General features: G+C 66.9%; 56 protein-coding genes and 1 pseudogene. 27 read left to right on the top strand and 30 right to left on the bottom strand.

Going from position 1 to position 54,817, the window contains the following annotated elements; genetic code table 11:
• Positions 1 to 37: 37 nt before the first annotated feature.
• Positions 38 to 526, bottom strand: a complete 489-nt coding sequence (locus tag JMF86_RS30540; protein WP_011549218.1) for a RidA family protein — start codon at positions 524 to 526, stop codon at positions 38 to 40.
• Between the two features lie 227 nt (positions 527 to 753).
• Here JMF86_RS30540 and JMF86_RS30535 point away from each other — a divergent pair, with 227 nt between their 5' ends.
• Positions 754 to 1,053, top strand: coding sequence for an H-NS family nucleoid-associated regulatory protein (locus tag JMF86_RS30535; protein ID WP_006481154.1), 300 nt, complete (start codon positions 754 to 756; stop codon positions 1,051 to 1,053).
• 172 nt (positions 1,054 to 1,225) lie between these two features.
• Here the strand turns inward: JMF86_RS30535 and JMF86_RS30530 are convergent, their stop codons facing one another.
• On the bottom strand, positions 1,226 to 1,558 hold the full coding sequence (locus JMF86_RS30530) for a cupin domain-containing protein (protein WP_011549219.1): 333 nt from the start codon (positions 1,556 to 1,558) through the stop codon (positions 1,226 to 1,228).
• Between the two features lie 434 nt (positions 1,559 to 1,992).
• Positions 1,993 to 2,916: a LysR family transcriptional regulator gene (locus JMF86_RS30525; protein ID WP_054928588.1), complete on the bottom strand. Its 924-nt coding sequence runs from the start codon at positions 2,914 to 2,916 to the stop codon at positions 1,993 to 1,995.
• 66 nt (positions 2,917 to 2,982) lie between these two features.
• On the opposite strand from JMF86_RS30525, the gene JMF86_RS30520 reads away from it, so the two are divergent.
• Complete coding sequence (locus JMF86_RS30520) at positions 2,983 to 3,600, top strand: LysE family translocator (RefSeq protein WP_053525852.1); 618 nt, start codon at positions 2,983 to 2,985, stop codon at positions 3,598 to 3,600.
• 77 nt (positions 3,601 to 3,677) lie between these two features.
• On the opposite strand, the gene JMF86_RS30515 is transcribed toward JMF86_RS30520, so the two are convergent.
• Positions 3,678 to 4,310: an FMN-dependent NADH-azoreductase gene (locus JMF86_RS30515; protein ID WP_054928587.1), complete on the bottom strand. Its 633-nt coding sequence runs from the start codon at positions 4,308 to 4,310 to the stop codon at positions 3,678 to 3,680.
• A 132-nt stretch (positions 4,311 to 4,442) separates the two neighbouring features.
• On the opposite strand from JMF86_RS30515, the gene JMF86_RS30510 reads away from it, so the two are divergent.
• On the top strand, positions 4,443 to 5,321 hold the full coding sequence (locus tag JMF86_RS30510; RefSeq protein WP_054928586.1) for a LysR substrate-binding domain-containing protein: 879 nt from the start codon (positions 4,443 to 4,445) through the stop codon (positions 5,319 to 5,321).
• Positions 5,322 to 5,373: 52 nt separating this feature from the next.
• Here the strand turns inward: JMF86_RS30510 and JMF86_RS30505 are convergent, their stop codons facing one another.
• Positions 5,374 to 6,849 (bottom strand): coniferyl aldehyde dehydrogenase, encoded by a 1,476-nt coding sequence (locus tag JMF86_RS30505; RefSeq protein ID WP_054928585.1) that lies wholly within the window; start codon positions 6,847 to 6,849, stop codon positions 5,374 to 5,376.
• A gap of 99 nt (positions 6,850 to 6,948) precedes the next feature.
• Between JMF86_RS30505 and JMF86_RS30500 the strand changes: the two genes are divergently transcribed.
• Both JMF86_RS30500 and JMF86_RS30495 read left to right on the top strand, forming a co-directional pair.
• Entirely contained in the window at positions 6,949 to 7,602 is a 654-nt protein-coding gene (locus JMF86_RS30500; RefSeq protein WP_011549225.1) for a TetR/AcrR family transcriptional regulator, read from the top strand.
• Positions 7,603 to 7,734: 132 nt separating this feature from the next.
• Complete coding sequence (locus JMF86_RS30495) at positions 7,735 to 8,442, top strand: type 1 glutamine amidotransferase domain-containing protein (protein WP_054928584.1); 708 nt, start codon at positions 7,735 to 7,737, stop codon at positions 8,440 to 8,442.
• Here the strand turns inward: JMF86_RS30495 and JMF86_RS30490 are convergent.
• The 4 genes from JMF86_RS30490 to JMF86_RS30475 form a co-directional block, all read right to left on the bottom strand.
• Complete coding sequence (locus tag JMF86_RS30490; RefSeq protein ID WP_197285618.1) at positions 8,439 to 8,918, bottom strand: MerR family transcriptional regulator; 480 nt, start codon at positions 8,916 to 8,918, stop codon at positions 8,439 to 8,441. The genes JMF86_RS30495 and JMF86_RS30490 overlap by 4 nt on opposite strands.
• A gap of 123 nt (positions 8,919 to 9,041) precedes the next feature.
• Complete coding sequence (locus JMF86_RS30485; RefSeq protein ID WP_054928582.1) at positions 9,042 to 10,292, bottom strand: trans-acting enoyl reductase family protein; 1,251 nt, start codon at positions 10,290 to 10,292, stop codon at positions 9,042 to 9,044.
• 43 nt (positions 10,293 to 10,335) lie between these two features.
• The gene (locus tag JMF86_RS30480) at positions 10,336 to 11,253 is read right to left on the bottom strand and encodes an acetoacetate decarboxylase family protein (RefSeq protein ID WP_054928581.1); all 918 of its coding nucleotides are present in this window, start codon (positions 11,251 to 11,253) and stop codon (positions 10,336 to 10,338) included.
• A gap of 158 nt (positions 11,254 to 11,411) precedes the next feature.
• On the bottom strand, positions 11,412 to 11,861 hold the full coding sequence (locus JMF86_RS30475) for a MerR family transcriptional regulator (RefSeq protein WP_011549230.1): 450 nt from the start codon (positions 11,859 to 11,861) through the stop codon (positions 11,412 to 11,414).
• A gap of 167 nt (positions 11,862 to 12,028) precedes the next feature.
• On the opposite strand from JMF86_RS30475, the gene JMF86_RS30470 reads away from it, so the two are divergent.
• Together JMF86_RS30470 and JMF86_RS30465 are read left to right on the top strand one after the other, a co-directional pair.
• Positions 12,029 to 12,859, top strand: a complete 831-nt coding sequence (locus JMF86_RS30470; RefSeq protein ID WP_011549231.1) for an alpha/beta fold hydrolase — start codon at positions 12,029 to 12,031, stop codon at positions 12,857 to 12,859.
• Positions 12,860 to 13,080: 221 nt separating this feature from the next.
• Entirely contained in the window at positions 13,081 to 13,488 is a 408-nt protein-coding gene (locus JMF86_RS30465; protein WP_054928580.1) for a DUF3224 domain-containing protein, read from the top strand.
• Positions 13,489 to 13,497: 9 nt separating this feature from the next.
• Here JMF86_RS30465 and JMF86_RS30460 read toward each other — a convergent pair whose 3' ends face one another.
• The 5 genes from JMF86_RS30460 to JMF86_RS30440 all read right to left on the bottom strand — a co-directional run bounded on the left by JMF86_RS30460 (position 13,498) and on the right by JMF86_RS30440 (position 17,188).
• Positions 13,498 to 15,063 (bottom strand): methyl-accepting chemotaxis protein, encoded by a 1,566-nt coding sequence (locus JMF86_RS30460; protein ID WP_054928579.1) that lies wholly within the window; start codon positions 15,061 to 15,063, stop codon positions 13,498 to 13,500.
• 188 nt (positions 15,064 to 15,251) lie between these two features.
• Positions 15,252 to 15,482, bottom strand: a complete 231-nt coding sequence (locus JMF86_RS30455) for a hypothetical protein (protein WP_054928578.1) — start codon at positions 15,480 to 15,482, stop codon at positions 15,252 to 15,254.
• A complete protein-coding gene (locus JMF86_RS30450; protein ID WP_054928577.1) occupies positions 15,475 to 16,320 on the bottom strand; it encodes an MBL fold metallo-hydrolase in 846 nt (281 codons plus the stop codon). The genes JMF86_RS30455 and JMF86_RS30450 overlap by 8 nt, the downstream gene beginning before the upstream one ends.
• 18 nt (positions 16,321 to 16,338) lie before the next feature.
• Positions 16,339 to 16,665, bottom strand: coding sequence for a hypothetical protein (locus tag JMF86_RS30445; RefSeq protein ID WP_054928576.1), 327 nt, complete (start codon positions 16,663 to 16,665; stop codon positions 16,339 to 16,341).
• Positions 16,658 to 17,188 carry a hypothetical protein gene (locus JMF86_RS30440; RefSeq protein WP_027812064.1) on the bottom strand — a complete coding sequence of 177 codons (531 nt, stop codon included), beginning with the start codon at positions 17,186 to 17,188 and terminating at the stop codon, positions 16,658 to 16,660. Before JMF86_RS30440 ends, JMF86_RS30445 begins: the two co-directional genes overlap by 8 nt.
• A gap of 169 nt (positions 17,189 to 17,357) precedes the next feature.
• Between JMF86_RS30440 and JMF86_RS30435 the strand changes: the two genes are divergently transcribed.
• Positions 17,358 to 18,251, top strand: a complete 894-nt coding sequence (locus tag JMF86_RS30435) for a LysR substrate-binding domain-containing protein (RefSeq protein WP_054928597.1) — start codon at positions 17,358 to 17,360, stop codon at positions 18,249 to 18,251.
• Between the two features lie 57 nt (positions 18,252 to 18,308).
• Here JMF86_RS30435 and JMF86_RS30430 read toward each other — a convergent pair whose 3' ends face one another.
• Positions 18,309 to 19,214, bottom strand: coding sequence for a LysR family transcriptional regulator (locus JMF86_RS30430; protein WP_054928575.1), 906 nt, complete (start codon positions 19,212 to 19,214; stop codon positions 18,309 to 18,311).
• Positions 19,215 to 19,330: 116 nt separating this feature from the next.
• On the opposite strand from JMF86_RS30430, the gene JMF86_RS30425 reads away from it, so the two are divergent.
• Together JMF86_RS30425 and JMF86_RS30420 are read left to right on the top strand one after the other, a co-directional pair.
• Entirely contained in the window at positions 19,331 to 19,921 is a 591-nt protein-coding gene (locus tag JMF86_RS30425) for a flavodoxin family protein (RefSeq protein WP_023476726.1), read from the top strand.
• Positions 19,922 to 19,995: 74 nt separating this feature from the next.
• Positions 19,996 to 21,051 (top strand): aldo/keto reductase, encoded by a 1,056-nt coding sequence (locus tag JMF86_RS30420; RefSeq protein WP_054928574.1) that lies wholly within the window; start codon positions 19,996 to 19,998, stop codon positions 21,049 to 21,051.
• A gap of 87 nt (positions 21,052 to 21,138) precedes the next feature.
• Here JMF86_RS30420 and JMF86_RS30415 read toward each other — a convergent pair whose 3' ends face one another.
• Positions 21,139 to 21,366 (bottom strand): tautomerase family protein, encoded by a 228-nt coding sequence (locus JMF86_RS30415; protein WP_054928573.1) that lies wholly within the window; start codon positions 21,364 to 21,366, stop codon positions 21,139 to 21,141.
• A 42-nt stretch (positions 21,367 to 21,408) separates the two neighbouring features.
• Positions 21,409 to 22,098: a carboxymuconolactone decarboxylase family protein gene (locus JMF86_RS30410; RefSeq protein WP_374039686.1), complete on the bottom strand. Its 690-nt coding sequence runs from the start codon at positions 22,096 to 22,098 to the stop codon at positions 21,409 to 21,411.
• Positions 22,099 to 22,108: 10 nt separating this feature from the next.
• On the opposite strand from JMF86_RS30410, the gene JMF86_RS30405 reads away from it, so the two are divergent.
• A complete protein-coding gene (locus JMF86_RS30405; RefSeq protein WP_197285624.1) occupies positions 22,109 to 22,384 on the top strand; it encodes a hypothetical protein in 276 nt (91 codons plus the stop codon).
• On the opposite strand, the gene JMF86_RS30400 is transcribed toward JMF86_RS30405, so the two are convergent.
• On the bottom strand, positions 22,344 to 22,754 hold the full coding sequence (locus JMF86_RS30400; RefSeq protein WP_054928571.1) for a cupin domain-containing protein: 411 nt from the start codon (positions 22,752 to 22,754) through the stop codon (positions 22,344 to 22,346). The two genes, JMF86_RS30405 and JMF86_RS30400, sit on opposite strands and share 41 nt — an antisense overlap.
• A gap of 130 nt (positions 22,755 to 22,884) precedes the next feature.
• Between JMF86_RS30400 and JMF86_RS30395 the strand changes: the two genes are divergently transcribed.
• A complete protein-coding gene (locus tag JMF86_RS30395; RefSeq protein ID WP_201317254.1) occupies positions 22,885 to 23,793 on the top strand; it encodes a LysR family transcriptional regulator in 909 nt (302 codons plus the stop codon).
• A 219-nt stretch (positions 23,794 to 24,012) separates the two neighbouring features.
• On the opposite strand, the gene JMF86_RS30390 is transcribed toward JMF86_RS30395, so the two are convergent.
• On the bottom strand, positions 24,013 to 24,696 hold the full coding sequence (locus tag JMF86_RS30390) for a TetR/AcrR family transcriptional regulator (protein ID WP_054928569.1): 684 nt from the start codon (positions 24,694 to 24,696) through the stop codon (positions 24,013 to 24,015).
• A 52-nt stretch (positions 24,697 to 24,748) separates the two neighbouring features.
• Between JMF86_RS30390 and shc the strand changes: the two genes are divergently transcribed.
• On the top strand, positions 24,749 to 26,803 hold the full coding sequence (gene shc, locus JMF86_RS30385) for a squalene--hopene cyclase (RefSeq protein ID WP_054928568.1): 2,055 nt from the start codon (positions 24,749 to 24,751) through the stop codon (positions 26,801 to 26,803).
• 82 nt (positions 26,804 to 26,885) lie between these two features.
• On the opposite strand, the gene JMF86_RS30380 is transcribed toward shc, so the two are convergent.
• Positions 26,886 to 27,800 carry a LysR substrate-binding domain-containing protein gene (locus JMF86_RS30380; protein ID WP_054928567.1) on the bottom strand — a complete coding sequence of 305 codons (915 nt, stop codon included), beginning with the start codon at positions 27,798 to 27,800 and terminating at the stop codon, positions 26,886 to 26,888.
• 149 nt (positions 27,801 to 27,949) lie between these two features.
• On the opposite strand from JMF86_RS30380, the gene JMF86_RS30375 reads away from it, so the two are divergent.
• The 5 genes from JMF86_RS30375 to JMF86_RS30355 all read left to right on the top strand — a co-directional run bounded on the left by JMF86_RS30375 (position 27,950) and on the right by JMF86_RS30355 (position 32,674).
• Positions 27,950 to 29,074, top strand: a complete 1,125-nt coding sequence (locus JMF86_RS30375; protein WP_054928566.1) for an FAD-binding oxidoreductase — start codon at positions 27,950 to 27,952, stop codon at positions 29,072 to 29,074.
• Entirely contained in the window at positions 29,067 to 29,366 is a 300-nt protein-coding gene (locus JMF86_RS30370) for a (2Fe-2S)-binding protein (RefSeq protein WP_054928565.1), read from the top strand. Before JMF86_RS30375 ends, JMF86_RS30370 begins: the two co-directional genes overlap by 8 nt.
• Positions 29,363 to 30,799 carry an NAD(P)/FAD-dependent oxidoreductase gene (locus tag JMF86_RS30365; RefSeq protein ID WP_054928564.1) on the top strand — a complete coding sequence of 479 codons (1,437 nt, stop codon included), beginning with the start codon at positions 29,363 to 29,365 and terminating at the stop codon, positions 30,797 to 30,799. The genes JMF86_RS30370 and JMF86_RS30365 overlap by 4 nt, the downstream gene beginning before the upstream one ends.
• 40 nt (positions 30,800 to 30,839) lie before the next feature.
• On the top strand, positions 30,840 to 31,622 hold the full coding sequence (locus JMF86_RS30360) for an ABC transporter substrate-binding protein (RefSeq protein ID WP_054928563.1): 783 nt from the start codon (positions 30,840 to 30,842) through the stop codon (positions 31,620 to 31,622).
• Between the two features lie 110 nt (positions 31,623 to 31,732).
• Positions 31,733 to 32,674, top strand: a complete 942-nt coding sequence (locus JMF86_RS30355; RefSeq protein ID WP_054928562.1) for a LysR family transcriptional regulator — start codon at positions 31,733 to 31,735, stop codon at positions 32,672 to 32,674.
• Here the strand turns inward: JMF86_RS30355 and JMF86_RS30350 are convergent.
• Entirely contained in the window at positions 32,667 to 32,981 is a 315-nt protein-coding gene (locus JMF86_RS30350; protein ID WP_006497967.1) for an NIPSNAP family protein, read from the bottom strand. The genes JMF86_RS30355 and JMF86_RS30350 overlap by 8 nt on opposite strands.
• 56 nt (positions 32,982 to 33,037) lie before the next feature.
• Positions 33,038 to 34,201 carry an iron-containing alcohol dehydrogenase gene (locus tag JMF86_RS30345; RefSeq protein ID WP_054928561.1) on the bottom strand — a complete coding sequence of 388 codons (1,164 nt, stop codon included), beginning with the start codon at positions 34,199 to 34,201 and terminating at the stop codon, positions 33,038 to 33,040.
• A 228-nt stretch (positions 34,202 to 34,429) separates the two neighbouring features.
• Here JMF86_RS30345 and JMF86_RS30340 point away from each other — a divergent pair, with 228 nt between their 5' ends.
• Positions 34,430 to 35,746, top strand: coding sequence for an MFS transporter (locus tag JMF86_RS30340; protein ID WP_054928560.1), 1,317 nt, complete (start codon positions 34,430 to 34,432; stop codon positions 35,744 to 35,746).
• Between the two features lie 67 nt (positions 35,747 to 35,813).
• On the opposite strand, the gene JMF86_RS30335 is transcribed toward JMF86_RS30340, so the two are convergent.
• On the bottom strand, positions 35,814 to 36,851 hold the full coding sequence (locus tag JMF86_RS30335) for an aldo/keto reductase (RefSeq protein WP_054928559.1): 1,038 nt from the start codon (positions 36,849 to 36,851) through the stop codon (positions 35,814 to 35,816).
• A gap of 101 nt (positions 36,852 to 36,952) precedes the next feature.
• Here JMF86_RS30335 and JMF86_RS30330 point away from each other — a divergent pair, with 101 nt between their 5' ends.
• Positions 36,953 to 37,864 (top strand): LysR family transcriptional regulator, encoded by a 912-nt coding sequence (locus tag JMF86_RS30330; protein WP_054928558.1) that lies wholly within the window; start codon positions 36,953 to 36,955, stop codon positions 37,862 to 37,864.
• Between the two features lie 60 nt (positions 37,865 to 37,924).
• Here JMF86_RS30330 and JMF86_RS30325 read toward each other — a convergent pair whose 3' ends face one another.
• Positions 37,925 to 39,508 (bottom strand): aldehyde dehydrogenase (NADP(+)), encoded by a 1,584-nt coding sequence (locus JMF86_RS30325; RefSeq protein ID WP_054928557.1) that lies wholly within the window; start codon positions 39,506 to 39,508, stop codon positions 37,925 to 37,927.
• Positions 39,509 to 39,787: 279 nt separating this feature from the next.
• Between JMF86_RS30325 and JMF86_RS30320 the strand changes: the two genes are divergently transcribed.
• The gene (locus JMF86_RS30320; protein WP_231691724.1) at positions 39,788 to 40,009 is read left to right on the top strand and encodes a hypothetical protein; all 222 of its coding nucleotides are present in this window, start codon (positions 39,788 to 39,790) and stop codon (positions 40,007 to 40,009) included.
• A 63-nt stretch (positions 40,010 to 40,072) separates the two neighbouring features.
• On the opposite strand, the gene JMF86_RS30315 is transcribed toward JMF86_RS30320, so the two are convergent.
• On the bottom strand, positions 40,073 to 40,861 hold the full coding sequence (locus JMF86_RS30315; protein ID WP_054928555.1) for an SDR family oxidoreductase: 789 nt from the start codon (positions 40,859 to 40,861) through the stop codon (positions 40,073 to 40,075).
• Positions 40,862 to 41,092: 231 nt separating this feature from the next.
• Between JMF86_RS30315 and JMF86_RS30310 the strand changes: the two genes are divergently transcribed.
• Positions 41,093 to 42,031, top strand: coding sequence for a LysR family transcriptional regulator (locus tag JMF86_RS30310; RefSeq protein WP_054928554.1), 939 nt, complete (start codon positions 41,093 to 41,095; stop codon positions 42,029 to 42,031).
• A 106-nt stretch (positions 42,032 to 42,137) separates the two neighbouring features.
• Here JMF86_RS30310 and JMF86_RS30305 read toward each other — a convergent pair whose 3' ends face one another.
• Both JMF86_RS30305 and JMF86_RS30300 read right to left on the bottom strand, forming a co-directional pair.
• On the bottom strand, positions 42,138 to 42,554 hold the full coding sequence (locus JMF86_RS30305; RefSeq protein ID WP_011549251.1) for an SRPBCC family protein: 417 nt from the start codon (positions 42,552 to 42,554) through the stop codon (positions 42,138 to 42,140).
• 17 nt (positions 42,555 to 42,571) lie between these two features.
• On the bottom strand, positions 42,572 to 43,591 hold the full coding sequence (locus tag JMF86_RS30300) for an aldo/keto reductase (protein WP_054928553.1): 1,020 nt from the start codon (positions 43,589 to 43,591) through the stop codon (positions 42,572 to 42,574).
• Positions 43,592 to 43,925: 334 nt separating this feature from the next.
• On the opposite strand from JMF86_RS30300, the gene JMF86_RS30295 reads away from it, so the two are divergent.
• From JMF86_RS30295 to JMF86_RS30280, 4 genes are all read left to right on the top strand, one after another.
• Entirely contained in the window at positions 43,926 to 44,267 is a 342-nt protein-coding gene (locus JMF86_RS30295) for a DUF4148 domain-containing protein (protein WP_054928552.1), read from the top strand.
• A gap of 311 nt (positions 44,268 to 44,578) precedes the next feature.
• Positions 44,579 to 45,760 (top strand): efflux RND transporter periplasmic adaptor subunit, encoded by a 1,182-nt coding sequence (locus tag JMF86_RS30290; protein ID WP_236593039.1) that lies wholly within the window; start codon positions 44,579 to 44,581, stop codon positions 45,758 to 45,760.
• Entirely contained in the window at positions 45,757 to 48,948 is a 3,192-nt protein-coding gene (locus JMF86_RS30285) for an efflux RND transporter permease subunit (RefSeq protein ID WP_201317253.1), read from the top strand. The genes JMF86_RS30290 and JMF86_RS30285 overlap by 4 nt, the downstream gene beginning before the upstream one ends.
• Positions 48,945 to 50,339, top strand: a complete 1,395-nt coding sequence (locus JMF86_RS30280; protein ID WP_201317252.1) for an efflux transporter outer membrane subunit — start codon at positions 48,945 to 48,947, stop codon at positions 50,337 to 50,339. Before JMF86_RS30285 ends, JMF86_RS30280 begins: the two co-directional genes overlap by 4 nt.
• 104 nt (positions 50,340 to 50,443) lie before the next feature.
• Here JMF86_RS30280 and JMF86_RS30275 read toward each other — a convergent pair whose 3' ends face one another.
• The 3 genes from JMF86_RS30275 to ampC form a co-directional block, all read right to left on the bottom strand.
• Complete coding sequence (locus JMF86_RS30275; protein ID WP_054928548.1) at positions 50,444 to 51,346, bottom strand: LysR substrate-binding domain-containing protein; 903 nt, start codon at positions 51,344 to 51,346, stop codon at positions 50,444 to 50,446.
• A gap of 208 nt (positions 51,347 to 51,554) precedes the next feature.
• A complete protein-coding gene (locus JMF86_RS30270) occupies positions 51,555 to 52,466 on the bottom strand; it encodes an NAD-dependent epimerase/dehydratase family protein (RefSeq protein WP_054928547.1) in 912 nt (303 codons plus the stop codon).
• Positions 52,467 to 52,809: 343 nt separating this feature from the next.
• Entirely contained in the window at positions 52,810 to 53,979 is a 1,170-nt protein-coding gene (ampC, locus tag JMF86_RS30265) for a class C beta-lactamase (protein ID WP_200161155.1), read from the bottom strand.
• 611 nt (positions 53,980 to 54,590) lie between these two features.
• Between ampC and JMF86_RS30260 the strand changes: the two are divergent.
• A pseudogene (locus JMF86_RS30260) lies at positions 54,591 to 54,817 on the top strand (hypothetical protein); the annotation flags it as partial.

The raw sequence follows: 54,817 nt of genomic DNA, 5'->3' as shown, positions 1-54,817 counted from the left end.
GCGAAGCGGCCCGCCCTGTCTATCCGGCCATTCCATATCAGCCGGGCGTGCCGCTGCGCTTCAAGCCGAAAATGAAATCGGCTTCGACCGACGCGCCCTTCGGCAATTGCAGCACGCCGACCGACGAACGCGTATGGATGCCGGCGTCGCCGAGCACCGCGACCAACACGTCCGACGCGCCGTCGGCCACTTCGCTCTGCATCGTGAAGTCGGGCGCGCTTCGCACGTACACGGTCATGCGCGGTACCGTCGCGATCGCATCGAGCGTGCCGCAATGCTTGCGGATCAGCGACAACGCGCGCAGCGCCGAGATACCGGCTGCCCGGCGGCCATCGTCCAGCGAAACGGATTCGCCCACGATGCCGACGAAATGCACGACTTCACCGATTCGCGGCACCTGGCCGGCAATGTAGGCCGTGCTTCCGTCGACCAGAACGGGCGTGTACTTTCCGCCGATCCTGATCGTTTCGTCCGGATCGAATCCGAATTCGGCTGCGACCTGTTTCAGTTTGTCATCCCTGTTCATCAGTGAATTCCCCAATCCCTCTGAAAAAAGATAAAGAATAATTGAGTCTCCGAAGCTTGTCCCGCACGAAAAGATCGGTCACGAACGATCCAGTCAAACCACTTCTCAGGTGTTCGAAGCAGTCGCGGATTGCCATATCGGCAATGGAATTCACCGTCTCAGCAATTTTCTTCATCATTTCGGTTGAAACCGCTATCATGTATGGACACAAACCTGAAGAGTGATATATGGCAACTTACAAGGAACTGAAGGCTCAAATGGACGCTTTGGCCGAGAAAGCCGAAGCCGCGCGCGCCGCTGAATTCCAGGCGGTCGTCGACGACATCCGCACAAAAGTCGCGGAATACGGCATTACCGAAAAAGACATTTTCGGTACACGCCGTGGTCGGCCGGCCAAACAAGCGGGCGCCCCCGTGCAGGCAAAGTATCGCGATCCGAAGACCGGGGCGACCTGGTCGGGCCGCGGTCGCGCGCCCGCATGGATCAAGGATGCGAAGAACCGCAATCGATTCCTGATTCAGGAATAAGCATCCCGGCATGGGCCGGCGCGTGATTCAACGCGCCGTCCGGCGATTTGGGCATTGATTGGCGCATCGATACCGGCGGGTTTCCGACGCCGCTCCGGTTGACGAGGTCTTGCCCGATCGGCGTGTCGCGCATCGGCCAATCGGCCAATCGCACCGCAAGCCAATCCTTTCTTCAGCGTTCGTAATAGACGGCAAGCCAGACGGTTTGCACTTCGTCATGCGTCCACGCGACACGATGACGGCAATGCGGCTCGATCAGCACGTAATCTCCCGCGCGCATATCGAGCCGCGTTGCATCTTCTTCGAATTCGAGCACGGCCGCGCCGGACAGCAACACGACCCATTCGGCCCGCGCGTCGTCATACCAGAACCCGTCCGGGCTCGCATGGCCCATCGATACGATTCGCTCGACGTTCACGCGCGGGCTCGTCACGAGCAGGTCAATTCGCTCGTCGCCGCCGCGCCGCCCGTCGACGCTGAATAAATTACCGGTTTGAAGTTGCATGGCTTCGCCTCGTCGTTGATCTTCGGGTAAATGCTGCGGCTTTAAAGACGACGGGAATGGTCGCATCAGCCTGACATTGCGCTGGTCTGCACGGACGTCGTCAAATGTCTGATAAAAAGATGAAGAGCGGGTGCAACTTTACCGACGCTCATTCATTGGCGCGATAAAGTACATCGCGACATTCTTTTAGCGACGCGCGCGCCATAGCGCGCCATTTCGGTAAAAGCCGGCCGACATCCCGCCGGCGTCCGCAGCGTCGGACCAAGCTCTTCACGCAAATAACGGGCTGGCGAGCACGCGTCGATCGACGCATTTTCCGTTCGCAGGCCGGCATGAGCAAGCATCGGCACGGACATTCATTCTTTATTTCGATTCGAGGTCGCGTTTGCCCGATGAGTCGTTGATATCGATGCGAGTGCGGACAAAGCCCCCCGTCAAACCCGCCCCCTCAACCACGCCAGCAACGCCGCCTGCGCACTTCCTTCCGCCACCGGCGCCGACGTCAACAGGTAGTAATCCGATCCATCCTCGACGAACCCCATTGGCGCGACCAGCACACCGCTTTCGATGTCGTCGCGCACCAGATGCCACGGCCCGATCGCGACGCCCAACCCCGCAACGGCCGCCTGCAGACTGAAGTAGAAGTGATCGAACCGCTGCCCGCGCCCGTTCGCGGCCGGCTGATTCGACGCCGCCGCCCACGCGTTCCATGCGTCCGGCCGGGTTCGCGTATGCAGCAGCGCGGCGTCGGGCCTCAACGCGCGGCCGCCGCGCCGCGATGCAAACCACGCACCGACCTTGTCCGGCCGGCAAACCGGCCCCACCCGCTCGGCGAACAGATGCTCGGCGTGATACCCCGCCGGCCACGCGAAATCGTTGCGACGTATCGCCATGTCGATACCGCTGTCGAACGAGAACGGGCCGCCCGCGGCGGCCAGATGGATATCGACGCCCGCATGCCGCGCCTGGAAATCCGGCCAGCGCGGGATCAGCCAGCGCATCAGTAGCGTCGGCTCGCACGACAGGACCGAACGCCGCGCACGGGCGGCCTCGGTGCGCAACGCGTGGGCGGCGTGACGCATCAGGTCCAGTCCATCATGGACGGCCCGGGCGAGTGTGCGGCCTGCCTCGGTCAGGAACACGCGACGACTGCGCCGCTCGAACAGCGCCACGCCGAGATCGTCCTCGAGCAGACGCACCGCGCGGCTGACCGCGCCGTGGGTCAGGCACAGCTCGTCGGCCGCGCGACTGAAATTCTCGTGACGCGCCGCCGCGTCGAAACAACGCAGCGCCATCAGCGACGGCAGGTTCGTCCGAATCGATTGTGATTCGAACTCACCATTCTGGTCAGAAATCATCGTTTTTCCTAGTGAAGCACGATCGATAGGATTGTGCCATCAACCCATCCAGCGTAGGAGAAACGTATGACCGAATGGATAGTCGTAGTCACCATTACGCTGCTGGCCGTCATCAGCCCGGGGCCGGATTTCGCGATGGTCACGCGCAACAGCCTGATGCTGTCGCGTCGTTCCGGCGTGCTCACTGCATGCGGGATCGGGCTCGGTGTAACCGTCCACGTGAGCTACACGCTGCTGGGCGTCGGGCTGCTGATCCGTCAGTCGCCGTGGCTCTTCAATGCCGTCAAGCTGATCGGCGCGATCTACCTGATCTACCTCGGTGCGAAGATGCTCATGACGAAATCCGGCGGCGTGCAAGCCGACAGCCGCGTGGCGGCGCTGTCGGATCTCGCCGCGCTGCGCACGGGCTTCCTGACCAACGCGCTGAATCCCAAAACCACGGTGTTCATCGTCAGCCTGTTCATGCAGGCCGTCCGGCCCGACACGCCGTTGATCGTGCAACTCGGCTACGGCGCGTTCATCGCGGCCGCACATGCCGGCTGGTTCAGCCTCGTCGCGATGTGTTTCTCGGCCACGGCTGTCCGCGATCGGCTGCTGTCGCTGCGACACTGGATCGATCGCACGTTCGGCTGCCTGCTGGTGGGCTTCGGCGTCGCGCTCGCCATCGCACGCGGCGGGCGCTGACGCCCGACCCGTACGGACGCGCGGCGGCGGGTGCCCCGCGCCAGGTGCCCTGCGCCGGGTGCCCCGCGCCACCAACCTCAGAACGTCCGTGCGATCGTTCGTGCCTCGTCGATCGCCCGACTCCGGTCGACCTTCCCGTCCGGGCCGAACAACGTGCGCTCGACGACGATCCCCGTGATGTCCGTCACGCCCACGAACTTGAGCCACGTTTCCATGTAAGGGCGCTGCAGATCGAACTCGGCGGCCGGCGTAAACGACCCCGGCGACTGATAGGCGAGCCCGCGCGCGTAGACCACCGCCGCCTTTTTACCGGCCAGCTTGCCGGTGAAACCCGTTCCGTCGAACGTGAACAGCACGTCCTTCTGCGAGATCACGTCGATCAGGTGCTTGAGCTTGTACGGAATGCTGAAATTCCACAGCGGCACGCCGAACAGGAACTTGTCCGCTTCGTGGAACGGCGCCGCGAGCCGCTCGATCTGCTGCCACGCAGCCGCCTGCTCCTGCGTCAACGCCGTGCCGCTCAGTCCGGCATATTTCGCGGCCAGCGCGGCGCCATCGAATTCGGGCATCGTCAGATCCCAGATGTCGAGCTTCCGGATCTCGTGATCGGGATGGGCGTGCCGGTACGCGTCGAGAAACGCACCGCACACCTCGATGGACGCCGAATAGGCCTTGTTGGGTGAGCCTTCGATATAGAGCACGTGTGTCATGGCGCCGATCCTTGCCAAGCGTGACGACGGCGCGCGGGATGCGCGCTCGCCCACTGCCCTTCGCAGCCTAGCGGGTCGGCCTATAATCCGGAAACGATATTAATTGATCAAATTAACCCGGATTGGTGATGAATGAACGCTCCCCTCGACACGGCGCTGCTTCATACGTTCGTTGCGGTCGCCGACGTGCGCAGCTTCACCGGCGCCGGGCGCCGGCTGAACCTCAGCCAGTCCGCAGTCAGCGCGCAGATCGTTCGTCTCGAGGAGCAGGTCGGCCAGGCGCTGCTCGCGCGCAACACGCGCAGCGTCACGCTCACCGCGCATGGCGAGACGCTGCTCGGCTACGCGCGTGCGATGCTCAATCTGAGCGAGGAAGCGCGCGCCAGGCTGGGAACGGGGGACGCCATCGACGTCAAGCTGCGGATCGGTGTATCGGAGGACTTCGCAACTGGCTGGCTGCCGGACCTGATGCGCCGCCATGGCGCCGCGCGGCGCGGCCTGCGGCTGGATCTGGTCGTCGACATCGGCGACAGCCTGTTTCAACGGCACGCCAACGGCGAATTCGATCTCGTGATCGGCAGCCGGTGCTCGCACGCGGGCCACGGCGCGACGTTGTGGCAGGAACCGCTCGTCTGGGCGTTCGCGCGTCACGAGCCGCTTCCGGAAGGCGACGTGCCGCTCGCGTGCTTCCCCGATCCGTGCCCGTACCGCGGCGCCGCCATCAAGGCGCTCGCGCTGGCCGGCATGCGCTACCGGATCGCGTGCGAAAGCCCGAGCGTGACCGGCATCCGCACCTTCGCGCGGGCCGGCATCGCGATCGCGCCGGTGCCGCGCAGCGCGATCGACGACACGCTTCGCGAATTGGGTTTGCCCGAAGGCTTGCCGGAATTGCCGGCGATGGAACTCGTGATGATGCACGACGCGCGGATGCCGGCGGCCGCCGAATTCGCCGCGATGATTCTGGACGAGACCGCTGCCCGCACGGGCGCGGGCAAGCGCGGCCGTGCGTAGCGGGTAGCGCCCGCGAAGATACCCGCGGGGCACGCCCGGCGCCCCGCCTCGCTCAACGCTTCGCACTCCATTCGATACGTCCGCCGGCCGGCTCCCGGCTCCGCCCGAGCAGCGCCGCCAGCGACATGTCCGCGAGCTTGCCGAACGGCGCGCGCAGCAGGCTCGGCAAACTCCAGCGCCCCTGCACGAACACGCCCTTCGCATGACTCATCGCGCGGAATCCCTCGATACCGTGATACGCGCCCATCCCGCTCGGCCCGACGCCGCCGAACGGCAAGTCTTCCTGCGCGACGTGCAGGACCGTGTTGTTGATGCCGACGTTGCCCGACGTGGTCCGCTTGAGCAACGTCTCGCAGTCGCCATCCCGCGCACCGAAGTAATACAGCGCCAGCGGCCGCGGCCGCGCGTTCACGTAATCGACGACCTCGTCGATCGTGCGATACGTGCGCACCGGCAGGATCGGCCCGAAGATCTCTTCGCGCATGACGGCCGTGTCGTCGGCCGCGCCGACGATCAGCGTCGGCGCGAGCGTCCGCTTGCGGGTCGCCGCGCCTTGCGGATTCACGCCCGCCTCGATCACCCGCGCCCCGCGGCTGCGCGCTTCGTCGACGAGGCCTTTCAGGCGGTCGTAATGCCGGTCGCTGACGATCGACGTGTAGTCCGGGCTGGTCGGCCCGTCCGGATAGAAACGCGCGACGGCCGCGTCGTATTGCGCGACGAACGCGTCCAGATCGTCTTCGTGCACCAGCGCATAGTCGGGCGCCACGCACGTCTGTCCGCCGTTCGACAGCTTGCCGAACACGATGCTCGACATCGTGCGGCCGTCGACGTGCCCCCTTGCGACGATCGCCGGGCTCTTACCGCCCAGTTCGAGCGTGACCGGCACGAGATTGTCGCTCGCTGCCTTCATGACCTGGCGGCCCACCTGCGTGCTGCCGGTAAACAGCAGATGATCGAACGGTAACCCGCTGAACGCGGCGCCGACGTCCGGGCCGCCGAGCACGACAGCGACTTCCTCGCTCGGGAAGGTATCGGCAAGCATGCGGCGCATCACTTCGCTGGTGCGCGGCGTCAGCTCCGACGGCTTGAGCATCGCCCGGTTGCCGGCGGCCAGCGCGGTCGCCAGCGGAATGAACGTCAGCGCGAACGGGTAATTCCACGGCGCCATCACGCCGATCACGCCCAGCGGCTGGTATTCCACGTGAGCCTGCCCGGGGCGATAGAAGAGGCCGACGTGCCGGCGCTGCGGCTTCATGAAGCGACGCAGGTTGCGCGTCAGGTAATCGATCGCCTGGATCACGCCGACCAGTTCCATGATCGCGGTTTCATGGCGCGAGCGATGGCCGAAATCGGCGCTGACCGCCTCTTCCACGTCGCGGCGGTGGGCCAGCACCACGGCCCGCAATCGCGCGAGCCGCGCCTTGCGCAGTTGCAGGCTCGGCGGCCCCTCGGCGACGAACGCGCTGCGCTGGCGGGCCAGCAATGCCGCTGGATCGATGCTCGAAGGGGATTCTGCGGGGACGGCCATGGTGCACCTCACGAGGTTGCGTCAATGTAGACACTGTCAACTTGCCTGCGACGGATCATAGGACCACAATGTGTTCCTTGTCAACATAGGGGCAATACGATGTCGTTGGATGAGGATGCGGATGCCGGACAAAAGACTTATCACCACGGGGATCTGCGTCGCGCGATCATCGAAACGGCGCTCGATACGCTGCAGGAACAACAGGGCTGGCAGTTCACGTTGCGCGAAATCGCGCGGCGCGCGAACGTCAGCCACTCCGCGCCGTACCGGCATTTCCCGGACAAGGCCGCGCTGCTGCACGAGCTCGCGCTGATCGGTTTCGATCGCCTGCACGACGATCTCGTCGCGTCCGTCGATCCCTCGGCCGATGCACCGGATGTCCTGCTGGCGCTCGCCCATGCCCATCTCGCGTTCGGGCAACGCAACCCGGATCTGTATCGCCTGATGTTTGCCGCGGACGCGGGAGAGCCTTCGGATATCCATCTCGACCCGCGCGTGCAGGCACCCTTCCTGCTGGTCGTCGAGATCCTCGAACACGGGCAGCGTGCCGGCACGATTCGCCCGCGCCCGGCGCTGGGTCAGGCAACCGCGTGCTGGGCCCACCTCCATGGCCTGACGATGCTCGCGATCGACCGGCGGCTGGTGCGCGAGAAGGTCGGCGATCACGCGATCGAAGATGCGCTGACGACGTTGCTGGACGGACTCGTGCTGCCTGAGAAGCGCCCGCGGGCGACCAAGGCGAAAAAGTCTTGACCTTTAACTTCACTTGAAGGTTATGGTTTGCCTCGGCAGCGTATCGAGGCCATGGGTATGTGTACTGCCATCCGACAATCAGGCGGCGCGTCGAAGACGTTCGCCCGTGGCCGGTCACCAGGAAACCGCATCATGAGCAAGCGCATCCTTCACGTCGTCAGCAATGTCGCGCACTACGCCGATCCGTCGCAACCGACCGGCCTGTGGCTGTCGGAACTCACCCATGCCCATCACATCTTCGCGGCAAGAGGCTATGAGCAGCAGCTCGTGAGCCCGAAAGGCGGCGTGTCACCACTGGAACCGCGCTCGCTCAAATGGCCGCACGCCGACGCCGCGTCGAAGGCATGGCGCGCCGACAAGGCGAACGCGGCGCTGCTCGCGCACACCGCGCGCCCGGACGGGATCGATCCGGCCGGGTTCGACGCGATTTACTTCACTGGCGGCCATGCGGTGATGTGGGACTACCCGGACGATGCGGGACTGCAACGGCTCACGCGCGAGATCTACGAGCACGGTGGCATCGTGTCGTCGGTCTGCCACGGCTACTGCGGGTTGCTGAATACGAAGCTGTCGAACGGTTCGCTGCTGGTCGCCGGGCGCCGGATCACCGGCTACTCGTGGGTGGAGGAAATCCTGGCCGGCGTCGCGAAGAAGGTGCCGTACAACGTCGAACAGCAGATGCGGGAGCGTGGCGCGCGCTATGAGAAGGCGCTGCTGCCGTTCACGTCGAACGTCGTCGTCGACGGCCGCATCGTGACCGGCCAGAATCCGCAATCGGCAAAGGCAACGGCCGAACAGGTCGTCGCGCTGCTGTCACTCGGCGCGCCGGCGCACGTCTAACGGCCGGTCGTCCGGCGCGGCACCGGTTCGTCGCCGGTGTCGGCAGCGACGGCATCGCCCGGGTGCGCCGCATGCTCCGACCGGATTCGCGACAGCGGTCCTTTCGCGCGGGCCGCACGATCGACCGTATCGGGTTTCGCGCCGAGTCCGGCGATCAGTGCGACGACGTGCGCCTTGCTGCGCGCGAGCCGCACCTCCAGCGCCTCGATGTCCCGCACCTTGCGGCACAGTGCATCCAGCAACGGTCCGCATTGCCACTGCGTCAGGTCGGACGGCACCAGCGTGCGAATCTCGTCCAGACTGAAGTCCGCCCTCTGCGCCGCCGTGATCAGATCGAGCACCGTCACCGCTTCCTGCGGATACGTGCGATAGCCGTTCGCTTCGCGTTCGACCAGCGTCAACAAGCCGATGCGTTCGTAGAAACGGATGCGAGAAGGCGTAATTCCGGTGCGTTGCGCCAGTTCCCCGATCTTCATGTCCCGATACTCCCCGGCCGGAACGGATCCGGCCATTCATCCCCACCGCGACAGCCAGCACTCTCCTCACGTTGATTCGCTATCCGATATTTATCGTTACCTGCCCGATGACCGGATTCGCGCTCAGATCACCTCGAAACGCAAGCCCGCGTGGCGAACGAGACGGTCGATAAAACGCTGGTCGAACATCGTCGCGGGCGTCCAGAAACCGCCACCGCGCCCGGTCTTCACACCGTCACGGCTGCCATCGAGCGCGAGACTGATCGCAGCCTGGCCGAGCATCTTGCCGGTGGAGCCATAGCCCGGATCGCGATCGCCGGTGACTTTCACACGCAAGGTGCGCCCGTCGTCGGCGCGGCCGAAAAAGCGCAAATCGTAGCGGCCGGCCTGCTGCGCGTCGACGCTCGGCCCCTCGCCGGGCTTCGGCAGCAGGAAGCGCTCCATCAGGCCGCGCACCGGCGCGATGAGGACGCCCACCATGAATGCACCGAGGCCCGCCACCATCGTCAACGCGGTCACGCGCCCCTTCAGGCCCGTGCCCGTCATCACGGCTTCGTCATAGGTGAAGCGGCTGCCGTATGCATTGCCTGCCAGCGCATTGGAGCGGTGCACGACGCGCTCGTTGATCGCCGCCATCACGAACGGTGCGATCCACGCATCGCAGTCGCGATCGAATTCGGCGGATCGAACCGCATGCTGCCGCACCGTGAAGCCATGTCCTGGCGGGCACAGCGAATAAGGATCGAGGAGTGCCCGGCGCAATGCCGGATCGGCCGCCGCTTCGCGCACGACGTTGATCACGCTGGCCACGGTACCGCCCGACGCCCCGCCCTTCAGCGTCTTGACGCGCATCTTCACGTGAGTGGCCGGCACACTCCACTGCTGCCGCGCCTGTTGCTGCAGGAAGAACACGCCCATGTCGGACGGCACCGAATCGAAGCCGCAGCAATGCACGATGCGCGCGCCCGATTGCCGGGCCGCGGGCTCGTACTTGTCGATCATTCGTCTGATCCACTGCGTCTCGCCGGTGAGATCGCAATAATCAGTGCCGGTCTGCGCGCAGACCCTGACCAGCGGCTCGCCGTACAACGCGTAGGGACCGACGGTGGACACCACCACCTGCGTTTGCGCGCACAGCGCCCGTAGCTGCGCTTCGTCGGCCGCGTCGGCGACGAGGATCGGCACCGACTGCCCGGCCGCGCCGAGCGTATCCCGAACTTGCCTGAGCTTTGCGTCGGACCGTCCCGCGATCGCCCAGCGCAGCGTCTCGCCAGCACCCGCGCCGGACAGATAGTCGGACAGATAGCGGGCCAGAATCTGCCCGACGAAACTGGTGGCGCCGAATACGACGAGATCGTAGCTCGGTTGCGGCATGGATGACTCCTTCGGCGCGCGCACGTCGCACGCAGCCGTATCGTTAGCGTGGCTTTCGGGGTTCATCGAAGGCCGTCAACGGCGTCGGCAGATTCAGCACCAGTTGCGCATCCTCGACCACGTCGAGACGCATGATCGTGGATGCACCGAGTCCGTCGAGCAACTGGCTCAGCGGGCCGCCGTGCCGCACCAGCTCGACGTTGCGCGGCAACAGGCGCTGCGCGAACGACAGCATGTTGGTCTGCACCGACGACTGGTGCCATTCACCGTCGATGCGATTGATCATCGTCGTGGTGCCCATGTGCGATTGCGACGGAACTTGCGTCAGCGCCGGCAGCGGCACGCTCAGGCTCAAATCCGGCCGGCCGCCCGGGCCAGCGATACGTGCGCGCGCCGTGGCGCCGATGTCCACGTCGATATCCGCGAGCCATTTCGGCAACTGATAACCGTGTACACCACGCACCCGTGCGATTTCAGTCGTGACCGGCAACGCCAGCACGTGCGCGAAGAAACTCCGGCGCCGCATCGAGTCGATCAGCTCGAGCGCGTGCGAGCCTTTCGCGCCGGGCCGGCGGATCACCACCGCGACCGATACTTCGTCATACGGATCGTTGTCACACACCGCGTACGAAAAAAACGTCAGCGCGACAAGCCCGTAGCCGGGCAGCGCCCGCAGCGGTTCGAGCGGTACGGGGAGCATGGTTCTCAGGCGGTCGAGCGGCGCCAGGAACAGTAGCTGAATGCTGCTGGAGCGATAGTAGAAGTTCGGCGCCCACGTCGGACCCACGCGCGACATCACCTGACGCTTCGGAATCCTCCGGAAAAAATCGATGTTCCCCGCGGCAGGGTCGCGCGCCACCGCGTCCAGGTCCGGATTCATCCGGAACCGGTCGTAGTACCCGCCCTCGGGCACGTCGACCGTATGCGGTCCGAATTCGACCTGTGTAAAACGCCTGTCCATGCTCGTTGTCTCCCGTCGATGGTCGACCGTGGCAGGCAACACCCGGAGCCTGCTGATTCACCGTCGTCAGCAAGCACTCTAAGCTTTAAGTCAACTTCAAGGTCAAGGCACTGAATAGAGGAATGAGTCGGACTGCGGCTGCGCGTTTTGCCAGCCGGTCATTTGGCCGCCGTACGGCTCTTCTTGCCGCGAATCGGCACCACGCCGTGATCGCGCAGCCGCTCCATCACCCAGCGCGTGCGCTCGGTACAGTCCAGCTCGGTCGGCCGGTTCCTGATACTGTCGATCGCGACGAGCAGCTGCGCCTTGTTTTCCTTGAGGCGCTTCTGCATCGCCTCGATCTCGGCGACCTTCCGTTCGAGTGCCGCCACCAGTCCGTCGTGCTGCCAGTTGCCGGCTTTCACCGGCAGCAGATGACGGATCTGTTCGAGCGAGAACCCCGCGCTCTGCGCGCTCGAAATGATCTCGAGCATCCACACCGCGTTGTCGGCGTAATCGCGATAGCCGTTCGCGCTGCGTTCGACGGCCGTGATGAGCCCTTCAGCCTCGTAAAAGCGGATCCGTGACGCCGAAATCCCGCTGAGCTTCGCGAGCTCCCCGATTCTCATACCTGCCTCGCCTGCGTATTGACATTAAACCTAACTTTAAACCTAGAGTTGTCGTGTCGCCAAGCCGGGCAGACGGCCGATACCGCCGTACATGCCGCGCCGGTCTGGCGATCGCGGCAACCGCAAGTGCGCCGTGCATCGATATCGCCCACCGAACAGGAGCAGACATGGGATACGTCACCACGAAAGATGGCGTCGACATCTTCTACAAGGACTGGGGTCCGCGCGACGCCCAGGTGATCTTTTTTCATCATGGCTGGCCGCTCAGCGCCGACGACTGGGATGCGCAGATGCTGTTCTTCCTCGCCCAGGGCTACCGCGTGATCGCGCATGACCGTCGCGGCCACGGACGCTCCAGCCAGGTGTGGGACGGCCACGACATGGATCACTATGCGGACGACGTCGCCGCGGTCGTGAATCATCTCGGCGTGCAGGGTGCCGTTCACGTCGGCCATTCCACCGGCGGCGGCGAAGTCATCCACTATGTCGCGCGTCACGGCGAGGATCGCGTCGCCAAGGCCGTGCTGATCAGCGCCGTCCCGCCGCTGATGGTCAAGACCGACAGCAATCCCGGCGGCCTGCCGAAGGACGTGTTCGACAATCTCCAGGCACAGCTCGCGGCGAACCGCGCGCAGTTCTACTACGACGTGCCGGCCGGCCCGTTCTACGGCTACAACCGCACCGGCTCGACACCGTCGCAGGGCGTCATCTGGAACTGGTGGCGACAAGGCATGATGGGCAGCGCGAAAGCTCACTACGACGGGATCGTCGCGTTCTCGCAGACCGACTTCACCGAAGACCTGAAAAGCACCACGATTCCCGTTCTCGTGATGCACGGCGACGACGACCAGATCGTTCCGTATGCGGATTCCGGCCTCCTGTCGGCGAAACTGGCGAGGAACAGCACGCTGAAGGTCTACGCGGGCTTCCCGCACGGCATGCCGACGTCCAACGCCGACACGATCAACGCCGATCTGCTCGCGTTCATCCGCAGCTGAACGCGGCGGATGCCGGCGCGGCCTTCAGTCTGGGCGCAGGCGGGAGGCCGCGTGAAAACGGCGGGCAAACGGGCCGCAGGCGCTCAAGGATCGATTCATCGACGAGTTGTCTCAGTTGAAAGCGCTTTATCGGCCGGCCGGCGATTGACGCATCACGATCCGCCCATCGCCGACAGCATTCGCCTATAGTGCCGATTGCCCATTCAACGAGGAGAACAGTCATGACACTGCAGGCCCGCGGTCCGTTCGAAGTGAAACTGAATCCGGAACCCTTGAGCAACGTCGCGGAAGGCAGCGGGCTCGGCCGCATGTCGCTGGACAAGCATTTTCACGGCGATCTGGAAGCCGTGAGCCAAGGTGAAATGCTCGCGTTTCGCAGCAGCGTTCAGGGCTCGGCCGGCTACGTGGCGATGGAAACCGTCAAAGGCGTGCTCGGCGGACGCAAGGGCAGCTTCGTGCTGCAGCACAGCTCCACCATGACGCGCGGGCAGCCGACGCAGTCGATCACGGTCGTGCCCGATTCCGGCACGGACGAATTGCTCGGGCTGTCCGGCGCGATGCGCATCGACATCGACAACGGCCAGCATGCGTACCGCTTCGACTACGCATTGCCTGACGCGCCGCAATAAGCCCGCCCGTCACGCGAGCGCTGCTTCTCGCAGGCGGAACTGCGCGACCGCCGCGCTCAGCCGCGCGCCCTGTTCGTCGAGCGACAGCGCCGCGGCCGCCGCCTCCTCGACCAGCGCGGCATTGCGCTGCATCGTCTGCTCCATCTGGATTACCGCGGCGTTCACCTGCTCGATGCCCGACGACTGCTCGTCGAACGCCTGGCTGGTTTCGCCCATGATCGCGTTGACGCGCTCGACCGCCGCGACGAGCTCGGTCATCGCCGAGCCGGCCAGCGCGACGAGGCTGCTGCCGTCTTCGACGCGTCGCGCGGAATGACCGATCAGGTCGCGAATTTCCTTCGCCGCCGCCGCACAGCGCTGCGCGAGCCCGCGCACCTCGGTGGCGACGACCGCGAACCCGCGCCCCTGCTCGCCCGCGCGCGCGGCTTCGACGGCGGCGTTCAACGCGAGGATGTTCGTTTGAAACGCGATGCTCTCGATCACGCCGACGATGCCGGAAATGCGCGTGGAGCTCGTCGAAATCTCCGACATGGTCGCGACGACGCGCTGCATCGCTTCGCCGCCGCGCGACGCGATGCCGGCCGCGCCCTCGACGTACGTGCGCGCATCGCGCGCGTTGTCCGCGTTCTGGCGCACGGCCGCCGTCAGTTGCTCGACGCTCGCGGCCGCCTGCTGCAGCGACACGGCCTGCTGCTCGGTGCGTGCGGACAGGTCGACGTTGCCGCTCGCGATCGTGCGCACGTCGCCGACGATCGTCTCGGTGCTCGCACGCACCTGGCTCACGGTATCGACGAGGCCGTCCTGCATCCGCTTCAGCGCATTCAGCAGATACGCCATCTCGTTCTCGCCCGGGACGACGACGGTGCCGGTCAGGTCGCCTTTCGCGATTTTCTCGAACTGATCGACCGCGAGATTGATCGGCTCGATGATCGCCTTCGCGAGCACGCGCTGCGCAACGAAGCCGACGACGAGCGCCAGCACCGCAACCGCCCCCATCCCCCACACGATCCGGTGGAAATTCACGCCGGCCGCCTCGTAGCGGGCCTTCTGGCGCGCGACCTGGAACGATTCGAGCGCGTCGATCGCCTCCTGGTAGGCGGCGAACAACGCCGGCGGCGCGGTGCGCTGCGTGTCGAGGAAGTTGAATGCGTCGTCGCCGTCGAGTTGCGACAGCGCCTTCAGGAACACGCGGTCGAGCTGCGCGCGCCGACGACTTTGCAGCGTGTCGAACAGCGCCTGCTCGCTGGCGTCGCGCGCATGCAGACGCGTGTACGCGTCCAGTTCGTCGTTGCTCTGCTTGAGCAATGTGTGAAGTTGCGCAACTTCCTCCTTCGCGGGCTGACCGGCGCTGATGATCTGCGCGACGTCGCTCATGCGTTCGCGCAGCACGAGCATCCGCTCGGAGCTGGTCTTCAGGTGCAGCAGCGACGCGGTGTCGTCGCGGTACATCGCCTCGAGCGAACCGTTGCCGATGGTGAGGGCCGCGATACCCGCACCGACCACCAGCACGAGCAGCACGGTATAGCCGGCGATGGTCGCGACGAGGCCACCACGGATAGTGAGTTGTTTTCGCATGACGTTCCCTTGAGCCGGCCGGGCACGGCCAGCGGCGGAGGTGAATTCCGGAACACGAACGGCGCGCGCCATGACGCACTACGCGGCGCGGGGTTGCGAACGAGTTAACGGCGCGGGGAACGGGCGGCTTTTATCCGCACGCGACACGAATCTTGACGATTGCGACAGAGAGGGAAGGCGCAGCGCGACTACCGGCAGTCGGCGAGCCTCGAACGAATTTCGTCGGCCGGTGCGCCGCGCTGGTGCGTGGCGATCGGCCAAACGTTTCCGCGCGCGTCCTTCACCATCAGCCGCCGGTCGCCGGACGGCGTGTCGGCGGGCGCTTCCAGCGGAATCGCCTGCAATGCGAGCGTCCGTCGACAGATCGAATCGGAGTCGTCGACATACACGTACGGAAACGCCTGTATCGCGTCAGGCATCGGTCTCGTAAAACAGGCCGTATTCGCCGTTCGTTCGCCTGATTCGCGCGAACCCGGGTTCGCCCAGATGCATGCCGGCGATCAGCAGCCCTTCCGAGCTGACCCGGTCCAGCAGCCGCGAACGCGTCGTCGCTGCCTGCGACGCATCCTGGTCGAACGCAATCGACACGTCCGGCCGCTTGATCTGGATGTGCGGAAAATGCACGATGTCGCCCCACACGAGCAGGCCTTGATCGCCGGATGCGAGCAGGTATCCGGTATGCCCGTCGGTATGCCCCGGTAGCGGAATGGCGGCGATTCCGGGAAGCACCTCGCCTTCCTCGAAGGTCCGGAGCGCGTCGCTGTAAGCGTCGAATACCTGACGCGCGATCCGGAAATTGCCGCGGGCACGCTCGCTGGCGCGGCTCAGGTTGCCGTCGTCCCGCCAGAATGCAACCTCGCGTCGATGCGCGACCAGCTCCGCATTCGGAAACGCGACGTGTCCATCGGCATGCACCAGCCCGCCGACATGGTCGGGATGGGCGTGGGTGAGCAGGACGGTGTCGATCGCGGCAGGCTCGATGCCGACGAGCCGCAAATTGTCCATCAGGCGGCCGCCCCATTGCTTGATGCCGCCGGCCCCGGCGTCGATGAGCACCGTGCGGCCCGCGCCGCGCACCACGTAGCAGTTGATGTGCACGGCGGACAGCACCTGCTGCCCGGCCGCACGCTGCATCCCGGCGGCGTCGGTCGCGTCGATATTCGACAGGAAATCGAGGCTGGCCGTGAGGTAGCCGTCGCTGATCGCGGTGATCGTGAAATCCCCGACACGCTGGCCGGGAAACGTAACGTTGGACATCGTGCTTCTCCGTAGCGGCTAGTTTCGGGCGTGAAGGTTCGATGCGGCATGACCGAAGCAACGGATGCGTGCGGTCAACCCGGTGCGCCGGACGATGGCGTGATCCAGCGTTTCCATGAATGCGTTCATGACCGCGGGCGGGCGAGACGGCGCGTCGCGATACTGGATTTCCGCGAAAACGGGATGCCCGCAGCCATGCCGAACCGCGACGTAAATGACGTGGACGTTCGTGATTTCTGCCTGAAGGACCCGCGTACAAAGGTCGATGCAGTCGTCGGACAGCTCGGCGAGGCGCGCGTCCGGCGGCATGCGTTCCGCATCGATATGGAAAGTCACGTTAGGCATCGCGGGCCGCCTTCGTCAGTTGTTCGGTCATCGGCGTGTAAAGGTAAAGGCCGGCCGGCACGTTGTCGCCAAGCGGAGCGGCGCGCCGCGGCAGGACCGCGAGCCAGCGGCGCGCCGGAAACTGTTCCAGTGCGACGGCCTGCATGGCCAGCGGCTTCAGGCCCAGTTCGATCAGCAAGTCGGGCCCGCCGGCGCTCAGCACGAGCAGCTCGTCGGCATTGACCGCCGGCGCACGACCGATGTCGCTGTAGAGATTGCGGTGCCAGTCGGTGATGTGCTGCTGCCATCGCGCGAAATTGCCGCCGCCTTTTTGCCGATATTCATCGCCGGTCAGCACGTCGAGGCCGTCGATCGTGTGAACGGCCAGATAAACGGGGCAGCCGTCGCTGATCGCCTTGAAACGCTGCGACGTGTGAAAACCAGCCACCGAGATGAGGGCCGGCAGCTTGTCGAGGCTGTAGAAGTCGTTCCATTCGGCTTCGCTGGCAGGGTCGGCGAAGCTGCATTCCACGGTGTAGATCATCGGATTTTCCTTCGTTACGGATGCACATCCCGCACGTCGAATGCAGGATATTCAGTGCAGTGACGTAATGCTAATCTGCTGGTTTCCGCGTAGATATCGACTTAAAGTCAGCCTTCAGTGATATTTGTTCAAGCTGACGGCCGAACGCGGTACGACCCACGAGACCCCGATGCGACGCAAGATCCCGAGCAATTCCGCGCTCCTGGCCTTCGAGGCGGCAGCCCGACATGGCAGCTTCGCCCGCGCCGCCGATGAGCTGGCGCGCACCGAGGGCGCCGTCAGTCGCCAGATCGGCCGGCTGGAGGCGTTCCTCGGCGTGACGCTGTTCGAGCGCGTCGGCAACCGGGTGCGGCTTGCCCCCAACGGCACGCGATACGCAGTGCAGGTGCGCGAGATTCTGGATCGGCTGGAACGGGACAGCCTGTATCTGATGGGGCAGCCCGTGGAAGGCGCGAGCATCGACATCGCCGCGATCCCGACCTTCGCGACCCGCTGGCTGATCCCGCGGCTGAAGCGCTTTCAGGATCGCCATCTGAACGTCACCGTGCATATCGCCGAACGGATGGAACCCTTCCTGCTGGCCGGCAGCGGATTCGACGCGGCCATTCACTTCGAGCATCCGGCCTGGGCCGGCATGCATCTGCATCCGCTGCTGGAGGAGGTGCTGGTACCCGTCTGCAGTCCGGCGCTTCTCGAACGCGTTGGCGCGAACCCGTCGCTGGACGCGCTGCCGCGCCTTCACCGGCGGCAGAATCCGGACGCGTGGCAGCGCTATGCCGACGAGACCGGCATCGTGCTGACCAATTCGGCGGTCGGCCCGCGATACGATCTCCATTCGATGCTGATCGAGGCCGCGCTGGCCGGCCTGGGCGTCGCGCTGGTGCCGCGCCTTTACATCGGGGCCGAGCTCGAACAGGGGCGTCTGGTCGCGCCCTGGCCCGACGGCACGGCGGTGACGAAAAACTTCTGCCTCGTGCTGCCGGAGCCGATCGAATTGAGCGCGGCGCCGGTGCGGGCGTTTGCGGAATGGGTGCTGGGCGAGGCGCGAGGTTTGGCGCGTTGATGCCGCGCCCGCTGTTCATCGCGACACGGATTCGTAAGGGCCTGCTCCGCCGCCCCGCTAATCCAGATACGGCTCCAACACGCCCCCGATCCAGTCCATGAAAGCCCGCACGCGCGGCGAAAGATTGCGCCGATGCGCGACGACGAGCGACGCGGCAAGCGGCTCGGGCCGCAAGTCGGGCAACACCTCCACGAGCGCGCCGCTTTCGATGTGATGCGCGAGCGCCGAATAGCCGGCCTGGATCAGTCCGATGCCCGCCAGCCCGGCCGCATGATAAGTCTGCACACTGTTGACCTGCATCGCGCTGGGCAACGGCAACCACGCATAGCCGTCGCCGTCCGGGTATTCCCAGCCGGGATGCCGCGCGCCGAGCGTCAGCGTGTAGTGGATCATCCTGTGCCCTTGGCTGTGCAGATCGGCGAGCGTATGCGGCACACCATGCCGCGCCAGATAGTCGGGGCTCGCCGCATTCGTCATGCGCAGCTTGCCAAGCGGCCGGGCAATCAGCGTCTCGTCGGCGATCGGGCCCAGCCGGATCACGCAGTCGAACCCTTCCCGAACGAGATCGACACGCCGGTCGGTGCTGGAAAGCTCCAACTCCAGATCCGGATGCGCGGCCATCAGTTGCGGCAGCGCCGGCACCACGACGCTGCGAGCCAGTTCCGTCGGCATGTCCACGCGCAACCTGCCGCGCAGCGATGTACCGCGCCCCGAGAACATCGACTGCAATTCCTGTACTTCGGCGAGCAGGTCGGTTGCGCGCGCATAGAACGCGCGTCCGTCTTCGGTGAGCTGCACGCGCCGCGTGGTCCGATGCAGCAGTGCGACGCCCATGTCCCGTTCGAGCGTGCGGACGACCGTCGATACCCGTCCTTTCTGAATTCCGAGGCTTTCAGCCGCACGCGTGAAGCTCGCCATTTCGGCGACACGGGCAAAAATCAAAAGTGCATCAAGGTTCTGCATTGTTCATCCGGAAAGTAACAGAACGTTCAATCTGTCGTCGTTTATCACCCGATCGCGGCTCGCTAGAGTGGTTTCCCACGTCGTCCGAACGACGCTCCAAACGAAAGGAAACCCTCATGGATCAACTCAACCCGCCGGTGAAAACGGCCGTCGTCTACCACTCCGGCTACGGCCATACGCAACGCATGGCCGCCGCCGTCGCGGACGGCGCCGGCGCCGCACTCGTCGCGATCGATGCCGACGGCAACCTTGCCGACGACGCGTGGAACACATTGGCCGACGCCGATGCAATCCTGTTCGGCTCGCCGACCTACATGGGCGGCCCGAGCTGGCAGTTCAAGAAGTTCGCGGACGCGTCGTCGAAGGTCTGGTTCGAAAGCGGATGGCAAAACAAGATCTTCGGCGGCTTCACCAATAGCGCCAGCATCAACGGCGACAAGCTCAATACGCTCGAATACTTCTTCCTGCTGGCCGGCCAGCACGGCGGCATCTGGGTCAGCATGGACATCAAGCCGGCGAATCTGAAAGCGTCGACGCGCGACGACCTGAACCGCATGGGCGCCTACATCGCGCCGATGGCGCAGACGCCGGCCGATGCGTCGCCCGAAGAGATGTCGCCGGGCGATCTCGAAACGGCCCGCCGCTATGGCGCACGCGTCGCGGCGATTGCCGGGCAGTTGCGGGCCGGCCAATCACGCTCCAACTAACATTCCGCCGTTCATGCGGGGCGCCACCGGCCGACGCCTCGCATTGTGTCCGGCCGATTCTGAAGGGCGCTGCAATGAAATACAAGCAATTGGGCCGCACCGGCCTGTACGTGTCCGAGCTGTGTCTCGGCACGATGACGATGGGCGGCAACGCGGATGCCGGCATGTGGGCGGCGATCGGCGCGGTCGGCCAGGACGACACGAACCGCTTGATTGCCCGCGCGCTCGACGCAGGCATCAACTTCATCGACACCGCCGATATTTACTCGTTCGGCCAGGCCGAACGCGTGGTCGGGCAAGCGCTGCGCGATCTCGGCGTCCCGCGCCACGAGATCGTGCTGGCGACGAAGACGGCCGGCGTGATGGGCGCGGGCCCGAACGACCAGGGCGCGTCGCGCGGTCACATCATGGATTCGGTGCGGCGCAGCCTCGAGCGGCTGCAGGTCGACCATATCGACCTGTACCAGATTCACGCGAGCGACCCCGTCACGCCGATCGAGGAGACGCTGCGCGCGCTCGACGATCTTACGCGACAGGGGCTGATCCGTTACGTCGGCGTGTCGAACTGGCGCGCGGGCAAGATCGGTAAAGCGCTCGGCCTGAGTGCCGCGCTGCACGCCACGCGCTTCGAGACGCTGCAGGCCTACTACTCGATCGCCGGGCGCGACGTGGAGCGCGAACTCGTTCCGCTCGCCGTCGACGAGCAGATGGGGCTGCTCGTCTGGTCGCCGCTCGCCGGCGGATTGCTGTCGGGCAAGTTCGGCCCCGGTGCGGCGACCGAAGCAGGTTCGCGGCGCGGCCATTTCGATTTTCCGCCGGTCGATCTGGATCGGGCCTGGCCGTGCGTCGCGGAAATGCGCGCGATTGCCGGCGCGCATCGCGTGTCGGTCGCGCGGATCGCGCTCGCGTGGTTGCTCGCCAGGCCGGCAGTCACGAGCGTCATCATCGGCGCCAAGCGGATCGACCAGCTCGACGACAATCTCGGCGCGGTCGATGTCGTCCTGACCGACGATGAGCTGGCGCGTCTCGATGCCGTGAGCGCGTTGCCGCCCTGCTATCCCGGCTGGATGATCGCGCGTCAGGAAGCGGGCAGGATTCCCGGGCCGTTTACGCGCACCGCGTCGAAATAGGAGCGGCGGCACTTCATCTCACCGGCGGTTCGATGCGGGCGGTGGCAAAGCTGCTCGTGTCGAACCGGGTGGGCGTGCGACGTGTGCTTACATCCGATAGCCCGGTTTCTTGTACAACGTTCCGGAACGCGCATCGATATCCGGACGATAGACCTCTTCCTTCCACCTGTCCGACGGAATCTCCTCGAAACCAACTGAAACGGATTCCTCACCATAACCGAGTATGTCCATCACGTCGCGCGTGATGGCGTCCGCGAGACGTTGCTTCTGTTCCTCGGTCTTCCCGGGCCAGGCTTTGACGATGACGTGGGGCATGACATCCTTCTCCGAAATTCGAAACGACCGCGTGCACGCGCATCACGCCGCGCGCCGTGAAAATACGTCCTTGAATACCGGCATCGCCGAAAAGACGTTCGGCCATCCCGCGTAGAAAGCCAGTTGCGTCAACGTCTCGGACGCTTCGGCCTGCGTGAGCCCGTTGTCCATCGCACGATTCAGGTGATACGGGATCTGCGCGACCTGGCCGTTGGCGACGAGCGCGCTCACCGTCACCAGGCTGCGGTCGCGCGGCGCGAGCCCGGGGCGCAGCCACAAGTCGCGAAACAGCGCATCGGTCGTGTACTCGACCACGCCGGGCGCGACCGCGCCGAAGTTTTCCGAGACCGTCCGCGCACGCTGCGCCTCGGCCGCCTCGTTCAGCGGCAGCGGCGTGACGTCCGCCGGCGCGAGCTGATCGGGCCCGATGCCGCGTTCGTCATAGACGTGCTTGACGATGATCGATGCGGCGCTCGCGTTGGCCCATCCCGCGTAAAAAGCCAGATGCGCGATCATTTCCGATATTTCCGCAGGCTTCACGCCGTGATCCAGCGCGAGGCGCGCATGCAGCGGCATCTCGACGGTCTGGCTGCGGGCGATCAGCACCGACAGCGTCACGATGCTGCGATCGCGCGGCGACAGGTGCGGCCGCTTCCACAGGCCGTCGAATACGGTATGGCTCGTGTATCGCTCGAAGGCCGGGGCAACCGCCTTCAAGGCGTCAACAGACAAGGGTTCCTGCATGGTGTCGGTCCTTTGCATGGTGGTGCACGCGGCGGCGAGCAATGCCAGGCCCGTCGCGGCGACGAATCGCGACAGGCGCCGCGTGCGATCGTCAACGCGCGCCGAGCTGCGCATCGGTGACGTGTTCGGCCCGGTTGACGTCGCGCCCATCGAGTGCCTCCCGAAGCGCGACCTGCGTGCCGCTGCGGCGAACGACGCGCGGGCCGGCATCGAATTCAAGGCTGCTGGCGTATTCATCGCGGTTCGCCGCTGCCGAGGTATTGCTCGTCCGTAACCTTCTCCAGCCAGTGGACGTTCTTGCCGTCGAGCGCTTCCTGAATCGCGACGTGAGTCATCGCGGTGGTCAACGTCGCACCGTGCCAGTGCTTGTGGCCCGGCGGGCACCAGATCACGTCGCCCGCGCGGATCTCGACGCGCGGTTCGCCGTCGCATTGCGTCCAGCCGCAGCCGGCGGTCACGAGCAGCGTCTGGCCGAGCGGATGCGTATGCCACGCGGTGCGGGCGCCCGGCTCGAACGTCACGCTGGCGCACGATACGCGCGCCGGCGGCGGCGGTGCGTTCAGCGGATCGATCCGGACCGTGCCGGTGAACCATTCGTCGGGGCCCTTGATCGAGGGCTGCGAGCCCGCGCGCTTCAGTTCCATGATGTCGTCCTCTACCGAAAAGGGTGCCGCATGGATCGCTCCAGCGGCCAGCCATCCCACTTTAATGATTCGCGATTCATGCGACTAGATGGCAAAATCGGCATAGGCCTATGCTGTGGTGCATGAATCAATGGAAGACTTCAACGATCTGGTGGCGTTCATGGCGGTCGCGCGCGAACGCAATTTCACGCGGGCGGCCGCGCAACTCGGCGTGTCTCAATCGGCGTTGAGCCGAATGGTGCGGGCGCTGGAAGCACGCATGGGCATTCCGTTGCTGACGCGCACGACGCGCAGCGTATCGCCGACCGAGGCCGGCGAGCGGTTGCTGGAATCGATCGCCCCGCGCTTTCAGGAAATCGAGGCGGAGCTGGAGTCGCTGCGCGCGATGACGGATCAGCCGGCCGGCAACGTCCGGATCACCGCGACCGACTATGCGGCGAACGAATACGTGTGGCCGCGGCTGCAACCGCTGCTGCGTCGCTATCCCGCGCTCAAGGTCGAACTGGTGAACGACTATGGCCTGACCGATCTCGTCGCCGGCCGCTACGACATCGGCATACGGCTCGGCGACCAGGTCGCCAGGGACATGGTCGCGCAGCGTATCGCGCCGGACATGACGATGTCGATCATCGGTTCTCCCGATTACCTGGCGTCCCGACCCGTGACGAAAACGCCTCAGGACCTGACGCAACACAACTGCATCAACCTTCGGCTGCCGACCAGAAACGCGCTGCTATCGTGGGAGTTGAGCAAGGGGCGCCGCGAATTGCAGGTTCGCGTCGAAGGCCAACTGACGTTCAACAACGTCTATCAGATGGTCGACGCGGCGCTTGCGGGCTTCGGGCTCGCCTATGTGCCGAAGGATCTGGTCGCGCATCACGTTGACGCCGGCCGGCTCGGCTGGGTGCTGGAGGACTGGTTTCCGACGTTCGTCGGGCACCACGTCTATTACCCGAGCCGGCGCAAATCGTCGCGGGCCGTCGAGCTCGTGGTCGATGCGCTCAGGAGCGGGTATCAACGCAATGCGCGGCAAGCTTGAGCCGTCACGCCGGCGTGTCGACAGCCCGGCAGCGTTGGAAATGCGATGCCCGCATGGATGCGCCACCGCGGTATTGAACGGAAATCGAGCACCGCCGGCACCACCGCGTCGAGTAACGGGCAGACGTGATCGGCAATCACGGCTTCGATACGCGCGGTACGTCGAACAGCACCGTCGAGCGACGTGACTCGCCTGACGACCTCGATCCTGCGTCGCGCATCACTTCGGAAACACGCCCCTGCTCATCGCATCGAGCTGCCGAACGATCTCCGCGCGCAATTCGGTCGATACCTCGACGCTGTCGAGCAGTTCCGAAATCCACAACCCGTCGGCCGCGAGCCGGCAGATCATCAGCGTCGCGGCCTGCTGGAGCGGCACCGGGTCGGGCCGTGTCCATTCGCGCATCGGCACCGACCAGCGCGCACGCGTGTCCTGCTCGGTGATCATCGACGCGACCAGCACGCGCAGCACCTCGATACTCGCGGCCGGATTGGCCGCGTCGAGCACCGCATGCAGATACGCGCGCGCCGCCGCGCCGTCGCCGCTGGAATCGGCCGCCAACCGCGCGGCCAGCTGCGCGCCGAACCGGTCGGTCGCCTGCCCGAACAGCGCATCCAGCAGCCCCTGCTTGTTCGCGAAGTGATATTGCAGCGCGCCTTTCGTCACGCCGGCCCGTTCGGCCACCGCATCGAGCGTCAACGCGGCCACGCCGTGATGCGTCGCGATCTCCGACGCGGCCGCCAGCAATTGCGCGCGCACCTGGTCCGGCGCTTTTTTTCGCCGCACGCCGGCCACGGGCGCGGCCGGCGCCGATGATCCTTCGGAGGCCCGTGTATCGGGCGTTCCAGCCGGTTCGACAGGCGCGGACACGTCGCGCGCCGCGGGTTCGAGGCGTTTTTTCATGGTGCGGATGGTAGCACCGCGCGTCTCGAGATAAACATTCCGTCTGGATGGTATGATCCGCCGCATGAACAAATCGGCCCCCTCTTCCTGGTCCGCGCTCGACGCTGCCATCGCCCGTGGACGCGACGCACTCGTGCGCCTTCAGCAGCCCGACGGCAGCTGGTGTTTCGAACTCGAATCCGACGCGACGATCACCGCGGAATACATCCTGATGATGCATTTCATGGACCGGATCGACGACGTGCGCCAGCAGAAGATGGCGCACTACCTGCGCGCGAACCAGCGGCTCGACACGCACGGCGCCTGGGATCTGTACGTCGACGGCGCGCCGGACGTGTCGTGCAGCGTGAAGGCGTACTTCGCGCTGAAGGCGGCCGGCGACAGCGAACACGCGCCGCACATGATCCGCGCGCGCGACGCGATCCTGAAGCTCGGCGGCGCGGCCCGTTCGAACGTGTTCACGCGCATCCTGCTCGCGACGTTCGGCCAGGTGCCGTGGCGCGCGGCGCCGTTCATGCCGATCGAATTCGTGCTGTTCCCGAAGTGGGTGCCGATCTCGATGTACAAGGTCGCGTACTGGGCGCGCACGACGATGGTGCCGCTGCTGGTGCTGTGCTCGCTGAAGGCGCGTGCGCGCAATCCGCGCAACGTGTCGATCCGCGAGCTGTTCGTCACGCCGCCCGAACAGGAGCGCCACTACTTCCCGCCCGCGCGCGGCATGCGCCGGCTGTTCCTCGCGCTCGACCGCACGGTCCGCCCTATCGAGCCGCTGCTGCCGAAGCGTTTGCGCCAGCGCGCGATCCGGCATGCGGAAGCGTGGTGCGCGGAACGGATGAACGGCGAAGACGGGCTCGGCGGCATCTTCCCGCCGATCGTGTACAGCTACCAGATGATGCAGGTGCTCGGCTACCCGGACGACCATCCGCTGCGGCGCGATTGCGAGGACGCGCTGGAGAAGCTGCTGGTCACGCGGCCGGACGGCAGCATGTATTGCCAGCCGTGCCTGTCGCCGGTGTGGGACACCGCGTGGAGCACGATGGCGCTCGAGCAGGCGCGCGGCGTCGCGGCGCCGGAAACCGGCGACACGGCTTCCGGCGCACTGCGCGAACTCGACGAGCGCATCGCCCGCGCGTACGACTGGCTGGCCACGCGCCAGGTGAACGACCTGCGCGGCGACTGGATCGAGAACGCCCCGGCCGACGTCGAACCGGGGGGGTGGGCATTCCAGTACGCGAACCCGTACTACCCGGACATCGACGACACGGCGCTCGTCACCGCGATGCTCGATCGCCGCGGCCGCACGCATCGCCATGCGGACGGCACGAACCCGTATGCGTCGCGCGTCGCACGCGCGCTCGACTGGATGCGCGGGCTGCAATCGCGCAACGGCGGCTTCGCCGCGTTCGACGCGGACTGCGACCGCATGTATCTGAACGCGATTCCGTTCGCCGATCACGGCGCGCTGCTCGACCCGCCGACCGAGGACGTATCGGGCCGCGTGCTGCTGTGCTTCGGCGTGACGAAGCGCGCCGCAGACCGCGCGTCGCTCGCCCGCGCGATCGACTACGTGAAGCGCACGCAGCAGCCCGACGGCAGCTGGTGGGGCCGCTGGGGCACGAACTACCTCTACGGCACGTGGAGTGTGCTGGCCGGCCTCGCGCTCGCCGGCGAGGACAAGTCGCAGCCCTACATCACCCGCGCGCTCGACTGGCTGCGCGCGCGGCAGCATACGGACGGCGGCTGGGGCGAGACCAACGACAGCTACATCGATCCGAAGCTGGCCGGCACGAACGGCGGCGAGAGCACGTCGAACTGCACCGCGTGGGCGCTGCTCGCGCAGATGGCGTTCGGCGACTGCGAATCCGATTCGGTGAAGCACGGCATCGCGTATCTGCAGTCGGTGCAGCAGGAAGACGGCTTCTGGTGGCACCGCTCGCACAATGCGCCGGGCTTTCCGCGCATCTTCTACCTGAAGTATCACGGCTATACCGCTTACTTCCCGCTGTGGGCGCTCGCGCGTTATCGACGGCTGGCGGGGGCGAAGGATGCGGACGCAACCAAGTCGCCTGCATCCGCCACACCGGTAACGGACAACGCGCTCGCCTGAGCCGGAATCCCGGCCGAAACGGCAACGCGCCGGCACGCCCGACGGCGTCCGGCGCGCTCGAGACGATTTCCCCCCCTCCTGCTTACGCGTCGCGCAGCGCCCGCATCCGCGCGAACGCGTCGCGCAAATCCGCGCAGAACGCATCGCCGAGCATCGACAGCGGCTGCGACGCGGACGTCACCAGATAGAAGTGATCGGGCACGGCCGGCTCGAACGGCTTGACGGCCACGCGCTGCCCCGCATACGCGGCCGTCACCGGATCGATCAGCGCGACGCCGGCACCGTTCGCGACGAACGCGACGATCGTCTGCGACAGTTGCGCCTCGATCGACAGCACGCGCGACACGCCGGCTTCGACGAATACGCGATCGATCGCGCTGCGCGCCTCGAAACTCGGCGGAAACGAGATGAACGCTTCGTCGCGCAGGTCGGCCGGCCGCACCACGCGTTTGCGCGCGAGCCGATGCCCACGCGGCACGATGCAGCGCATCGCGCTTTCCGCGAGCCGCTCGCCGCGCACGGCCGGATGCGGGACGGGTTCAGCGATCAGCCCGACATCGCATTGCCCCGACGCGACCTTGTCGACGACGGTGGACGCACTGTGCGCGAGCAACGTGATGTCGACCCCCGGATGCGCGTGCGAGAAATGCGTGACGAGCTGCGGCAGCAGGTCGAGCGCGACGGCCGGCGAGCCGGCCACGCGCAGCGTGCCGCGCCGCATCGCGCGGATCTGCTCGGCGGCCTGCGCGACGCGGTCGAGGCCGACGAACGCGCGTTCGACCTCCTCGTACAGCACACGCGCCTGCGCGGTCGGCGTGAAGCGCCCCTGCTGCCGCTCGAACAGCACGAAGCCGACCCGGTCCTCGAGATCGGCGATCAGCCGGCTCACGGCCGGCTGCGAGATATGGAGATCGCGTGCCGCACGCGTGACGGTATGGCGCTGCATCACTGCGCGAAACGCTTCGATCTGGCGAATCCTGAGCGAGGGCGTGGTCATAACACTGGATTATGGGTCGTTGATCAAGCTGTATTGGACAGCCCATTTTGCCTGCCCGAAAATCGGTTCCGCAACGTATTGAAAGCAAGGAGCCGCGCCACCATGGGATATAACACGCAACCGCCTCACCCGCGATACCGGAGCCGCGCATGACCGTGCGCCGCTTCGACGTCGTCGTGGCCGGCGGCGGTCTCGTCGGCATGGCCATCGCGTGGGGCATCGCGCGTCTCGGCCAGCGCGTCGCGGTGTGCGACGGCGACGACATCGCGTTTCGCGCGGCGCGCGGCAATTTCGGGCTCGTGTGGGTGCAGGGCAAGGGCGGCCGCTGCCTGCCGTATGCGCGCTGGTCGCGCGAATCGTCCGAGCGCTGGCACGCTTTCGCCGCGCAGTTGCAGCGCGAAACGGGCGTGGACTGCGCGTTCGAGCGCCCGGGCGGCATCGAGCTGTTCGAGCAGCGCGCGGAACTCGACAGCGCGACCGACCTGCTCGAATCGCTGCGCCGGCAGGAAGCCGCGCTGTCGTACGAGGTGCTCGATCCGGCGGCGCTGCGCCGGCGCGTTCCCGCGGCGTCGCCGTCGCTGGCCGGCGCGCTGTGGTCGCCGAACGACGGTCACGCGAATCCGCTCACCACGCTGCGCGCGATGCTGCAGGCGTTTCAGCAGTGCGGCGGCGTCTATCTGCCGCGCAGCGAAGTCACCGAGATCCGGCCGCGCGCCGGGCGCTTCGAGATCGACACGCACCACGCGCAGCTCGAAGCCGGGCGCGTGGTGCTCGCGGCCGGCCTCGACAACGCGCGGCTCGCGCCGATGGTCGACCTGCGCGCACCGATCTCGCCGCTGCGCGGCCAGATCATGGTCACCGAACGCCTCGCGCCGTTTCTCGACTATCCGACACTCGTCGTCCGGCAAACGCCGGAAGGCTCGGTGCTCCTCGGCGATTCGGCCGAAGACGTCGGCTTCGACGACGGCCAGACACGCCCCGCGATGGTCGACATCGCACGCCGCGCCCGCACCGCGTTCCCGGCGCTGGCCCATGCGCGCATCGTGCGCGCGTGGGGTGCGCTGCGCATCATGACGCCCGACGGCCTGCCCGTCTACGAGGCGTCGGCCACGTACCCCGGCGCGTTCATCGCGATCTGCCACAGCGGCGTGACGCTCGCGGCGACTCACGCCGATCTCGTCGCGCCGTGGATCGCAGGCGGCGCCGCGCCGGCCGACCTGTCCGCCTTTACCACCGCGCGCTTCGCCGCGCCCACGGAAGCCCGGCATGTTTGAACCGCTCATTCCCGCCGCCGCGCTGCTCGAGCGCGTGCGCATCCATATCGACGGCACGCCGCACGACGTACCCGCGCATTACAGCGTCGCGGCCGCGATGCTCGCCGCCGGCTCGGCCGCGTGCCGCACGAGCGCCGTGAGCGGCGCGCCGCGCGGCCCGTTCTGCATGATGGGCGTGTGCTTCGACTGCCTCGTCGAAATCGACGGCGTACCGAACGTGCAAGGCTGCATGACGCCCGTTGCCGTCGGCATGCAGGTGCGCGCGATGCACGGCAAGGCGAGGCTCGCATGACGCGCCGCCAGTGCGACCTGCTGATCGTCGGCGCCGGGCCGGCCGGCATGGCGGCGGCGACTGCCGCGCGTGCGGCCGGCTTGTCGGTCGTCGTCGCGGATGAAGGACGCGCGCCCGGCGGCCAGATCTACCGCAACGTGGCCGATGCGCCGGCGCCGCTCGCGCAATGGCTTGGCGCCGACTACACGGCGGGCCGCCCGCTCGTCGACGGCCTGCTCGCCAGCGGCGCGCATTACGTGCCGCGCAGCGTCGTGTGGCAAATCGCGTTCGAACCGGCGCCCGTCGCGATGCTCACGCAAGGCGGCCCGGCGCGCGGCACGCTCGAAATCGGCGCGCGCGCGGTGCTGATCGCGACCGGCACGCAGGAGCGGCCGTGGCCGGTACCCGGCTGGACGTTGCCCGGCGTGATGGGCGTCGGCGCCGCGCAGACGCTGTTGAAGGCGTCCGGCCTCGCGCCGTCCGCCGACGCCGTGCTCGCGGGCAGCGGCCCGCTGCTGTGGCTGTTCGCCGCGCAATTGCTGAATGCCGGCCGGCGCGTGCGCGCGCTGGTCGACACGACACCGCGCGATGCGTGGCGCCGCGCGCTCCCGCATGCGCTGCCGGCGCTGCGCGGCGCCGACTATCTGCTCAAGGGCTGGCGCATGCTGCGCGCGGTGCGCCGCGCCGGGATTCCGGTGTATCGCGGCGCGACCGACGTCCGCATCGACGGCGAAAGCCGCGCCGAACGCATCCGCTTTCGCGACGAAGACGGCATCGTGCAAACGCTCGACACGTCGCTCGTGCTGCTGCATCAGGGCGTCATTCCGTCGACGCAGCTTGCCCGCTCGCTCGGCTGCGCACACGAATGGGACGAATCGTCGGCATGCTGGCGGCCTCAGTGCGACGCGCGCGGCCGCAGCAGCGTGCCGCACGTGTGGATCGCAGGCGACGGCGCGGGCATCGGCGGCGCGCGGGCGGCGGCACTCGCCGGCGAAGTGTCGGCGCTCGACATCGCCGCGCAACTCGGCGCGCTCGACACGCAACGGCAGGCCGCACGCGAACGCCCGGTGCTGCGCGCGTTGCACCGCCACCTCGCGGTGCGCCCGCTGCTCGACGCGCTGTACACGCCGCCCGCCGCGCTGCGCCGCCCCGACGACGACACGATCGTGTGCCGCTGCGAGGAAGTCACGGCCGGCGAGATCCGCCAGCTCGCGGCGCTCGGCTGTCAGGGGCCGAACCAGATGAAGGCGTTTACGCGCTGCGGCATGGGTCCGTGCCAGGGACGCTGGTGCGGCACGACGGTCGGCGAGCTGATCGCCGACGTGCAGCAGCGCGGCGTCGGCGACGTCGGTCACTACCGGATTCGCGCGCCGATCAAGCCGGTCACCGTCGGCGAGATGGCCGACGCGCTCGAACTGTCGAACGATTTTCAGCGCGGCGAATTCCCGAGCTGACGTGCACGCCCACTCTTCCCCACACGAACGGAGCCTGACCATGAAGACGCGCCTCACGATTCTCCTGTCCGCCGCCGCGATGGCCTTCGCGTCGCTGGCGTCGGCGAAGGAATGGACGACCATCCGCATCGGCGTCGACCCCACCTATCCGCCGTTCGAATCGACCGCGACCGACGGCAGCGTGAAAGGCTTCGACATCGATCTCGGCAACGCGCTGTGCGCGAAGCTGAAGGCGAAATGCGTGTGGGTGTCGAGCAGTTTCGACGGGCTGATTCCGGGGCTGCAGGCGCGCAAGTTCGACGTGATCCTGTCGTCGATGGCCGCGACCGAACAGCGGCGCCAGCAGATCGACTTCACCGATCGCCTGTACCGCAACCAGACGCGGCTGATCGCGCGCACCGGGTCGGGGCTGCTGCCGGACGCGGCGAAGCTCGCCGGCAAGCGCGTCGCGGTCGAACAGGGCACGGTCCAGGAAACCTATGCGCGTGAGAAGTGGGCGCCCGCGAAGGTCGAGGTCGTGCCGTATCCGAGCTACGACCAGGCGTATGCGGACCTCGTCACGGGGCGCGTCGACGGCGTGCTGATGGACGCCGTGCAAGGCCAGCTGGGGTTCCTCGCGACGCCGCGCGGCAAGGGCTTCTCGTTCGCGGGCGGCGTGGTGTACGACGCGAAGATCATGGGCAACGGCGATGCGGCCGGCGTGCGCAAGGCCGACACCGACCTGCGCGATGCGCTGAATCGCGCCATCGCGCAGATTCGCGGCGACGGCACCTACAACACGATCCAGGCGAAATATTTCGACTTCGACATGTACGGGAACTGACGGCAGCGCGGGTGTTCCGATGGCCGGAAAACCCACTGTTTCTTGGTGATCCTCACGATCGTTTACGCGCCGGACGGGCTATAATGCGCGCTTTCGGTTTGGTCGTTGCCATGAAGCCGCTGGCCGTTCCCTCCCTCGCCAATATCGCCTCGCGCCTTCGCCTCAAGCAGCTCAAACTGCTGATCGCGCTCGAAAACCACGGCTCGCTGCACAAGGCCGCCGAAGAGATCGCGATCTCGCAGCCCGGCGCCACCAAGGTGCTGCGCGAGATCGAGGACATCCTCGGCATGCCGCTGTTCGAGCGGCAGCCGAAAGGCCTCGTCGCGAACGATCTCGGCCGCTGCGTCACGCGCTACGCGCGCCTCATCTACAGCGATCTCGAACACCTGCATACCGAAGTGCTCGCGCTCACGCAGGGGCATGGCGGCCATCTCGCGGTCGGCGTGATCATGGGCGCGGTGCCGCTGCTCACGCGCGCACTGACCGACCTGCGCCGGCGTCAGCCGAACCTGTCGGTCGAAATCGTCGAAGGCACCAGCGCGAGCCTGCTCGCGCTGATCGACGACGGCCGCATCGACCTCGCGATCTGCCGCAACGGCAACAGCCGCCGCCCGGAAGCGTACGACTACGTGCCGCTGAAATCCGAACCGCTCGCGGTCGTGACCGCGCGCACGCATGCGCTGGCCGGGCGCGACGCGCTGACGCTGCGCGATCTCACCGATGCGGAATGGGTCGCGTATCCGGTCAACACGCCGATGCGGCTCGCGCTCGAACGCGCACTGGCAGATGCGGGCATCGAGGTGCCGCGCTATCCGATCGAAACCGCGTCGACGTTCGCGACGCTCACGCTGCTGCAGGAGAACCCCGAGCTGGTGGCCGTGATCCCGCGCGAGGTCGCCGAGTTCGGCGAGCGCTTCGGCCTGGTTGCGTGCCTGCCCGTCGCGATTGCGGCGCTCGACGAGCCGTACGGCGTCGTCGCCCGTACCTTCGCGCACCTGTCGCCCGGCGCGCGGCTGCTCGTCGAAACGCTGCAGAGTCCCCTGCTTACCTGATCGGCGAGAACGCGGCCGGCCGCAGCAGCTTCGACTCCATCTTCTCGAGCATCGGGAACGCCTTCGGCACGAACTTCTCGAGCCAGTCCGGATCCTCGTACAACGCGGTACGGCGCTTGATGCGATCGTCCAGGCTTTCGTATGCCCAGATATGGACGACCTGGTTCAGTTCGCCGATTTCCGTGTACCACCAGCCGACGAGCGTCGCATAGCGGGAGATCACCGGCAGCCCTTCCTTCTCGAAGTGCCGCAGGTATTCGTTCATCTTGCCGATCTGGACCGTGTAGGTCCGCATTTCGTAATACATGACTGCTCCTGGTTGAATCGAATCGGGTAAGCGGGTTCCGTGCGGGATGCGCGCGATCAGCGATCGCCGCCGTACGCGGCGCGGATGATGTCTTCGACGTCGCGCGCGGTCGTCAGCCGCGGGTTGACCAGCACGTTGCCGCTGCGCATCGAGTCGGCCACCATCTGCGGCAGGTGCGCGAGATCGACGCCGAGCTCGCGGATGTTCGACGGAATCGCGAGCGCGCGATTGAGCTCGACGATCTGCTCCACCAGTGCGCGCGCGGCCGTTTCCGCATCGACGCCGGTCACGTCGCCGCCGAGCGCTTCCGCGATGTCGCGGTACAGCGCCGGGCAGGCCGGCCGGTTGAAGTCGATCACGTACGGCAGCAGCGCCGCGTTCGCGATGCCGTGCGCGATGTTGAACACGCCGCCCATCGTGTGCGAGATCGCGTGCACGTTGCCGAGCTTCGATTGTGAAAACGCGACGCCGGCCAGGAACGAGCCGAGCAGCATGTCCTCGCGCGCCGCGAGATCGGAGCCGACGTAGTACGCGCTGCGCAGGCTGCGCCCGATCAGGCGGATCGCACCCAGCGCGAGCGACTGGCTCACCGGGTTCGCCTGCTTCGAGACGTACGACTCGATCGCATGCGTGAGCGCATCCATGCCGGTAGCCGCGGTGATCGCGGCCGGCAGCTTCAGCGTGAGTTCCGCATCGAGGATCGCGAGCTTCGGGAACAGCTTGTGGCTGACGATCACGGTCTTGAACAGCGTTTTCTGGTTCGTGAACACCGTCGACGCCGTGCATTCGCTACCGGTGCCCGACGTGGTCGGGATCGCGAAGATCGGCAGCGGTTCGTCCGGAATCTTGTTGTAGCCCTCGTAGTCGAGAATCGTGCCGCCGTTGGTGGCCATCGCGGCCACGCCCTTCGCGGTGTCGATGCTGCTGCCGCCGCCCACGCCGATCACGGCCGTGCAGCGATGTTCCTTCAGGAACGTCAGCGCGTTGTCGAGCACGGCCGTGCTCGGGTTCGCCTCGACGCCCGAGAAGATTTCGTAGGCGACGTCCGCGTCGCGCAGCGACGCGAAGAACCCTTCGAGCACGCCGCTCTTGATCAGGCCTTCGTCGGTCACGACCAGCAGCTTGCCGCTGAACAGCGGCTTCAGCAGGTCGCCGGCCTGCCGGGCGAGGCCGTTACCGAATTTCAGCGTGGTGGGAAAGAAATATTGGAATGGGTTCATGGTGCTTTCTCCGTGTGAAGTCTCCGCACCGAACACTACAAGCGGCCGATTGCCGCCGGTAATGAAAAAACCGGATCGCCCGATAACGCCCGCTTATTCCCCGCGCGCGCCGCGCCGTTTGGTTATCACGCGATCACGAAGCGTCATTAGGCAAGACGCGGCCGTGCCCCTACAGTCGCTGCACGGGACGATGTCATCGCCCCTGCAACCATAACGACGGAGACACGCATGCCCCCCTCGAATTCCCCCGCCGTCCCGGCCGCGGCGCCCGCGTCGCTCGACGCGTCGGCACGGCCGACCAACGTCCGCTGGCGCATCTTCCTGCTCATGCTGCTGCTGGTCGCGATCAACTACATCGACCGCGCGTCGCTGTCGGTCGCGATGCCGCTGATCGCGCCGGAATTCAACCTGTCGCCGGCACTCGAAGGCCTGATGCTGAGCGCGTTCTTCTGGTCGTACGCGCTGATGCAGATTCCGGTCGGCGTGATGCTCGACCGCTATCACACGCGCGGCATCATCGCGACCGCGACGCTCGCGTGGGGCGCGTTCCAGGCGCTCGGCGCGGCGTCGCACAACTGGATCCTGCTGATGCTCACGCGCATGGGCCTCGGCTTCTCCGAATCACCGGTGTTCCCCGCCGGCGCGAAGCTGATCGGCACGTGGCTCACGCCGCACGAACGCGGCCGCGGCGCAGTGCTCGTCGACGGCGGCGCGCCGCTCGGCAGCGCGCTCGGCGCGATCCTGATTTCCGGGCTGATCGCCTGGTTCGGGTCGTGGCGCATCGCGTTCGTGATCGCGGGCATCGGCACGATGCTGGTGGGCGTGCTCGTGTGGCGCTACATCCGCAACCATCCGTCCGAGCATCCGGGCGTGAATGCGGCCGAGCTCGAACACATCACGCGCGCGAATGCGCCGACGCAAGCCACCGGCGAACGCGTGCCGCTGCGCGAGCTGGTGAAGGACCGCTCGGTGCTCGCGATGTTCGCCGGCTACAGCTGCATCCTCGCAGTGTTCTACGGGCTGCTGACGTGGATGCCGAGCTACCTGCACAAGACCTACGGCTTCAACATCGCGACGACGGGCGGCGCGACCTTCATCATCTTCATGTCGGGCTTCGTCGGCGAACTGATCGGCGGCACCATCGGCGATCGCTGGAAGGCGTCGGGCGCCTCGCCGAACCTGGTGATGCGCACGATGTTCAGCGGCTCGTCGCTGATCGCGGCTGCGTGCATTCTCGCGGCGGCCTATATCGCGAACGCAAACGCGGTCGTGCTGCTGCTGAGCATCGCGATGTTCTTCATCCGCTTCTGCGGGATGTACTGGAGCCTGCCGGCGATCGTCGGCGGTCCGGCGCGCGCCGGCGTACTCGGCGGCACGATGAATTTTTGCGGCAGCATGGTCGGCGTCGTGGTGCCGATCCTGATCGGCGTGATCGTCCAGTGGTCGGGCTCGTACTTCCTCGCGCTGCTGTTCTTCGTCGCGATGGCCGTGCTGATCGCGGTGTTCTCCAGCCTGATCGACTATCGGCCACGCGCGCACGGCTGACGCTCGAGCGACTGACCTTCCCCTTCTCGAAACGACGAGGCCCGTGCAAGCGGGCCTCGTCACGTCGTCAGCGGCTTTCCGCCGTCAGGCGATCGATCGGCAACGGCGCATCGGCCGCGACGAGCCGCTGCTCGCGCATCTCCCGCCAGAAATCGGCGGGAATATCGAACGCCAGCGCCGCGGCATCTTCCGCGATCCGCTCCGGACGGCTCGCGCCCGGAATCACCGCGGCGGCCGCCGGATGCGCGAGCACGAACTGCAGCGCGGCAGCCTTGACCGGCACGCCGTGGCGCGCGGCCACCGCGTTGATCCGACCGACCTTCGCGAGGATTTCCGGCGAAGCCTTCCGGTATTCGAAGTGCGCGCCGCCGACGAGCACGCCCGAGCTGTACGGGCCGCCGACGACGATCCCGACGTTCTGCGCGGCCGCCGCCGGCATCACGCGCTGCAGCGCGCGTTCGTGATCGAGCAGCGTGTAGCGGCCGGCCAGCAGCATGCCGTCCGGCTGAGGTTCGGTGAGGTCGAGCACCAGCTCGATCGGCTCGACACGGTTCACGCCGAGACCCCACGCACCGATCACGCCTTCCTCGCGCAGCTTGCCCAGCACGCGGAATGCGCCCTTGCGCGCCGCCTCGAACTGCGCGAGCCACTCGTCACCGTAAATGTCCTGTGCGACGTCGTGCACCCACACGATGTCGAGACGATCCGTGCGCAGCCGCTTCAGGCTGTCCTCGATCGAGCGCAGCGTCGCGTCGGCCGAGTAGTCGCTCACCAGCCGGTTCGCACGGCCGTGCGCGAAGATCCCGCTCTTCTCGCCGTAGTCGCGCGTCGTCGCATCCTCCATGTCGTCGAGCACGATGCGGCCCACCTTCGTGCTGATGAAGTAATCGTCGCGACGCTGGCCGGCCAGCGCGTCGCCGAGGCGCGCTTCGGCCAGACCCGCGCCGTATGACGGCGCGGTGTCGAAGTAACGGATGCCGCGCGCCCACGCGGCTTCGACGGTGGCGATCGCTTCCGCGTCGGGAATGTCGCGGAACATGTTGCCGAGCGGCGCCGCGCCGAAACCGAGCCGGTTGTCGGCGGGCAGCGTGTCTTTGAGACCCATGCTTTTCTCCGGGTGGGACAGGAAAGTGAGCCCAGTCTAGGTTGCACGGATGAGTCTGTCCAAGACATAATTCAGCATACTTGAGTCTCATAAGGTCTTACATGCTCGACATCCGCCAGCTTCAATATTTCATCGCGGTCGCGGAAGAGGAACACGTCGGTCGTGCGGCCGAACGCCTACACATTTCGCAGTCGCCGCTCAGCCGCCAGATCGCGCAGCTCGAGGAAAAACTCGGTCTGACGCTGTTCGAACGCAGCCAGCAGCGCATTCGTCTGACGCGTGACGGACGCACGTTCCTCAGCGAAGCGCATGCGTTCCTGCGCCATGCGAACCGGCTCGAATCGCTCGCGCGCCGGCTCGGCCGCGGCGACGAAGGCGGCCTGTGCATCGGCTACCTGGAAACGGCCACCCACTCGGGCGTGCTGCCGCGCGCGCTGAAAACGCTGCGCGCCGAGCGCCCGTCGGTGCATATCGCGCTGTACAACTATCAATCCGCCGCGCAGCTCGAAGGCCTGCGCGAACGCAGCCTCGACATCGCGCTCGTGACCGAGCCGCCCGCGCCGGACGATCCCGAACTCGATTCGACGATGGTGCTGAACGATCCGATGCTGCTCGCGATGCCCGACGGACACCCGCTCGCGAAAAAGAAGACGCTCGTCGCCGACGATCTCGCCGCACAGGCGTGGATCGGCGTCACGCAGCAGGAAAGCGCGCCGCGTCACGGCGCGTTCGTCGCGGCCTGTGCGAAGGCCGGTTTTTCGCCGGACATTTCGGTGGAGGCGACCGAGCCGCTCGCGGCGCTCGGGCTCGTCGCCGCGGGGCTCGGCGTGACGATGATCCAGCAAAGCCTGCGTCACCAGGTGCCGGAAGGCGTCGTGCTGCGCGAGCTGCCGTGGTTCAGCTACCGCACGCCGCTGTGGGCCGCATGGCACAAGGTCAACCTGCGGCCGCTGGTCGGCATCTTCCGCGAGATCCTGACCGGCGAGGAGCTCGTCGCGGCAGTCGGCAAGTAGGCCCGTGAAAACGCGCGGCGCCGTTGCATCGCGGCGCCCCGCTTGCCCCTCGCGCGCCGCTTACTTCGCGAGCGTGACCTTGCCGTCGAACAGGCGGTTGAGCGCCCATGGATTGCTCGTTCGCAATGCATCGGGAAGCAGCGCATCCGGCATGTCCTGATAGCTGACCGGCCGCAGGAAACGGCGGATCGCGAGACTGCCGACCGACGTCGAGCGCCCGTCCGCGGTGGACGGATACGGGCCGCCGTGCACCATCGCATGCGCGACCTCGACGCCGGTGCCAAAGCCGTTGACCAGCACGCGGCCCGCACGCCGCTCCAGCGCCGGCAGGAACGTGCGCGCGTCCGCGTAATCGGCTTCGTCGAGATGGATCGCCGCCGTCAGTTGCCCTTCCAGCGACTCGATCAGCGCGAGCATCGTCTTCAGGTCCGGGCACCGGACGATCAGCGACGCCGCGCCAAAAATCTCCTCGTGCAATGCCTTCGATTCGCGGAACGCATCGGCGCTCGTCACGAACAGCGCGCCCTGCCCCTGGTTCGCACCGGTCGGCGCGTTCGCGCGCGCGAGGGTCTGCACCTGCGGATGCTGCGCGAACGCCGCGACCGCGCGTTCGAACGCCTGGTGAATACCCGGCGTGAGCATCGTGGCGGCCGGCGCCTGCGCGAGCCGCTCGGCCGCCGCCGCGATGAAGCGTTCGAGCGCCGGCCCCTCCACCGCGAAGATCAGCCCCGGGTTCGTGCAGAACTGGCCCGCGCCGAGCGTCAACGACTGCACGAACGCCTGCGCGATCGCCTCGCCGCGCTGCTCCAGCGCATGCGGGAACAACAGCACGGGGTTGATGCTGCTCATCTCCGCATAGACGGGGATCGGCTCGGGACGCGCATTCGCGATCGCGATCAGCTCGGTCCCGGCATGGCGCGAACCGGTGAAGCCGACCGCCTTGATGCGGCGGTCGCGCACGAGCCCCTGACCGATTTCGCGGCCGCTGCCGAACAGCAGCGAGAACGTGCCTTCCGGCATCCCGCACGCGTTCACGGCCTGCTGCACGGCCATCCCGACGAGTTCCGACGTGCCGGGGTGCGCCGAGTGCGCCTTCACGATCACCGGGCAGCCGGCCGCGAGCGCGGACGCCGTATCACCGCCCGCCACCGAAAATGCGAGCGGGAAGTTGCTCGCGCCGAATACCGCGACCGGGCCGATGCCGATATGACGCAGGCGCAAATCGGGACGCGGCGCCGGCTGGCGTTCCGGTTGCGCCGGATCGATGCGCGCTTCGAGGTAGTCGCCCGCGCGCACCACGTCGGCGAACATGCGCAACTGGCCGATCGTGCGGCCGCGCTCGCCTTCGACCCGCGCGCGAGGCAGGCCCGATTCGGCGACGCAGCGCTCGACCAGCGCATCGCCGAGCGCGAGGATGTTGGCCGCGATCGCTTCGAGAAACCGCGCGCGTGCTTCGGGCGAGGTCTCGCGATACGCGTCGAAGGCCGCCCAGGCCAGCGCGCATGCTTCGTCGAGATCGACGACGGTCGCACCGCCGAACGCGGGCTCCATGCGTTCGCCGCTCGCCGCGTCGATCGCATACGTGACGCCCTGGGTGCCGCGCCGCGCGCGCTGACCGATCAGCAAGTTGCCTGCGATGTTCATTTCCGTTTCCTGTGTGGATCAATCGACTGAATGCGTTGGCGTCGACGCGAATGCGGCGCCGCCACGAGTGACCACGATGGTTTCAAACCCGCCCGACCCGCGTCAATACTTCGCGCATGACAGCTTTTCATAGCGCTATGAGCGGCTCTCAATACCGGATACGCGGCACGATTCTTATACTGGCCCGCGACGCGCCGCACCGGACGCGCCCGTCCGACGTCGAATATCCACACGGCAAACTGCCCCGAGTTCACGTCGGCCACGACGATGGAGACGATCATGTGTGTGCAAAAACCGGCCAACGGCCCCGACGTCAGGCGCCTGCTCGACGGCCTGCCGACCAACTGGGGCAAATGGGGCCTCGACGATGAAGCCGGCGCGCTGAACTATCTGCAATCCGAACAGGTGATGCCCGGCATCGCCGCCGTGCGCCAGGACCGGACCTTCACGCTGCAGGTGGACATCGGCCACGCACCGGTCAATCCGCTGGTGATCAAATAACGCAGGCGGGCCGTGCCCGGGCACATCGCGCGGCCCGGGCATCCCGCGACGACCGCGCGGGTATCAGAACGTGCCCGGATACGCGCCGCCGTCGAGCAGCACGTTCTGTCCGGTCAGATAGCCCGCGTGCGCACTGCACAGGAAGGCGCAGACCGCGCCGAATTCGTCGGCCGTGCCGAAACGCCCGGCCGGCACGTTGCGGCGCTTCGCTTCGCGGGTCGCTTCGTAGTCCGTGCCTTCCGCCCGAGCCGACGCTTCGGTCGCCTTCTTCAGACGGTCGGTATCGAACAGCCCCGGCAGCAGGTTGTTGATCGTCACGTTACGCGCCGCGATACGCTTCTGCCGCGCGATGCCCGCGATGAAACCGGTCAGCCCCGTGCGTGCGCCGTTCGACAGGCCGAGCACATCGATCGGCGCTTTCACGGCGCTCGACGTGATGTTGACGATGCGCCCGAAGCCGCGCTCGGTCATCCCGTCGACGGTCGCCTTGATCAGCTCGATCGCGGTCAGCATGTTCGCGTCGAGCGCGGCGATCCAGTCGTCGCGCGTCCATTCGCGGAAGTCGCCCGGCAGTGGGCCGCCCGCATTGTTCACGAGGATGTCGATGTGCGGCGCGGCCGCGAGCGCCGCCGCGCGACCCGCGCCCGTCGTGATGTCACCGGCCACCGCCACCACCGTGACGGCCGGGTTCAGCGCGCGCAATTCGCGGGCGGCCGCCTCGAGCGCGTCACTGCCGCGCGCGGTGATCACGGCGTTCACGCCCTCGGCGACGAGCGCCTGCGCGCAACCCTTGCCCAGCCCCTTGCTGGCCGCGCAGACCAGCGCCCAGCGGCCTTCGATGTTCAGATCCATACGTGCTTCGCTCCTGACGTCCGACGCGGGTCGCCCAGGCGCGACCACAATCGACACGGCAATAAGTTCAAGTTATAGTGAGTGCGCCCGTTTTCCGCCGCACGCCGGCGGCCTTCCGGTTCACACATCCAAAAAACGGCTTGATAAAAGGCTCGACGGGCCAGCATAAAGAATCGCCGCCATCGCGACAATCGACGGGATGTGATACCGGTATAACTTTTCGTCACACCCATGACCCCGCCGCTTCACTCGATCATTTCCCGCCTTCACCTGAAGCAGCTGCGCCTGCTGATCGCCCTCGCCGACCAGGGCTCGCTGCTGAAGGCCGCGCAGCAGGTTGCGCTCACGCAGCCGGGTGCGAGCAAGGCGCTGCAGGAGATCGAGACGACCTTCGGCACACCGCTGTTCAATCGCACCAACCGCGGGCTCGAACCGACCGAGGTCGGCGATTGCGTGATCCGCTACGCGCGGCTGATTCATACGGATCTCGCGCATCTGCGCGAGGAAATCGTCGGCATCCTGCGCGGGCATGGCGGACGCGTGAGCGTCGGCGTGATCATGGGCGCGGTGCCGCGGCTGACCGATGCGATCTCGACGCTCGTCGCGCGCCATCCGGAGATGTCCGTCGAGATCGTCGAGGACACCAGCGAGGCGCTGCTGAGCGAGATCGACGCGGGCCGGCTCGACCTCGCGATCTGCCGCACGACGATCAGCCGCACGCCGCAGCTCTACGACAGCGTGAAACTGCAGGACGAGACGCTCGCGGTGGTCGCGAACGTGCGGCATCCGCTCAAGGGCGCGAAGAAGCTCGCGTTGCGCGACCTCGCCGAATACCGATGGGTCGTGTATCGCGCGAACATGCCGATGCGGCTGCTGCTCGAGCGCGAATTCCTCGAAGCCGACCTTCGCTTTCCTCCGCACCTGCTCGAAACGACGTCGGCGTTCGCGACGCTCGCGCTGCTGCAGGGCAATCCGTCGTTCGTCGCGCTGGTGTCGATCGACGTCGCCGAATTCTTCGCGCGGCACGACATGACGCGCATCCTGCCGCTCAGGATCGGTTCGCGCAGCGAGCCGTACGAGCTCGTCACCCGCAAGGGAGCGCCGATTTCGCCCGGCGCGCGGCTGCTGATCGACGAACTGCACGCCGATGGCGGCGGCCAGCCGGCGTAAAACCGCGCTGACGCGCCAACGCCTTCGCAGCGGGTCGAAACCCGCGGCGAAGGCGTGGCCGGAGCCGGAAAGCCCGACTCCCATCGCACGATGCGACGTGCCGCCGTTAAGCCGCCGCGAAGCGCTTCGCCAGTTCCGCGAGGCCGTCTTCGTAAATCCCGCGGAACAGCCGGACGGTTTCGTCGTCGGTCGCGCCGTGCGGCGTGAACGTGCCCGACCACTCGACCTTCGATGCGTTCGGGCCGTTCTCGCGCACGCGCAGCGTGGAGCGATAGTTCACGACCGGGAACGGTGCTTCGAGAATCGCGTACGTATAGCTGCGTTCCGCTTCGTCGAACGCGACCAGCCGCTCGACGATCGCGTCGCCCGCCGGGTTCGCGAGACGCCGCACGCGCCCGCCTTCGCTCAGTTCGCTGGCCGGAATGTACGACAGCCAGTCGGGCAGTGCGCCGAAGCCGCCGATCAGTTGCCAGACCGTGTCGGCCGAAGCCGCGATCTCGATACCTGCATGGGCCTGTGCCATGTCATCACCTTTCAGGATCAACGATCGGTCGGCAGCGGCGCATTGGCCGCAATCAGACCTTGTTCACGCATGTCGCGCCAGAAGTCGGCCGGAATCGCCACGTTCAGCGCCGCCTGGTCTTCCGTGATCCGCTCCGGACGGCTCGCGCCCGGAATCACCGCGACGGTGGCCGGATGCGACATCGAAAACTGCAGCGCGGCGGCCTTGATCGGCACGTCGTAGCGCGCGGCGATCGCCTTGATCCGGTCGACCTTCGCGAGAATTTCCGGCGACGCCTTCTGGTATTCGAAGTGCGTGCCGCCCGCGAGCACGCCCGAGCTGTACGGGCCGCCGACGACGATCCCGACGTTCTGCGCGGCCGCCGCCGGCATCACGCGCTGCAGCGCGCGTTCGTGATCGAGCAGCGTGTAGCGGCCGGCCAGCAGCATGCCGTCGGGTTGCGGTTCGGCGAGGTCGAGCACCAGTTCGATCGGTTCGACGCGGTTCACACCGAGGCCCCATGCGTTGATCACGCCTTCCTCGCGCAACTTGCTCAGTACGCGAAACGCGCCCTTGCGCGCCACTTCGAATTGCGCGAGCCATTCGTCGCCGTAGAAATCCTGCGCGATGTCGTGCACCCACACGATATCGAGGCGGTCGGTGCGCAGGCGCTTCAGGCTGTCCTCGATCGAGCGCAGTGTCGCGTCGGCCGTGTAGTCGTTGACGATGCGGTTCGGCCGGCCGTGTTCGAACAGGCCGCCCTTTTCGCCGAGATCGCGCGCCGACACGTCCTCGATTTCGTCGAGGATCACGCGGCCGACCTTCGTGCTCAGCACGTATTCGTCACGCGGATGGTGCGCCAGCGCGTCGCCGAGGCGGATTTCCGCGAGGCCTGCGCCGTAGAACGGGGCCGAGTCGAAATAACGGATGCCGTGTTGCCATGCCGCTTCAACGGTGGCCGCGGCTTCCGCGTCGGGGATGTTGCGGAACATGTTGCCGAGGGGCGCCGTACCGAAACCGAGGATCTTGTTGCCGGGCAGCTTGTCTTTGAGACTCATGATTTTCTCCAGGGAGTAAAGGAAAGCGAGTTCAGTCTAGGGAGACGGGTTAAGTCTGTCCAAGACGGAATTCGACACACTTGAGTCCCGCTAGGTCTGATACGGGGATTTGCGGCCTGTTTCGATCACCGGCTCCGGCGCCCTGTTCGGCCGAGACGCCCGGCCGGCAAGGCTACCGACCGAATCCACGTTCGATTCGTGACGCAGGATCAAAAATGATTTGGCGCGGCGGCCGTTTTTCCCGGATGCCGGCGTACCTATATTGACTGCACTCGCAACGACATCGACGTGGTCGACGGTGGTTGCGGCTCACTCAACCAGACAGGTACCCACGATGAAAACGCTCGTTTCTTCCACCCTTGCCGCACTGATCCTTTCCGCACCGGCGCTGTCGTTCGCGCAACAAGCCGACCATCAGCTGACCCGCGCCGAAGTGAAGGCCGAGATGGCCCGTCTCGCGGCCGTCGGCTACACCCCCGCGCTGGATCACAACCAGTACCCGGCCGCGATCCTCGCCGCCGAACAGCGTGTGCGTGAAAACACCGTCGCGCAATCCGCCCCGAACGCCGCCCCGACCGCGGACAACACCGGTTACGGCAGCGAAGCCCGCACGACCGGCGAATCCGGCCGTGCGATGATGATCAACGGCCGCAACTCGATCTATCGCGGTCATTGAGTCGCGTCGGCGTGCAAGCGAGCACGCCTTTCGATACGCGCAACCGCTCGTCCATCCCCTCCGCATGGCCGGCCCGAATCGCCTGAACAGGCATTCGGGCCGCGCGTCGTCGCTGCCCTTGCACTCCGTCGCCCTGCTTCGCGAAACCGGCTCGCCCGTGGCCGCCGCAGGCAGCGATTCGTGACTGCGCAGTACAAGTTCTTATGCCGCTTCATCCGTTTATCCGGCGCGCGCCGCGCACGATACTTCGCACCGTCAGGCGCCACGCGCCCCACTCGACATCTCGTACGCATATGAACCGATATCCAGGATTGAAGCGCATCGCGCGATCGGCCGCGCTGGCCGCCGTTCCGCTGGCCGCGCTCTTCGCGTTGTCCGGCTGCCAGTCGGACGACAAGGCTCCGGCCGCGACGCCGAGCGTGATCGTCAGCGCGCCCGTCGCGCGCGACGTCAACGACGTCGACGTCTACACCGGCCGCTTCGAGGCGGTCGACACCGTCGACGTGCGCCCGCGCGTGAGCGGCTATCTCGACAAGGTCGCGTTCCAGGACGGCGCGACCGTCCGCAAGGGCGACCTGCTGTTCGTCATCGACCCGCGCCCGTACCAGGCGGCCGTCACCGCCGCGCAGGGCGCGCTCGAACGTGCGCAGTCGCAGCTGAAGCTGAGCCGGCAGGATTTCGAGCGCGCGAGCATCCTGATCAAGACCGACACGATCGCGCAGAGCCTCTACGACCAGCGCAGGCAGGCGGTGCAAAGCGCGCAGGCCGAGGTGACCAGCGCGCAAGGCGCACTCGAACGCGCGCGGCTCGACCTGTCGTTCACGCGCATCGTCGCGCCGATGTCCGGCCGCATCAGCCGCAAACTCGTGAGCGAGGGCAATCTCGTGAAAGGCGGCGACAGCGACGCGACCGTGCTGACGACGATCGTGTCGCAGGACCCGATCGACATCTACTTCGACGTCGACGAGGAAAGCTACCTGCGCTATACGCGCGAAGCACGGAAAAGCGGCGGCAACGCGTCGTCGCGGCAGGTCGCGATCGCGCTGCCGGGCGACGCGCAGCCGTCGCTCACGGGGACGATGGATTTCGTCGACAACCGCCTCGACGACTCGACCGGCACGCTGCGCCAGCGTGCGCGCGTCGCGAATCCGGACCGGCGCCTGAGCCCCGGCCAGTTCGGCCGCGTGTATCTGTCGAGCCGCGTCGCGCACCCTGCGCTGCTCGTGCCGGATGCGGCGGTCGCGACCGATGCGACGCGCCGCGTGCTGTACTTCGTCGACGCGAACGGCACCGTCGCGATCCGCCCGGTGACGCCCGGCCGCCTGTACGGCAACCTGCGCGAGATCGACGCGGGGCTGAACGCGGGCGATACCGTGATCGTCGACGGCTTCCAGCGCGTGCAGGCCGGCGACAAGGTCAAGGCCGTGCCGCGCGCGATCGAAGCGGCCGCGGTGGCCCGCGCGGCGAGCGGCACGACCGGGAGCGCGCAATGAACCTCGGCCGCCTGTCCGTCCAGCAGCCGGTGCTCGCGATCGTCCTGTCGATCGTGCTGACGATCGCCGGCGCGCTGGCCTATTTCTCGCTCGCGGTATCCGAGTATCCGGACATCGCGCCGCCGACCGTCGTGATCCAGGCGACCTATCCGGGCGCCTCCGCGGAAACGGTCTCGCAAACGGTGTCGACGCCGATCGAACTGGAAGTGAACGGCGTGGAAGACATGCTGTACATGTACAGCCAGGCGACGTCCGACGGCAGCCTGAACATCACCGTGACGTTCAAGCCCGGCACCGACGTCGACAAGGCGCAGGTGCTCGTGCAGAACCGCGTCGCGCTCGCAACGCCGCGCCTGCCCGAGCCCGTGCAGCGCAGCGGCGTGTCGGTACGCAAGTCGTCGCCGACGCAGCTCGGCACGATCTTCCTGTACTCGCCGGACCAGCGCTACGATCCGCTGTACGTATCGAACTATGCGATCCGCAACGTCGCGGACGTGCTCAAGCGAATCGAAGGCGTAGGCGACATCAACGCGCTCGGCGCGCGCGAATACTCGATGCGCATCTGGCTCGACCCCGAGCGCGTCGCGTCGTTCGGCCTGAGCCCGGCCGACCTGATCGCCGCGGTACGTTCGCAGAACACGCAGCTCGCGGGCGGCGTGGTCGCGCAGGCGCCGATCACGAACCAGGCGTTCCAGCCGAACCTGATCTTCGAGGGGCGGCTCAAGCGCCCCGAGGACTTCAGCGACATCGTCGTCAAGCAGGGCAAGGACGGCAGGCTCGTACGGCTGAAGGACGTGGCTCGCGTCGAAGTCGGCGCGCTCGCGTATGCGACCGACAGCTACATGCTGCGCCATCCGACGATCGCGCTGCAGGTGCTGCAGCAGCCCGGCGCGAATGCGGTCGCGACGATGGCCGCGGTCGAGAAGAAGATGGCCGAACTGTCCCGCGACTTCCCGAAGGGCATCGTCTACAACATCGGCTACAACCCGACCGCGTTCATCGGCGACAGCATCCACGAACTCGTCAAGACGATCTACGAAGCCGTCGTGCTCGTCGTGTTCGTCGTGCTGCTGTTCCTGCAGGGCTGGCGGCCGTCGATCATCCCGATCCTGTCGATTCCGGTGTCGCTCGTCGGCACGTTCGCGGCGATGGCCGTGCTCGGCTATTCGATCAACAACCTGACGCTGTTCGGCCTCGTGCTCGCGGTGGGGATCGTCGTCGACAACGCGATCGTCGTGGTCGAGAACGTCGAGCGGCACCTGGCGGCCGGCGCCGGGCCACGCGACGCGACGCTGCTGACGATGAAGGAAGTCGGCGGCGCGCTGTTCGCGATCACGCTCGTGCTGTGTGCGGTGTTCGTGCCGACCTCGTTCATTCCCGGCATCTCGGGCCAGTTCTTCCGCCAGTTCGGCGTGACGATCGCCGTGTCGACCGCGATCTCGTTCTTCACGTCGGTGACGCTCGCGCCCGCGCTGTCGGCGATGATGCTGAAAGCGCACGCGGGCGACCATGACGCACCCGCGCCGACATCACGCATCGCCACGCTGTTCGCGCCGGCGCTGCGCGTCGCGCGACGCTTCTCGAACGCGTTCAACCGCCTGTTCCAGCGCCTGTCCGATGCGTATGGCCGGCTGGTCCGGAAAGTCGTCCGGATCATCCCCGCCATGACCGCACTGTACGTGGTACTGATCGCCGCGACCGGCTACCTGCTCGTATCGAGCCCGAAGGGCTTCATTCCCGCGCAGGATCGCGGCTACCTCGTCGTGCTCGTGCGGATGCCCGACGGCGCGACGCTCGAACGCACCAGCGCGGTCGCCCGCAAGATCGAGGACATCGCGCTGTCGGTGCCCGGGGTCGCGCGCGTACCGGTGTTCTCCGGCGTCAACGCGGCGACCGGCACGAACTCGGCGAACAGCGCCGGCCTGTTCCCGGTGTTCCAGCCCTGGCCGGAACGCAAGGCGCGCGGCCTGACGATCGATACGATCGCCGCCGAGATGCGCAAGCGGCTCGCGACCATCACCGAAGCGTCGATCGTGGTCGCGATGCCGCCGCCGGTGCAGGGCCTCGGCAGCACGGGCGGCTTCGCGATGCGGCTCGAAGACCGCAACGGCCTCGGCACCGCCGCGCTCGCGAAGGCCACGCAGGATCTCGTCGCGGCCGCGAACCGCACGCCCGGCATGGTCGGCGTCTACACGCCCTACTCCGCGACGAGCCCGCAGGTGCACGTCGAACTCGACCGCGAGAAGGCCGAGATGCTCGGCGTGCCGAGCCAGGCGATCAACGATGCGGTCGAGACGTATTTCGGTTCGACCTATATCAACGACTTCAACATCGTCGGGCGCACCTATCGCGTGACCGCGCAGGCGGACCTGCCGTTCCGCGTCGGCGCGTCGGATCTCGCGCGGCTGAAGGTGCGCAACCGCGACGGCGAGATGGTGCCGATCGGCAGCGTGACGCGCATCGACGACATGCTCGGCGTCGATCGCGCACCGCGCTACAACCTGTATCCGGCCACCGAAATCAACGGCGATACCGCGCCGGGCCTCGGCTCGGGCTTTGCAATCAAGACGATGGAGACGCTGGCGAAGCAGGTGCTGCCGCCCGGCATTTCGTTCGAGTGGACCGATCTGTCGTATCAGCAGACCACGGCCGGCAACACGGGGCTGCTCGTGTTCCCGCTGTGCGTGCTGCTCGTCTACCTGGTGCTCGCCGCGCAGTACGGCAGCTGGAGCCTGCCCGTCTCGATCCTGCTGATCGTGCCGATGTGCCTGCTGGCCGCCTCGCTCGGCGTACGCGCGCTCGGCCAGGACGTGAACATCCTCACGCAGATCGGCTTCATCGTGCTGGTCGGGCTCGCCGCGAAAAACGCGATCCTGATCGTCGAGGTTGCCAGGCAGCTGGAGGCCGACGGCACCGAGCTCGTCGAGGCCGTCGTCGAGGCATGCGTGCAGCGGCTGCGCCCGATCGTGATGACGTCGCTCGCGTTCATCCTCGGCGTGCTGCCGCTCGTGATCTCCGAAGGCGCGGGCGCGGAAATGCGCCAGGCCGTCGGCGCGGCGGTGTTCTTTGGGATGATCGGCGTGACGTTCTTCGGGCTGCTGTTTACGCCCGTGTTCTATGTGATGGTTCGCCGGCTCGCGATGCGCAAGACCGCTATCGCAGCCGTCGCGACGGAGGCTGTGCAATGAAGTTCGTTCGACTCGTGGCCGCGCTGTCCGCGGCGGCCGTCCTGACCGCGTGCACGAGCGCGCCGGTCGCCACCGTCACCCCGCCGCCGCTGGCCGCGACCTATGCGAACGCGGATCTCGCGGCCGGCGGCCCGGCCGCCGATACCGGTGCGTGGTGGCATGGCTTCCACGACCCGATCCTCGACCGGCTGGTCGACACCGCGCTCGCGAACAACCTCGACCTGCAGGCGGCCGTCGCACGCATCGACGCGGCCCGCGCGGTGCGGATCGGCGCGGCGTCGCAATGGTTCCCGTCCGTCGACCTGAATGCCGGTGCCGGCCGTCAACGGCTGTCCGCATCGCAGGCGTTCCCGACCGATACGCCGACGACCGGCAACGCGTTCGACCTGAATGCGAACCTCGCATGGGAGATCGACATCTTCGGCCGCATCCGCCAGGGTGTGTCGGCAGCCGACGCGGATATCGCATCCGCGCAAAACGATGCGGCGGCCGTGCGGATCGCGACGATCGACGAAACGGTACGCACCTACGTGACGGTGCGCGGCCTCGAACAGCGGCTCGCGCTGGTCGAGGCCAACGCGTTGAGCCAGCGCGGCACCGAGGAATCGACACGGCGCCTGTTCGACGCGGGCGTCGTGCCGATCGCCGACGTCGACCGCGCAGCCGCGCAGACGGAAACGACGCTGGCCGAGCTGCCCGCGCTGCAACTGCAGCGGCAGGCCGCGATCCACCGGCTGTCGATCATCACCGCATCGACGCCGCAGGACATCTATGCGCGGCTCGACCCGCCCGCGCCCGAGCCGGTGTGGACCGCCGGCGCGCCGGGCATCGGCACGCCGGCCGACCTGCTGCGCCGGCGGCCCGACGTGCGCGCGGCCGAGGCACGCGTCGTCGCGGCCTATGCGCGCATCGGCGTCGCCGAGGCCGACCTGAAGCCGCACCTGCAACTGATCGGGGTGATCGGCGCGGCGATCGACGGTTTCTCGGGCGCGTCGCTCGCACGTTCGCTCGCGTGGATGGCCGGCGCCGGCGCGAGCGCGCCGCTGTTCGACGGCGGCCGGCGCCGCAGCGTCGTCGCGTTGCGGCGCGCGCAGGCCGACCAGGCGCTCGCCGCCTATCGCACGACCGTGCTGACGGCCGTCGGCGACGTCGAGACATCGGTGGCCGCGACCGCCCGAAATCACGGCCGGACCGAGCGCCTCGAGCGCGCGGTATCGAATGCGCGGGGTGCGTACACGCAGATCAACCGGTCGTGGCGCAGCGGCGAATCGGCGTTCATCGATACGCTGGAAGTGCAGCGTGCGCTGCTCGCGGCCGAGGATTCGCTCGCACAGGCGCGCACCGAGGAAACGCTGAGCCGGGTCAGGCTGATGAGTGCGCTGGGGCAGTAAGCGCGCGGTTCGGGTTCGATCGATGCGCGAAGGGCGACGGGTTCGATGTCATGCGAACCCGTCGCCCTTTTACGTGGCGTGAACCCGTGCGGGCGGCATCGACATCAATCAATGTCGCCGCCTGCCTTCAACTGCGCGCTCACATAGTCGAGAAAGCTGACGATGCGCGACGACAGCGTCGTGTTGCGATAGAACACCGCATGAATCGGCTGGCGGAACTCGAGGGTGTCGTCGACGAGCAGTTCGACGAGGCTGCCATCGCGGCGATGCGTGCCCGTCATGTAGTCGGCGAGGCATACGACGCCCGCGCCATTGAGCGCGAGCGTCAGCAGCGTCTCGCCGCTCGACGCCTGCAACGCCGGATGAATGCGGTACACGCCATCGTCCGCGGTGCGCAGCGGCCAATGGTTCAGCGTTTCCGGCTGCACGAAGCCGAGCAGCGTATGGTTCGCGAGATCGGCGACGCTCGCCGGCACGCCGGCTTTCTCCAGATAGGCCGGGCTCGCCAGAATGCGCAGCCGGCTGCTGCCGAGCCGGCGCGCGTGCAGCGTCGAATCGCGCAGCTCGCCGATCCGGATCGCGACGTCGGTGCGGTGTTCGAGCAGGTCGATGATTTCGTCGCTCGTATGAAGTTCGGCCTCGATCGCCGGATACGCGTCGCGAAAGCCCGGCATCATCGGCGCGATCACATGCTGCATGAACGGCATCGCCGCATTGATCCGCAACCGCCCGGCCGGCGCCTCGCGCTGGCTGACGATCTGTTCCTCGGCGAATTCGACCGACGCGATGATCTCGCGCGCGTAGTCGAGAAAGAGCTTGCCCTCCTCGGTCATTTCGAGGCGGCGTGTCGTGCGGCGGATCAGCGTGGTGTCGAGTTTTTCCTCGAGGCGCCGCAGAATCCGGCTCATCACCGAGGTCGGCTGATGCAGTTTGTCCGCCGCGCCCGTCAATGAACCGGTATCGGCGATGGTCACGAACGCGAGCATCTCGTCGAGGGTCGTCTTCATGGTCGGCAGTCGTCAGCGGTGTCAGGGACCGTCACGATAGTGCCGCCGCGCCGCTTTGATAAGCGGGCTCGCGCGCGAATCATAGTTGATTTCGATTCAATAATGAGCGGAGAATATTGTCGGAATATTCGGACGTGAAACGGGCGGCCGGGCCTGCAAGCACGTGCGGATCGACGCGCGTTTCAGCAGGCAACGCGGTGCGGCAGCGTCAGGCCGCGACGGGCATCTCGTGGCGAATCCAGTCGAGCATCGCGCCGTGCCGCGGCGCCCACCCGAGTTCCCGTCGCGCCCGCAGCGCCTTCACGCGGCTGTTCGAGGCGAGCGAGAAATGCGCGCGCGAGTGACCGAGCACCTCGGCGGCATCGGCGACGTCCCATTCGACGACCGACCGCAAACCGAGCCGCGCGGCGAGCGCGAGACCGATTTCCGCGAACGACGCTTCGCCGTTTTCCGCGAAGTAGAACGCGCCCGGCGGCGCGGCATGGACCGCGTGCAGATAGAGATCGGCGACATCGTCGACGTGCACGTTCGACCAGCGGTTCAGCCCCTTGCCGATCACGCGCACCGCGCCGGCGTCGCGCGCGATGGCCGCGAGCAGCGGCAGTTGCGCGCTGTCGCGACGCAGCCCGAGCCCGTCGCCATAGATCATGCTGTTGCAGATCACGGCCGAGCGGATGCCGAGGGTGGCGGCCGACATCACGAGCCGGTCGATCGCGCGGCGCTCGGCCTTCGCGGGATGGACGATCGGCGTCGTTTCGTCGAACACGATCGCGTCGCCGTGCGCGCCCTGCGCATCGTCCGCGATCACGCTCGTGCCGCTCGTGTGCAGGAACGCCTTGCCCGAGCCGCTCAGCGCCGCGATGATCGTCTCGACGGCCTCGCGGTGATCGCTGTTCGCCGCGTTGACGACGCAATCCGCGTCGCGCGCGAACGCATGCAGCAGCGCCGTATCGTCGAGCGTGCCGACGACCGGCATGATGCCGGCCGCCGCGAGTTTCGCGGCGTTGTCGCCATCGCGCGTCAAACCGGTGACGACGTGCCCGGCCGCGACGAGCCGCGCGGCCACCGATCCGCCGATGTAGCCGGTCGCGCCCGTCACGAATATCCTGCTGCCTTTCATCCGCTGCTCCGGGAAGCGAGGCGGGCCATGCGGCGCACGTCTCGCGAAATGTCGTGCGTCGCAGTATCGACGGCCGGTGCCGTCGGCGGAAGAGGTGAATCGCTAAAACAGTTTTGCGCGCGGCGGGATGATGGGCCGTGTCGGACGAAACCCGCTTCGATGGGCGTGCAGCCGTTCGCGGCGATCTCGCGCCGCCGGCCGCGCGTCGTCGAGCGCGGCCCCGCCCGTGATTCCGCTCCATGCGATGCTCGATCGGTCCGCCTCCGTCGACCGGTATCGCGCTCGCCGCACACCGGCTTGCCCGCCCATCAGGAGCATTTCCCGACGGGTGGGCATGGCGACGTTACCGCCCGTCGCCGAGCGACTGGAGAATCCGGTAGGCGACCTTCACGCGGTCCTCGATCGGCACGTTGCCGTTCGCGAGCATCACGATCCCGATCCGCTTCGCGGGAACGAACGCGACGTACGTGCTGAAGCCGCCGGTCGAGCCCGTCTTGTTGATCCAGGTCGCGGGGTTCGGCGCGAGCGGAGGCTGGATCGCGCTGGCCGGCACCGCGTCGAACAGCATCTTCGGCGCGTTGCCGGCGAGCAGCGTCGGCAATGCGACCGGGTACGGATACTGTTCCCAGATCAAGTCCTGCGTCAGCGGCCCCGCGCGGAAATAGCCGGTGTGCGTGCGCTCGATCGCGCGCTGCAGGCGCGGCGCCGTCTGGATCATCCCCAGGTTCGCCTGCACGAAGCGCAGCAGGTCGGCCGCCGTGGTCCGCACGCCGTACGCCGGCTGCCACAGCATGCCTTGCGACATCCGCACCGGCTTGCCGTCCTTCGTGTAGCCCTGCGCATAGTCGGCCATGCGCGCGGCGGGCACGTCGATGTATGTGTGCGTCATCCCGAGCGCGGGAAAGAGCCGCTGCTCCATCAGCGTCGCGAAATCCTCGTGCATCGCCTTCGCGGTGAGCCAGCCGAGCATGCCGATCGCGACGTTCGAATACTTGCGGTGCGTGCCCGGCGCATACTCGGGCCGCCACGCGTCGAGATAGCGGATCAGGCCCGCATCGTCGCGAATGCTGTCCGGCACCTGCAGCGGCGTCCCGCCGGGCGTGTGCGTGCCGAGCTGAAGCAGCGTGACGACGCCGAACGGCTTGCCCTGCAACTCGGGCAGATATCTGGCCACCGGGTCCGCGAGCGACAGTTCGCCGCCCTCCTGCGCGTCCGCGGCGAGCGTCGCGGTCAGCGTCTTGCTGACCGAGCCGATCTCGAACAGCGTGTCGCCGGTCACCGGCTTGCCGGTCTGCTTCGACATCACGCCGTAGTCGAACACCTGCGGCTTGCCGTCGGCGACGATGCCGATCGCCATGCCGGGGATCGCATACTGATTCATCAACGGCGCGATATGGCGCGTGACGGTGTCGTGGAGGTCGTCCTGCGTGACGGCGGCCGCGCGACCGGCCGTGGCGGTCGCGCATGCGGCGACGAACAGGGTCGCGACGACGCGTGTCGCATTGAATCGCATGAGTGCGGTTCCTTCTATTTCCGATGGTTGCATGGACAACAGATCCGGCCGCGTCGCGCGGAAAAGGCGGCGGCCGTCCTGTCGAAGCAGGACTATCCGCTACCGTCCGATCGCCAACAATCGACGATATGTTGCGCGAGCCGAAAGAAAAACTTATGAGATAGGCGGAATGCGGGACGAGGCAGCCGCCATGCCGGGCCACTCACCCGTTTTCCGCGAAAACCTGTCGGTTTTAACAGCATCGAATCCGGCGACCGAATGGCGCCGCGTCGAAAATCGACGAAAAAGAGATAAGTCTTGTCAGATCCACGGGCGCCGGCCAGCCGCGCGATTGATTCACCCGCACGGATCGAAGTAGACTCGCGGAAGCCAAAAATAAGATCCGACCTGAGAGAATCCATGAATCGCCCTTTTCCGCTCGTCCGCTCCCGAGTCATCGGCTCCCGCGCGCTCGCGTGACGTTCACGCACCGACCGACCTGAACCGGACTACGCGACGCCGCCACGTTTGTTTGCGCGCGTACGCTCGTCGTTTCGCCCTTGAGCCAGAAGAACCGCCAGGGTCCCGCGCGCACCGCCCGCGCACGCCCTGCCCGACCGGAGAGTGAGCCCGTGACCGAAACCTTGGCCGCGTCGGCCTATCGGCCGCGCGATGTCGTCAATGCACCCGACATCAAGGCGGCCATCGCCCGCCGCAGCGCCGCGCGCGGCGATCCGGCCGAGATCCGCGCATGGCTCGGCAATCATTTCTTCCGCTGGGTCGTCGGTGCGTTCGAGCAGGCGCAGCCGCTCGCTTCGCTCGCCGATTACCGCGCGCTCGCCGGCGCCGACCGGCCGGC

This window comes from Burkholderia sp. E168m15 (assembly GCF_016586105.1).
Taxonomy (GTDB): domain Bacteria; phylum Pseudomonadota; class Gammaproteobacteria; order Burkholderiales; family Burkholderiaceae; genus Burkholderia; species Burkholderia orbicola.
The sequence above is the reverse complement of the archived record's forward strand: the minus strand, read 5'-3'. Positions and strand labels throughout refer to the sequence as shown.

Bases quoted from the DNA above. Each gene is read 5' to 3' on its own strand.
- JMF86_RS30540 (WP_011549218.1), bottom strand. From the start codon at position 526: ATGAACAGGGATGACAAACTGAAACAGGTCGCAGCCGAATTCGGATTC.
- JMF86_RS30535 (WP_006481154.1), top strand. From the start codon at position 754: ATGGCAACTTACAAGGAACTGAAGGCTCAAATGGACGCTTTGGCCGAG.
- JMF86_RS30530 (WP_011549219.1), bottom strand. From the start codon at position 1,558: ATGCAACTTCAAACCGGTAATTTATTCAGCGTCGACGGGCGGCGCGGC.
- JMF86_RS30525 (WP_054928588.1), bottom strand. From the start codon at position 2,916: ATGATTTCTGACCAGAATGGTGAGTTCGAATCACAATCGATTCGGACG.
- JMF86_RS30520 (WP_053525852.1), top strand. From the start codon at position 2,983: ATGACCGAATGGATAGTCGTAGTCACCATTACGCTGCTGGCCGTCATC.
- JMF86_RS30515 (WP_054928587.1), bottom strand. From the start codon at position 4,310: ATGACACACGTGCTCTATATCGAAGGCTCACCCAACAAGGCCTATTCG.
- JMF86_RS30510 (WP_054928586.1), top strand. From the start codon at position 4,443: ATGAACGCTCCCCTCGACACGGCGCTGCTTCATACGTTCGTTGCGGTC.
- JMF86_RS30505 (WP_054928585.1), bottom strand. From the start codon at position 6,849: ATGGCCGTCCCCGCAGAATCCCCTTCGAGCATCGATCCAGCGGCATTG.
- JMF86_RS30500 (WP_011549225.1), top strand. From the start codon at position 6,949: ATGTCGTTGGATGAGGATGCGGATGCCGGACAAAAGACTTATCACCAC.
- JMF86_RS30495 (WP_054928584.1), top strand. From the start codon at position 7,735: ATGAGCAAGCGCATCCTTCACGTCGTCAGCAATGTCGCGCACTACGCC.
- JMF86_RS30490 (WP_197285618.1), bottom strand. From the start codon at position 8,918: ATGAAGATCGGGGAACTGGCGCAACGCACCGGAATTACGCCTTCTCGC.
- JMF86_RS30485 (WP_054928582.1), bottom strand. From the start codon at position 10,292: ATGCCGCAACCGAGCTACGATCTCGTCGTATTCGGCGCCACCAGTTTC.
- JMF86_RS30480 (WP_054928581.1), bottom strand. From the start codon at position 11,253: ATGGACAGGCGTTTTACACAGGTCGAATTCGGACCGCATACGGTCGAC.
- JMF86_RS30475 (WP_011549230.1), bottom strand. From the start codon at position 11,861: ATGAGAATCGGGGAGCTCGCGAAGCTCAGCGGGATTTCGGCGTCACGG.
- JMF86_RS30470 (WP_011549231.1), top strand. From the start codon at position 12,029: ATGGGATACGTCACCACGAAAGATGGCGTCGACATCTTCTACAAGGAC.
- JMF86_RS30465 (WP_054928580.1), top strand. From the start codon at position 13,081: ATGACACTGCAGGCCCGCGGTCCGTTCGAAGTGAAACTGAATCCGGAA.
- JMF86_RS30460 (WP_054928579.1), bottom strand. From the start codon at position 15,063: ATGCGAAAACAACTCACTATCCGTGGTGGCCTCGTCGCGACCATCGCC.
- JMF86_RS30455 (WP_054928578.1), bottom strand. From the start codon at position 15,482: ATGCCTGACGCGATACAGGCGTTTCCGTACGTGTATGTCGACGACTCC.
- JMF86_RS30450 (WP_054928577.1), bottom strand. From the start codon at position 16,320: ATGTCCAACGTTACGTTTCCCGGCCAGCGTGTCGGGGATTTCACGATC.
- JMF86_RS30445 (WP_054928576.1), bottom strand. From the start codon at position 16,665: ATGCCTAACGTGACTTTCCATATCGATGCGGAACGCATGCCGCCGGAC.
- JMF86_RS30440 (WP_027812064.1), bottom strand. From the start codon at position 17,188: ATGATCTACACCGTGGAATGCAGCTTCGCCGACCCTGCCAGCGAAGCC.
- JMF86_RS30435 (WP_054928597.1), top strand. From the start codon at position 17,358: ATGCGACGCAAGATCCCGAGCAATTCCGCGCTCCTGGCCTTCGAGGCG.
- JMF86_RS30430 (WP_054928575.1), bottom strand. From the start codon at position 19,214: ATGCAGAACCTTGATGCACTTTTGATTTTTGCCCGTGTCGCCGAAATG.
- JMF86_RS30425 (WP_023476726.1), top strand. From the start codon at position 19,331: ATGGATCAACTCAACCCGCCGGTGAAAACGGCCGTCGTCTACCACTCC.
- JMF86_RS30420 (WP_054928574.1), top strand. From the start codon at position 19,996: ATGAAATACAAGCAATTGGGCCGCACCGGCCTGTACGTGTCCGAGCTG.
- JMF86_RS30415 (WP_054928573.1), bottom strand. From the start codon at position 21,366: ATGCCCCACGTCATCGTCAAAGCCTGGCCCGGGAAGACCGAGGAACAG.
- JMF86_RS30405 (WP_197285624.1), top strand. From the start codon at position 22,109: ATGGTGTCGGTCCTTTGCATGGTGGTGCACGCGGCGGCGAGCAATGCC.
- JMF86_RS30400 (WP_054928571.1), bottom strand. From the start codon at position 22,754: ATGGAACTGAAGCGCGCGGGCTCGCAGCCCTCGATCAAGGGCCCCGAC.
- JMF86_RS30395 (WP_201317254.1), top strand. From the start codon at position 22,885: ATGGAAGACTTCAACGATCTGGTGGCGTTCATGGCGGTCGCGCGCGAA.
- JMF86_RS30390 (WP_054928569.1), bottom strand. From the start codon at position 24,696: ATGAAAAAACGCCTCGAACCCGCGGCGCGCGACGTGTCCGCGCCTGTC.
- shc (WP_054928568.1), top strand. From the start codon at position 24,749: ATGATCCGCCGCATGAACAAATCGGCCCCCTCTTCCTGGTCCGCGCTC.
- JMF86_RS30380 (WP_054928567.1), bottom strand. From the start codon at position 27,800: ATGACCACGCCCTCGCTCAGGATTCGCCAGATCGAAGCGTTTCGCGCA.
- JMF86_RS30375 (WP_054928566.1), top strand. From the start codon at position 27,950: ATGACCGTGCGCCGCTTCGACGTCGTCGTGGCCGGCGGCGGTCTCGTC.
- JMF86_RS30370 (WP_054928565.1), top strand. From the start codon at position 29,067: ATGTTTGAACCGCTCATTCCCGCCGCCGCGCTGCTCGAGCGCGTGCGC.
- JMF86_RS30365 (WP_054928564.1), top strand. From the start codon at position 29,363: ATGACGCGCCGCCAGTGCGACCTGCTGATCGTCGGCGCCGGGCCGGCC.
- JMF86_RS30360 (WP_054928563.1), top strand. From the start codon at position 30,840: ATGAAGACGCGCCTCACGATTCTCCTGTCCGCCGCCGCGATGGCCTTC.
- JMF86_RS30355 (WP_054928562.1), top strand. From the start codon at position 31,733: ATGAAGCCGCTGGCCGTTCCCTCCCTCGCCAATATCGCCTCGCGCCTT.
- JMF86_RS30350 (WP_006497967.1), bottom strand. From the start codon at position 32,981: ATGTATTACGAAATGCGGACCTACACGGTCCAGATCGGCAAGATGAAC.
- JMF86_RS30345 (WP_054928561.1), bottom strand. From the start codon at position 34,201: ATGAACCCATTCCAATATTTCTTTCCCACCACGCTGAAATTCGGTAAC.
- JMF86_RS30340 (WP_054928560.1), top strand. From the start codon at position 34,430: ATGCCCCCCTCGAATTCCCCCGCCGTCCCGGCCGCGGCGCCCGCGTCG.
- JMF86_RS30335 (WP_054928559.1), bottom strand. From the start codon at position 36,851: ATGGGTCTCAAAGACACGCTGCCCGCCGACAACCGGCTCGGTTTCGGC.
- JMF86_RS30330 (WP_054928558.1), top strand. From the start codon at position 36,953: ATGCTCGACATCCGCCAGCTTCAATATTTCATCGCGGTCGCGGAAGAG.
- JMF86_RS30325 (WP_054928557.1), bottom strand. From the start codon at position 39,508: ATGAACATCGCAGGCAACTTGCTGATCGGTCAGCGCGCGCGGCGCGGC.
- JMF86_RS30320 (WP_231691724.1), top strand. From the start codon at position 39,788: ATGTGTGTGCAAAAACCGGCCAACGGCCCCGACGTCAGGCGCCTGCTC.
- JMF86_RS30315 (WP_054928555.1), bottom strand. From the start codon at position 40,861: ATGGATCTGAACATCGAAGGCCGCTGGGCGCTGGTCTGCGCGGCCAGC.
- JMF86_RS30310 (WP_054928554.1), top strand. From the start codon at position 41,093: ATGACCCCGCCGCTTCACTCGATCATTTCCCGCCTTCACCTGAAGCAG.
- JMF86_RS30305 (WP_011549251.1), bottom strand. From the start codon at position 42,554: ATGGCACAGGCCCATGCAGGTATCGAGATCGCGGCTTCGGCCGACACG.
- JMF86_RS30300 (WP_054928553.1), bottom strand. From the start codon at position 43,591: ATGAGTCTCAAAGACAAGCTGCCCGGCAACAAGATCCTCGGTTTCGGT.
- JMF86_RS30295 (WP_054928552.1), top strand. From the start codon at position 43,926: ATGAAAACGCTCGTTTCTTCCACCCTTGCCGCACTGATCCTTTCCGCA.
- JMF86_RS30285 (WP_201317253.1), top strand. From the start codon at position 45,757: ATGAACCTCGGCCGCCTGTCCGTCCAGCAGCCGGTGCTCGCGATCGTC.
- JMF86_RS30280 (WP_201317252.1), top strand. From the start codon at position 48,945: ATGAAGTTCGTTCGACTCGTGGCCGCGCTGTCCGCGGCGGCCGTCCTG.
- JMF86_RS30275 (WP_054928548.1), bottom strand. From the start codon at position 51,346: ATGAAGACGACCCTCGACGAGATGCTCGCGTTCGTGACCATCGCCGAT.
- JMF86_RS30270 (WP_054928547.1), bottom strand. From the start codon at position 52,466: ATGAAAGGCAGCAGGATATTCGTGACGGGCGCGACCGGCTACATCGGC.
- ampC (WP_200161155.1), bottom strand. From the start codon at position 53,979: ATGCGATTCAATGCGACACGCGTCGTCGCGACCCTGTTCGTCGCCGCA.